The sequence below is a fragment of the Azospirillum aestuarii genome (genome assembly GCF_016632405.1).
Classification (GTDB): domain Bacteria; phylum Pseudomonadota; class Alphaproteobacteria; order Azospirillales; family Azospirillaceae; genus Azospirillum; species Azospirillum aestuarii.
Genome location: NZ_JAEPIV010000026.1, coordinates 1 through 55503 on the forward strand (window position 1 = coordinate 1; position 55503 = coordinate 55503).

Here is a 55503-nt window from a genome sequence, read left to right on the forward strand (position 1 = left end):
CCGGCGTCCTGATAGACCCGGTCCGGCAGGTTCGAGCCCAGACCGGCCCCGGTCTCCACGACCAATTCCAGGCTGAGGGCCTTGAGTTTCTTGACCGTCTCCGGAGACGCCGCGACGCGATTCTCGCCCGCGCGCCGCTCCCTGGGTATGGCGATTTTCATGGTTGTTGATTGCCTCCCAAAGCAATCGGCAGGACGAGGCGTCAGCGCTCCGGCCTCGACGGCGGGCGGCCTCGGCGGGCGGCCCGCCGGTCAAATTCTCGAATGATGTCGGTGCCGGCCAGCGACGAGGCGTGGTCCGGCGTCAGGCCCGCAGGGCGGCGGAGCGGTCACCCGGGATGGATGCGGGTGACCGCCTCCCGACCACCGCTGCCGTCATGGGAAGGCTAACCTTGAACGCTGTCCAAGGTGCCGTCGTCCGTCACTGGGCCGCGGCGACGGGATAGTTGACGATCTCGCCCGGCTCGGCGTCCGGCGGGGCGGCGTCGAGCTGCGCCTTGATCAAATCGCGCACGCTGACCACGCCGACCAGCGAGGCGCCGTCCAGGACGGGAATGTGGCGGACAGTGTGCTCGTCCATCAGCTGGAGCACGTGACGGACGGAATCGCCGGGCGTGCAGCAGACGGGATGATTGCTCATCACCGACGTGACCGGCAGGGACAGGATACCCGGCCCGCGGTCGGTCAATCCACGCACGATGTCGCGTTCAGAAATCACCCCGACGACCGTATTGCCCTCGGTCCGGCAGACGTCCTTGACCACCAGCGCGCCGGTGTTTTCCGCCTTCAGGAGACGCAACGCCGTTTCCACGGTCTCGTTGATGCGCACCGTTCCGATGCGCGTCCCCTTCCGGCGGAGAATGTCTTCAACCCTCATGACGCTCCTCCTGTGAAGCGATTGTCCGGCCCCTCGGCGTTGCTTCGCTTCGTCGTTGGGGGCGTTGGTTTCTGTGTGCGGGGCCGGACGGTGTCCGCCCTACTGGGCGGCGACCGCGGGGGCGGCCTCGGACGATGCCCGCTGCGGGCGGGTGTAGCAGTCGGCGACCTCGCCGCGCTGGCGGACGAGCGCCAGGACCACGTCGATGGTCGGGGTCGCCACGCCGACCATGCGGCCCATCTCCTGGACCACCGACAGCAGGGCGTCGATCTCCATCGGACGGCCGCGCTCCAGATCCTGAAGCATGGAGGTCTTGTGCGCGCCGACGGCGCCGGCGCCGTTGATGCGGCGCTCCACATCCACCCGGAAATGGACGCCCAGACGGTCGCCGATCTCCTTGGCCTCCAGCATCATCGCCTTGGCGACGGCGCGGGTTTCCGGATCGGAGCAGATGACGTCGAGCGTGGCGTGGGTGAGCGCGCTGATCGGGTTGAAGCAGAGATTGCCCCACAGCTTCAGCCAGATCTCGTCGCGGATGCGGTCGAGCACCGGGGCGCGAAGGCCGCCCGCCTCCATCGCCGCGCTGAGCTTTTTCACGCGGTCGGACTGGGTGCCGTCCGGCTCGCCCAGCGAGAATTTGTCGCCATAGATGTGCTGAATGACGCCGGGTTCGACGACCTCGGTCGCGGGGTAGACGACGCAGCCGATCGCGCGCTCCGGCCCAAGGCCGTTCCACTGGATGCCGCCCGGATCGACGGTGTCGAGCACGCGGCCTTCGAACTCGCCGCCGTTCTTGTAGAAGTACCAGTAGGGGATGCCGTTGACCGCGGTGACCACGGCGGTGTCCTTGCCAATCAGCGGCTGGATGGCGTCGACAACGCTGGGAACGGAGTGGGCCTTCAGACCGATGATGACGTAGTCCTGCGGGCCGAGTTCCGCCGCGTTGTCGGTGCAGCGGGGGCGGACGACCGTTTCTTCCTCGCCGACGATCAGCTTCACGCCGTTCTCACGCATGGCCGTGAGGTGGGCGCCGCGCGCCACGAGGCTGACATCCGCGCCGGCCTGGTGGAGACGCACACCCAGATACCCGCCGATGGCCCCGGACCCAAAGATGCAGATCTTCATAACCCGTTTCCTCTCCCCCAATTATCGGCCACGCGCTGCGCAGCCTTTGCAGTAACCCCAATCAATCAGCACACCGAACAAATACGGAGTTTGGTATACCAGATACCAGATGTCAACTGGCAAAATAGACCCTGTCGAGGGAGGGGCATGATCCGGAATCGGGCGAAAATCCTGGGTTTTCCAACGAAAGTTCGAGCATGGAAAACCGGACGCCCGGCCCGTCCGGACGCCCGGTTCGCGGGTCCATCCGGTGTGCGGGATCAGGTGAGCGGAAGGACGAGCTGGAACGCCTTAACCGTCATGCGCTTGCGGTGATAGAAGCGGTGCGCGTCGCCGCGCTGGACGCCGGAGATGATTTCCATCTGTGCGCAGCCCTTTTCGCGGGCCTGGGCGGCCAGCCAATCGAACAGTTTGTCGCCCAGACCGAAAGAGCGGTGCTTCGGCGAGGTGACGAGGTCCTCAACATACATATAGCGACCGCGCGACAGCGTCTCGTGGACGCGGAAGCCGCCGCAGCCGGCCACCTCGCCATCGATGCGCAGGAGCGCCATGTTGTAGCCGTCCTCCATCTGGCGGCGGATCTGGGCGGCGTAGGCGTCGGCGTCGGTCATGTGGGTGCGCAGTTCCTTCACCACCGCGTAGCTGTCGGCGATGTCGGCGTCACTCTTTGCAATGGTGATCTCGATGGTGGGCTGGCCGGCTGCGTTCTGAGCGGCGTTCTGTTCGGCGATCCGCTGGTCCATCGTGCGTAACTCCCGTTTTTTTGTGTGTGCGAGGGACTCTGTTCGTCTCTCTGGTATTTGGTATACCAGATAATCCGTGCGGGAAGCAACTGGCCTTCTGACGCAGCTGCGCAAAGTCCCTCGAAATCACCCAGCGCTACGCCGTCCGGGCTTCGTTCAGGCGCGCATCAGGGCCTGGAGATGCGCGGCGCAGCCTTCGGCCAGCCCCACCGCGTCGTAGCCGCCTTCAAGCACCGTCACGACGCGGCCGCCGCACAGCCGGTCCGCCGCCTCGACCAGCTTGCGGGTCGCCCACTCGAAGTCCGGGCCGGTGAAGTTCAGCGATGCCAGGGGATCGCGGGTGTGGGCGTCGAATCCGGCGGAGATCAGGATCAGTTCCGGCTGGAATTCCTCCAGCGCGGGGAGGATGCGGCGTTCCATGGCCTGGCGGAACTCCACCGTCCCAGCGTTGGGAGGCAGCGGCGCGTTGACGATGTTGTCGGCGACACCGGTTTCCCGCATCGAGCCGGTGCCGGGGTAGAGCGGCGATTGGTGGGTCGAGGCGAAGAACAGGTCGGCGTCGTCCCAGAACATCGCCTGGGTGCCGTTGCCGTGGTGCACGTCGTAATCGACCACGGCCACGCGGGTCAGGCCGCGCCGCTTGCGGGCATGCTCGGCGCCGACCGCCACGTTGTTGAAGACGCAGAAGCCCATGGCGCGGGCCGGCTCCGCGTGGTGGCCGCAGGGGCGGACGGCGCAGAAGGCGTTCTTCGCCGTCCCGTCCAACACCGCGTCCACCGCCGCGCAGACCGCGCCGGCGGCCCGCAGGATCGCCGAGCGCGAGGTGGGCGACAGCACGGTGTCGGCGTCCAGCCGGACATGCCCGCTGTCCGGAACCGCGTTCAGCACGGCGTCGACATAGGCCGGGTCATGCACCCAGCGCAGCTGCTCGACCTCCGCTTCCGGGGCCTCGAAGCGCGGCAGATCGCGGAACTCGTCGCGGTCCAGAACCTCCCACACCACGGCGATTCGCTCCGGACGCTCCGGGTGCCCCGGTCCGGTGTCGTGCGCCAGGAAGTCCGGGTGGGTGAAAATGGCGGTGGTCATCGAGTCCTCTCCTCCCCTGTAGCGATGATTTGAATCTGGTCGATCGCGTGACGGCGCGGAAGCCGCATGCCATCCCGAGTCGACGCGCGCTCTTGCCTTATATGTATACCAGATACCAGAATGGTCCAAATCGCTTTACTGACGGACCGTCAGCACCGCCAGCTGCGAAGCGTCCTAAGTCCCTATTTTTACAAGGGCCATCCACGTTTCCGAAGGTGTCAGGCCGGTCCTCGCACGCCGAGTCTGTTTGTTACGCTGACAAACAGCTTGCGCCGAAAACTGTATCTGGCATACCATATCACTAATGCCAAGAACGCTCATTCCGGGAGCTTAAGCCGCCCACACCAAGCGGCGGGTTCCACGGTCAAGCCAAGGCGATGGAGACGAACCCGGCACACCACGGGGAAGCCTCCGGTCAAAAAATCAGAACAAAAACAACCCGACTCAAAAAAGCAAAAGACCGCTTCACAAAAGATCGCTCCTAGGAGGAGAGAAATGCACCAAGCCCTTACGGAGGCCCCGAAGGGGCCCCTCGGTGGCCGCTGGTTCCAGCTCGTCATCGGCGTCATCTGCATGTCGATGATCGCGAACCTGCAGTATGGCTGGACTCTGTTCGTCGAGCCCATCGACCAGAAGCATGGCTGGGGCCGTGCGGCCATCCAGGTGGCCTTCACCATCTTCGTCGTCATGGAAACCTGGCTGGTTCCCGTCGAAGGCTGGTTCGTCGACAAGTTCGGCCCGCGAATCGTCGTCCTGATCGGCGGCGTGCTGTGCGCCGTGGCCTGGGCGGTCAACTCGGTGGCCGACTCGCTCGCCATGCTCTATCTCGGCGCGGCGCTGGGCGGCATCGGGGCCGGCGGCGTCTACGGCACCTGCGTCGGCAACGCGCTGAAGTGGTTCCCCGACCGCCGCGGCCTCGCCGCCGGCCTGACCGCCGCCGGTTTCGGCGCCGGCTCGGCCCTGACAGTCGTGCCGATCGCCAACATGATCCACTCCTCGGGCTATCAAGCCACCTTCCTGACCTTCGGCATCGGCCAGGGCGCGGTGATCCTCGCGCTGGCCTGGTTCCTGGCGTCGCCGAAGAAGGGACAGGTTCCGGAGGTCACCCGCTCGTCGGTGTCGCAGACCCGTGAGAGCTACACCCCGGTCCAGATGCTGAAGACTCCGGTCTTCTGGGTCATGTACGCCATGTTCGTGATGGTTGCGGCGGGCGGCCTGATGGCGACCGCGCAGCTCGGCCCGATCGCCAAGGACTTCCACCTGGACGGCGTGCCGGTCAGCATCATGGGCCTGACCCTGCCGGCGCTGACCTTCGCCCTGTCGATCGACCGCGTGCTGAACGGCGTCACCCGCCCCTTCTTCGGCTGGGTGTCGGATCATATCGGCCGCGAGAACACGATGTTCATCGCCTTCGCCCTGGAATGCGTCGGCATCCTGGCGCTGAACCAGTGGGGCCACAACCCCGTCGCCTTCGTCATCCTGACGGGTCTGGTGTTCTTCGCCTGGGGTGAGATCTACAGCCTGTTCCCGGCGCTGTGCGGCGACTCCTTCGGCTCGAAGTTCGCCACCACCAACGCCGGCCTGCTCTACACCGCCAAGGGCACCGCGTCGCTGGTCGTTCCCTTCGCCAACGTGGCGGTCGCCTCGACCGGCAGCTGGCAGGCGGTGTTCTTCTTCGCCGCCGCGGTGAACGGCATTGCCGCCCTGCTGGCGATCTTCGTCCTGAAGCCGATGCGTGCCCGCCAGATCACCGAGACCCTGCCGGCCTCGAAGCTGGCGGCGGAGCCGGCCCAGTAAGGCACCGGACGCACCATCAGCACCCGAACGCGATCGGGCCGGGAAATTTCCCGGCCCGATTTGCTTGTGGGAAAACGAACGTTGCGGAAAAAGTCAGAGTCCGCGCGGGAACGACGCCCAGGACGGGCCGCCCTCGATCTCCTCCTGCGCCTTGCGCGCCTTCTTCACCCGGCGGAGATGCCGGGGCGACCAGGGATCGCGGACCGGCATGCCGGCGGCGGCGACCTCGACGGTCAGAATCCGCGCCACGACGATGGCGAAGCCCGACAGCAGCATGGACAGAAGAACGATGGCGAGCATGCTTCGATTCCCGGATGAGCCGAAAGCGGACCCAGGCATGCCTGATTCCGCAATGCAGCATACATAGGCCGTTCGGCCAGGGAAATCGAGTCCGCCACCGCAAGCGCGGCGCTTCGCCGCGCTACAGCATCTCCAACGGGCGGGGGCCGCGAGGAGGTGGGAAGGACCGGTCGAGGTCCGCGAGATCCTGCTCGTCGAGCCGCAAATCGGTCGCCGCCCGGTTGTCGCGGACATGAGCGGGGTCCGACGCCTTCGGGATGGCGATCACCCCGTCCTGGCGCAGCAGCCAGGCCAGCCCGACCTGGGCCGGCGTCGCGCCGTGCCGGTCGGCGACGCGGCAAAGCTCCGGATGGCGCAGCATCCGCCCCTGCTCGATCGGCGAATAGGCCATGATCGGGATGCCTCGCCCACGGCACCAGGGCTGCAGGTCGTGCTCGATGCCGCGGCGCGTCAGGTTGTAGAGGAGCTGGTTGGTCTGTACCCCCTTCCCGCCCGGCGCGCCGACCAACTCCTCCATGTCCTGAAGATCCAGGTTGCTGACGCCCCATTGGCCGATCTTGCCGTCGCGCATCAGCGTGTCGAAGGCCGCAATCGTTTCGGAGAAGTCGTGGCTGCCGCGCCAGTGCAGCAGGTAGAGGTCGATGCGGTCGGTGCGCAGGCGCTTCAGGCTGCGTTCGCAGGCCGCGATGGTGCCGCGGCGGCTGGCGTTCATCGGCAGCACCTTGCTGACCAGGAACACCTCGTCGCGGCGCCCGGCGATGGCCTCGCCGACCACCTCCTCCGCCCCGCCGTCGGCGTACATCTCCGCCGTGTCGATCAGCGTCATGCCGAGGTCAAGGCCGAGCCGCAGCGCCGCCACTTCCCGCGCGCGGTCGCGGCTGTCCTCGCCCATGTACCAGGTGCCCTGGCCGAGCACCGGAACGGCGGTTCCCGAAGGAAGGCGTGTCGTCGGAATGGTCATGGATGTCTCCCGTTCCCTTGGCCCCGTCGAAGGGCGTGAGGAACGTTAGTCCACGGGGCCACCCCTGGAAACCGCCCCTTGGCGCTATTTCGACGGGCGGGAGAGGCCAACGACGGCATCACGACGAACGGGTCGCCCGCAGCCGGCAAAGGCGCCGGACAAATGACGCCTGAAACGACAAAAGCTCAGCCAAGGGCTGAGCTTTCGAAACCGGTGCCAACCTGTGAGAAGGTGGCGTCCCCAAGGGGATTCGAACCCCTGTCGCCGCCGTGAAAGGGCGGTGTCCTAGGCCTCTAGACGATGGGGACGTCGTTGGCGTGGCGGGATTACTAATGGGATGACGGGTCGAGCGCAAGCGTTTTTTCCAACTCCTTTCTACCTCGTTCGCGTATGCCGCCTATGCATCATCCCCGAGCCGAATTTGTTTGCATTCACATGGTTTGGGAGGGTGCGGCGTCGTCGATCAGGAGCTGGACTCCCTCCGCCCCGTTCCAGCGGTCGATGCGCAGGACGCCAGCAATGTGGAAGGGCGATCCGCGGCCCATCAGCAGGGCTTTTCCCATCTCGCTGTCCAGCGCGCGGAAGGCGATGGCCTTCAGCCGGGCGCCGTCGCCGCCCTGGAGAATACAGCGGACGTGATTCGCCCCGACCACGTCCGCCCGCACCACGCGGGCGTCGGTGACGGCGAAGCGCGGCTCCGCGTTGCCGGTGCCGAACGGGCCGAGCTGGTTCAGGCGGTCCACCAGGGATGTGTTTGCCGCACCCACGGACAGCGCGCCGTCCAGCTCCAGCGTCGGCACCAACGGGACTGCGGCCACCTGCTCGGCGACGCGGCCGGTCAGGAAGGCTTGTAGGTCAGCCAGCTTGTCCCCCGCCACGGTGAAGCCGGCTGCCATGCGGTGCCCGCCGCCGGCCATCAGCAGCCCTTCCTGCCGCGCGGCGATCACCGCCGCCCCCAGATCGACCCCGCGCACCGAGCGGCCCGAAGCCTTGCCGATCACCGTGCCGTCCATCCCCTCCTCCAGGGCGATGACGCAGGCGGGGCGGCTGTAGCGCTCCTTCAGGCGGCTGGCGACGATGCCGATCACGCCGGGGTGCCAGCCCTCCCCCGCCACGAAGACCAGTTCGGCCAGCTCGTCGGCGTGCTCCTCCAGCCGGGCCATGGCGTCGGCGAGCACGCCCTGCTCCACCGCGCGGCGCTCGGCGTTGTGGGCCTCCAGCTTCTGGGCCAGCTCCATCGCCTCCATGGGGTCGTCGGTGGAGAGCAGCCGCGCCCCGAGGTCCGACGCGCCGACGCGCCCGCCCGCGTTGACCCGCGGGCCGAGCACGAAGCCGGCGTGGTAGGCGTCCGGCTTCTCCTTGACCCCGGCGACGTCGGCCAGGGCGGACAGGCCGGGGTTGGCGCGCCGCGCCATCACCTTCAGCCCTTGCGCGACCAGCGCCCGGTTCAGCCCGGTCAGGGGCACCACGTCGCACACCGTTCCCAGCGCCACGAGGTCGAGCCACTCCATCAGGTTCGGCTCGTTGCGGCCCGCGTAGAATCCGGCGTTGCGCAGCGCCCGGTTCACCGCCACCACGGCCAGGAAGGTGACCCCCGCCGCGCACAGCGTGCGGTAGGTGCCGTCCTCATCCAGCCGGTTCGGGTTGACCAGGGCGATGGCCGGCGGCAGGCGTGGTTCCGCCGCGTGATGGTCGAGAACCACCACGTCCAGCCCGGCCTCCGCCGCCGCCTCCAGCGCCGCGAAGGCGGAAATTCCGCAGTCCACCGTCACCACCAGCCGCACGCCCTCGGCCTTCAGCCGCAGCAACGCCGGACCGTTGGGGCCGTATCCCTCCTTCAGGCGGTCGGGCACGTAGATCCGCAGGTCGGCCCCCACCGCCCGGAAGAAGCGCCGCAGCAGCGCGGAGGAGGTGGCGCCATCCACGTCGTAGTCGCCGAAGACGGCCACCGGCTCGCCATCCATGACGGCGCGGGCGATGCGCTCCGCCGCTATGTCCATGTCCCGGAAGCGGGAGGGGTCGGGAAGCAGCGCCTTCAGCGTCGGGTTCAGGAAGCCGTCGCACGCCTCCTCCGTCACCCCGCGGGCGGCGAGCACCCGCCCGACGATCTCCGGCAGCCCCCGCCCCTGCGCCAGCCCCCAGGCCAGCCGCTCGTCGTAGGGCCGCGCCTGCCAACGCTTGCCGGACAGGGAATGGGCGACGTTCAGGAAGGGAGGAACGGTGTCGGTCATGCTGCCCAGAATGCCACGGATCGGGAAGGCCGAAGCCATAGCAGATGGGGGACAAGCGGGCCAGCGGATGGGGCGCCCTGGTCGGCCCGTCGTCTTCGCCTCTGTACGCAAAGGTGGCAGGAGCCCTTGCCGCACCGCAACTTGAGGCAGGTCATTGCGGGTGGGGAAATGTCCTGCTCCACTGCGGTCATCACCACGCGGAGGAGGAAATCATGATCACCACCGCGATCTTTCCGGCCCGCTACGTCCAGGGCAACGGCGCCCTCGACAGCCTGGGCGAGGATCTGGCCCGGCTGGGCAACAAGGTCCTGGCCGTTACCGACGGCTTCGTTCTGAAGTCGCTGAAGGGCCGGCTGGTCGACGCCGCCGCCGGGCGCGTCGAGATGGACATCCAGGAATTCCGCGGCGAATGCTCCGACGAGGAGATCGAGCGGCTGACCGGCCTCGCCCGCGCCATGGGCGCCGACGTCGTCGTCGGCATCGGCGGCGGCAAGGCGCTCGACACCGCCAAGGCGGTCGCCCACGCACTGGACGCGCGCACCGCCATCGTTCCGACGCTCGCCTCGACCGACGCGCCGTGCAGCGCGCTGTCGGTGATCTACACGCCGGAGGGCGCCTTCAAGCGCTACCTCGTGCTGCCGCGCAACCCCGACCTCGTGCTGGTCGACACCGGTGTGGTGGCGAGCGCCCCGGTGCGCTTCCTCGTCTCCGGCATGGGCGACGCCCTGTCCACCTGGTTCGAGGCGGAGGATTGCCGCATCAAGCGCGGCGGCAACATGACCGGGCGCGTCGGCCCGATGACCGCCTTCGCGCTGGCCCGGCTGTGCTACGACACGCTGCTGGAGTATGGCGTGCTCGCCAAGTCGGCCTGCGAGCAAGGCGTGGTCACCCCGGCGCTGGAGCGCATCGTGGAGGCCAACACGCTGCTGAGCGGGCTGGGCTTCGAGAGCGGCGGGCTGGCGGCGGCGCACGCCGTCCACAACGGCCTGACCGCGCTGGAGGAAACGCACCATCATTGGCACGGCGAGAAGGTCGCCTTCGGCACGCTGACGCTGCTCATCCTGACCGACCGGCCGCCGGCGGTGTTGGACGAGGTCTACGGCTTCTGCAAGGCGGTGGGGCTGCCGACGACGCTGGCCGAGATCGGCCTTGCCGGCGTGTCGGACGAGCGGCTGCTACTGGCGGCGGAACGGGCCTGCGCGGAGGGCGAGACCATCCACAACGAGCCGCACGAGATCACCCCGCAGCGTGTCCTGGCCGCCATGAAGGCCGCCGACGCCGAGGGACGGCGACGGAAGGGCTCATAACCCCCGAAAAAGAAAAGGGGCGCGCGGCAGGCCACCGCGCGCCCCTTTTTCTTTGAGCAGCCTCAGGCCATGCTGGGCTTGCGCTGCAGGTTGTGGTGCGCCTCGACGTAGCGCACGGTGCCCGACTTGGAGCGCATGATCACCGAATGGGTGGTGGCACCGCCGGGGAAGCGGCGGACGCCGCGCAGCATGGCGCCGTCGGTCACGCCGGTCGCGGCGAACATGACGTTGCCGCTGGCCAGTTCGGTCAGGCTGTACTTCTTGCTCAGGTCCTTGACGCCCCAGCGGGCGGCGCGGGCCTTCTCGTCGTCGTTGCGGAACAGCAGACGGCCCTGGAACTGACCGCCGATGCAGCGCAGCGCCGCCGCGGCCAGAACGCCCTCCGGCGCGCCGCCGGAGCCGACATACATGTCAACGCCGGTGCCGGCCTGGCTGGTGGCGATCACGCCCGACACGTCGCCGTCGTTGATCAGCATGATGCGCGCGCCGGCTTCACGGACACGGGCGATCAGCTCGGCGTGGCGCGGCCGGTCCAGGATGCAGACCAGCAGCTCCTGCACCTCGGTGCCCTTGGCCTTGGCGAGGGCCTTGAGGTTGTTGGCCGGGGTCTCGTCGAGATCGACCACGCCTTCCGGCAGGCCGGAGCCGACGGCGATCTTGTCCATGTAGACGTCCGGGGCGTTCAGGAAGCCACCCTCGTCCGCCATGGCGATGACGGCCAGCGAGTTCGGGCCGCCGGTGGCGCAGATGGTGGTGCCTTCCAGCGGGTCGAGCGCGATGTCGACCTTCGGCCCGCGGCCGATGCCGGCGCCGACCTTCTCGCCGATGTAGAGCATTGGCGCCTCGTCGCGCTCGCCCTCGCCGATCACGACGGTGCCGTCGATGTAGAGGGTGTTGAGCGCCTGGCGCATGGCGTCGACCGCGGCCTGGTCGGCAAGCTTCTCGTCACCGCGGCCCATCAGCAACGACGCGGACAGCGCGGCGGCCTCGGTGACGCGGACGGCTTCCAGAGCCAGGTTCCGGTCCATACCGGACAGGTCGACATGAACGGACATGGTGTTCTCCCCCGAATCGATGCTCGGTTCTTCTATGGTTCGGTCAAAACTGTTCGATGCGGATCATGCGCGGCGGCTCGACCACCGACTCCTTGGCGGCGATGGTGGCAAGCGCGCGCTGCATGGCCGCCTCGTCGGTGTCATGGGTGGTCAGGACCACCGGCACCGCTTCGCCGGGGGCGCGCCCGCGCTGCAGGAACTGCTCCATGGAGACGTTCTGGTCGCGCATCGCCGCCGCGACATCCGCTATCACGCCGGGACGGTCCACGACCATCAGGCGTACGTAGTACGACCCCCGGCGGGCCTCCATCGGCGACGGCTGCGCCTCGGAAAGCTGGGCAGCCGGGACGCCGAAGGTGGGGGTGGAGCGCCCGCGGGCGATGTCGATCAGGTCGGCGACGACGGCCGACGCCGTCGGCCCCTCACCGGCGCCGCGGCCGACGAACAGCACGCGGTCCACGAAGTCGCCCTGGGCGATCACGGCGTTGAACACGCCGTCAACCGCCGCGATGGGGGCCGCCTTCGGCACCATGCAGGGGTGCACGCGCTGCTCGATCCCGTGGTCGGTGCGACGGGCGATGCCCAGCAGCTTGATCCGGTAGCCGAGCGCGTCGGCGTAGTCGAAGTCCACCGCGGAAACGTGGCGGATGCCCTCGACATGGACGCTCTTGAAGTCCACCGGGGTGCCGAAGGCCACCGAGGTCAGGATCGCCAGCTTGTGCGCCGCGTCCACGCCGTCGATGTCGAAGCTCGGGTCGGCTTCCGCGTAGCCAAGCTTCTGCGCATCGGCCAGCACGTCCGCGAAGTCGCGGCCGGTGGTGCGCATCTCCGTCAGGATGTAGTTGCAGGTGCCGTTGAGGATGCCGTGCACCTCCGACACCCGGTTGCCCGCCAGCCCCTCGCGCAGCCCCTTGATGATCGGGATGCCGCCGGCCACCGCCGCCTCGAAGCCGATGGCGAGGCCGGCGGCCTCCGCCTTGGCCGCGAGCGCGGTGCCGTGATGGGCGAGCAGCGCCTTGTTGGCGGTGACGACGTGGCGCCCCCGCTCCAGCGCCAGCTCGACGGTCTCCTTCGCCGGCCCCTCGGACCCGCCGATCAGCTCCACCACCACATCCACGCCGGGATGGGCGGCGAGCGCCACCGGGTCGTCGTACCATTCGGCCTTGGACAGGTCGACGCCGCGGTCCTTGCCGCGCGAGCGGGCGCTGACCGCGACCACCTCGATGCGGCGGCCGCAGCGCTGCTCGATCAGGTCGGCCTGCTTCTCCAGAAGCTTCAGAACGCCCGCGCCGACCGTGCCCAGGCCCGCGACGGCGATTTTCAGGGGGCCTGTTTTGTGGGAGTCGGACATCAGACTTTCGCTTTCTCCGGGTCGAGGAGGGCGGCACGCGCCGCCGGGTCCTTGCTCGCCGCCGCACCGGCGGCGTTGGAGCGGAAGAACTCCTTGATGTTGCGGGTCGCCTGACGGATGCGGTGGACGTTCTCCACCAGCGCCAGACGGACATGGCCGTCACCGTACTCGCCGAAGCCGATGCCCGGCGCCACGGCCACCTTGGCCTCCTGCAGCAGCAGCTTGGAGAATTCCAGCGAGCCGAGATGGGCGAAGGGCTCCGGGATCGGCGCCCAGGCGAACATCGAGGCCGAGGGGCTCGGCACCGTCCAGCCGGCGGCGGCCAGACCCTCGATCATCACGTCGCGGCGCTGGCGGTACATGGTGCGCACCTGCTCCACGCACTCCTGCGGGCCGTTCAGCGCGGCGGTCGCGGCGACCTGGATCGGCGTGAAGGCGCCGTAGTCCAGGTACGACTTGATGCGGGCCAGCGCGGTGATCAGCTTCTTGTTGCCGGTGGCGAAGCCGATGCGCCAGCCGGCCATCGAGTAGGTCTTCGACATCGAGGTGAACTCGACGGCCACCTCGCGCGCCTCCGGGATCTCCAGGATCGAGGGCGGCGGGTCACCGTCGAAGAAGACCTCGGCGTAGGCCAGATCGGACAGGATGTAGATGCCGTGCTTGCGGCAGAACTCGACAATCGGGCGGTAGAAGTCGAGCCCCACCACCTCCGCCGTCGGGTTGGACGGGTAGTTCAGCACCAGCGCCAGCGGCTTCGGCACGCTGTGGCGCACGGCGCGCTCCAGCATGTTCATGAAGCTGTCGATGTCGGTGGAGGTGCCGTTGGCCTGCCCCACCGGCAGATGGCGCACCGACGCCCCGGCCAGGATGAAGCCGAAGGGGTGGATCGGGTAGCTGGGGTTCGGCACCAGGATGATGTCGCCGGGGCTGGTGATCGCCTGGGCGAGGTTGGCCAGCCCTTCCTTCGACCCGATGGTGACGATGCACTCCGACTCCGGATCGACGTCCACGTTGAAGCGGCGCTTGTAATAGGCCGCGTGCGCCTTGCGCAGGCCGGGGATGCCGCGGGAGTTCGAGTAGCGGTGCGTCTTGGGATCGCGCACGGCCTCGATCAGCTTATCGACGATGTGCTGGGGCGTCGGCTGGTCCGGGTTGCCCATGCCGAGGTCGATGATGTCCTCGCCGGCAGCTCGGGCTCGCGCCTTCATGGCGTTCACTTCGGCGAAGACGTAGGGCGGAAGCCGCTTGATCCGGTGGAATTCTGAATCGCTCATGGACGCTCCGAAGCCTGTCCGGCCGCGCCACGAACCCATATTTGCGGACCGGGACCACTTATCTACCGCCCCGCATCTTCAGAAGCGAGGTAAAATTCGCGTCCGGCCGCATTCCTGCGCCGCCTGAGGCATCCCGGACGCCGAAGCCCGTCTTCAGCCTCCCTTGCGGCCGGAAGTCCGGCGCTGGTGCAGCGCTTCCTCGATCTCCTCCCCGCCGGCGCCGACCAGGGCGGCGGGGTCCACGGCGACCTCCAGATCCTCCGGTCGGGCGGGCTCGGCCGGGTGGCCGCGCCGGGACGCCGGCACGCGCAGCAGCGCGTAGGACAGCAGCGACAGCAGGGCGAAGCCCGGCATGATGGCCGTCGTCGCGGTGTAGGGATCGGCGAACAGCGCGGCCACCGCGGTGCCGGCCAGCCCGCCGCCGATCTGCATGAAGCCGATCAGCGCCGACGCCGCCCCGGCCATCCGGGGGAATCCGGCCAGGGCGTCGCTGGTGGCGCCGGGCATGACCAGGGCGATGCCGAAGGCCCAGACGGCGGTCGGCCCCATCACGCTCGCCACGGTCGGTTCGCCGGTCAGGGGCGCCAGGGCGAAGCCGAGCCCGCCCACGGCCACGCAGACCAGCCCATAGGGGATCAGCCGCATCGCGTCCACCCGGCGCAGCAGCCGCCCCGCCAGGGTCGCCCCCAGCGTGTAGGAGCCGGTCTGCAGCAGCATGGCGAAGCCGAAGACGGTCGGGCTCAGCCCCACCCCTTCGATCATCACGAAAGGCAGCAGCGCCGCCATGGTGTAGAGGCCGCCCAGCGTCGTGCCGAGCACCAGCCCCGCCCGCATGAAGCGCCGGTCGGTCAGCAGTGTGCGGTAGTTGCGGATCACCGGGCCGGGCCGCGCCGCCGAGCGGTCGCGCGTCCGGTTGGTCTCCGCCGTGCCGACAGCGAAGACCATCAGCACGGCGAGGCCGTAGAGCGTCATCACCATGAAGATGGCGTGCCAGCCCACCGTGCCCAGGATCACCCCGCCCAGCGTCGGCGCCACCGCCGGCACCACGGCCAGCATCAGCCCGATCAGGTTCAGGATGCGCGCCGACCGCTGGCCGGTGAACTGGTCGCGCACGATGGCGCGGGAGATGGCGATCCCCGCCGCCGCCCCGATGCCCTGCAAGGCCCGCCCGATCAGCAGCCACTCGATGGTGCCCGACAGGGCCGCCACCACGCTGCCCAGGACGTAGGTGACGAAGAAGGCCAGGGCGACCGGCCGCCGCCCGTAGGCGTCGGACAGCGGCCCGCAGGCGAGCTGGGAAAAGGCGAAGCCGAAGAAATAGACGGAGAGCGTCAGCTTCAACGCCGCCGGGGTGGTCTGGAACGCCTCCACCAGCATCGGCAGGGCCGGCGTGTAGAGCGCGAGGCTGAGCGGCCCCAGTGTGACGATCAGCGTTCCGATGACGGCGGTCCGCGTCTCCGTCATCGCGGGCGCGTCGGTCTGCACGGGGGGGTGGCTCATTGGCCGGCCCCGCCGCGGTCGTCGGCGATCATGCGGTTGCGCAGGCGGCCCAGCATGTCCTTGAGCAGGACGATCTCCTCCGCCGACAGGTCGGCCATCGCCGACTCGCGCTCGGTGCGGAAGGCCTCCAGGACCTGGAGCGCCAGCGGCTCGGCCTGCGGGGTCGGCTGGACGATCTTGGCGCGGCGGTCCGCCGGGTCCGGCTCGCGGACCACCAGCCCGCGCGCCTCCAGCCGGTCGAGGAAGCCGACCAGGGTCATCGGCTCCACCCACATGTGGGTCGCCAGCACCGACTGGCGCGAGCCGGGGTGGCGGCAGACATAGACCAGCGCCCGCGCCTCCCCCGCCGTGAGGCCGAGCCGCGCATCGTCCAGGGCACGGTCGAACCGCGCGCGCAGAAGCCGCGCGCAGTCGATCAGGATCATTCCGAAGGGGGATTCATCAAGCATCCCTTATTGTAAGGGCGCCTTATTATTTCCGACAACCGCAGGCGGCGCAGGGCGGTCATGCCGCGGCGCCATGGCCGCACGACGCGCAAACCACACGAGCGGAAGCGAAGCCGACGCGCCAAATAGTCGCAGTTTGAAAACCTGTTGCGGACCCGCCATCGCAAGACGTAGTTTTTCCGCCTTGGCAGCAACAATGGGTGCTCCGTGGTCCGCGCCACCGCCATCGGAACTGCGCATCGACCGGACGAAGACCGGTGCGTCCCTTTCGTTCAGAGGGACACCATCAAGGGCCGAAGGACGCTCCGCATAGGTATACTTACGGATTACTGGCAGCGTCCGCCCTTTGCTACACCCCTGCCCTCAATTGGGTTTCCCGGAGGCGGGCTTCCCGGCGCTTGGCTGTCCAGGCGTGATGTCAGGCGGCGGGGGAGCGTCCATGGGGGTCGGCAGCATGTTCCTGGCGGCCTCGCGGTCCTGGGCCAGACGATCCAGGTCCTGCTGGCGCTGCGCTTCCGTCCGCAAATCCGTGGGGCGCGGCGGGACGGTGCCGAGATTGGGGTACTCCCGGTTCTGGCCGGACATGCCGCGCACCGGCGAGTCATCGCTGGGCACGTCGCGGCCGATCACCGCGCCGACCAGCCCGGTGTCGAGCACGCGGTCGCTGCAGGCGGACAGTGCGAGAACAACCACAACGGACAGCGCCGGGCCCAACCGGCCCGCCTTCGCCACCACGCCGCGTCGGATACCCGTTTCCATTCTGCGAACCCCACATCCGAACCCATCCAGCCGCTTGAACGGTGGTGGGCGAAATGAAATCTTCATACGAGAGGTGTATGACGGACCCCGGCTCGAACGGACATGGCATAACCAGTTCACGATGCCAGGACCGGACCGCACTCCGACCGAACAGACTTCCGGCAGGCATTGTATAAACCGCACAACGTCCCTCCTGAAGCCTAAAACTCGCCTAAAGAAGAAGGACCGCACCAATGGCCGAAAACCAGGCCCCTGACGTCAAGCTTCCCGACCCGGTCGAGATGTCGCGGGCGATGACCCGCATCGCCGAGCAGAGCCAGCGGCTGGTCACCGACTTCCTGTCCCGTCAGGCCTCGGACGGCGTCGGCGCGAAGAACCCCGACCCGATGGGCGTCGGCCATGCGTTCCTGGAGATGACCACGCGCATGATGGCCGACCCGGCCAAGCTGATGAAGGCGCAGATGACGCTGTGGCAGGACTACCTGACCCTGTGGCAGCGCACCACCCAGCGCTTCTTCGGCCAGGAGGCCCAGCCGGTCATCGCCCCGGCCAAGGACGACCGCCGCTTCAAGGATTCGGCCTGGGACGAGAACACCCTGTTCGACTTCATCAAGCAGTCCTACCTGCTGTCGGCCCGGTGGATGCAGTCGACGGTCAACGAGGTGGACGGGCTGGACGACCACACGGCCAAGAAGGTCGACTTCTACACCCGCCAGTTCGTCGACGCGATGGCGCCCTCCAACTTCGTCATGACGAACCCGGAGGTGCTGCGCACGACGATCGAGACGGGCGGCGAGAACCTCGTCAAGGGCCTGGAGCATCTGCTGAAGGATCTGGAGCGCGGCAAGGGCGAGCTGCGCATCTCGATGACCGACTACGACGCCTTCCAGGTCGGCAAGAACATCGCCGTCACGCCGGGCAAGGTCGTCTTCCAGACGGACCTGATGCAGCTCATCCAGTACACCCCGACCACGCCGGACGTGAACAAGCGTCCGCTGATGATCGTGCCGCCCTGGATCAACAAGTACTACATCCTGGATCTGCGCGAGAAGAACAGCTTCATCAAGTGGGCGGTGGACCAGGGCCACACCGTGTTCATCCTGTCCTGGGTGAACCCGGATGAGAAGCTGGCCCAGAAGGGCTTCGAAGACTACATGTTCGAAGGCGTTCTGGCCGCGCTGGACGCCATCGAGAAGGTGACCGGCGAGAAGGACGTGAACGCCATCGGCTACTGCCTGGGCGGCACGCTGCTGGCCTCCACCCTGTCCTACATGGCGGCCAAGAAGGACGACCGCATCAAGTCGGCCACCTTCTTCACCACCATGCTGGACTTCACCGAAGCCGGCGAGCTGTCGGTCTTCATCGACGAGGAGCAGCTCACCATGATCGAGAGCCAGATGGCCCAGCAGGGCTACCTGGACGGCTCGAAGATGGCGACCACCTTCAACATGCTGCGCGCCAACGACCTGATCTGGTCGTTCGTGGTGAACAACTACCTGCTCGGCAAGGACCCGTTCCCGTTCGACCTGCTCTACTGGAACAGCGATTCGACCCGCATGCCGGCGGCGATGCACAGCTTCTATCTGCGCAACATGTACCAGAAGAACCTTCTGGCGCAGCCGGGCGCGGTGTCGCTGGGCGGCGTGCCGATCGACCTGCGCAACGTGAAGACCCCGTCCTTCTTCCTGTCGGCCCGTGAGGACCACATCGCGCCGTGGAAGTCCACCTACATGGGCGCCCACCTCTTCTCCGGCCCGGTGAAGTTCGTGCTGGCGGCCTCCGGCCACATCGCCGGCGTGGTGAACCCGCCGGCCGCCGGCAAGTACTGCTACTGGACCAACGCCAAGCTGCCGAAGGCCTCGGACGACTGGCTGGCGTCGTCGGAGCAGACCCCCGGCTCCTGGTGGCCGGAGTGGAACAAGTGGGTCTCCACCTTCTCAGAAGGCAAGGTCCCGGCGCGCGATCCGGAAAAGGGCGGCCTGCCTGCGCTGGAGGACGCTCCTGGCTCCTACGCCAAGGTGCGCATCGTCTGAGGACCCGCTTCCGGGGGGCGGTCCGCCGCCCTCCGGAACTCCGGGGCCATCGACGCGACGGCCCAGCAGGAAGCGGTCCAAAAGAAAAGGCCCCGGACGGATCGTCCGGGGCCTTTTCCTTTATCCGGCGAATTCCTTCATCGGACAGAAGCCCCGGAGCAAGGTCCGGGGCTCGTGTTCCGACAGGGAACCTGCGCCTTACGACGACGGGGCGTTCGCACCGCGCGGCAGGATCTGCGCACGACGGTTGGACGGCTCGCGGACGTTCGGGCCGGTCTGCACCAGGAGCTGGCTCTCGCCCTTGCCCTCGGTGGTGATGGCGCCGGCGCCGATGCCCTTGGAAACCAGGGCCTGCTTCACCGCCTCGGCGCGACGCACCGACAGACGCTGGTTGTAGGCCGGCGAACCCGAGGTGTCGGTGTGGCCGACGACATGGACGCGGGCGTTGGCGCCCTTGCCGATGGCGGCGGCCGCGTCGCCGATCACGCGGTCGGCGGCCGGGGTGACGTTGGCCTTATCCCAGTCGAAGAAGACCAGGTATTCGGTCTGGGCGCGGGCGGCCGGGGCCGGGGCAACCGCCGGAGCGGCGGCCGGCGGGCACTTGAAGCTGCCCTGGTGGGTGGCGTAGCCGCCATCCGCCGTACGGACCGGGGTGTTGTTCCAGCCGATGACCGGATTGCACCACTCGGCGGTGTCGGCGCTCTGGGCCTGAGCCCCGGCGGTCAGGCCGAAGGCGACGACGGCGGCCGGCACGACGGCCATGGTAGCGCGGAAGAAGCTGTTCATTTCTCCACTCCCTTAGAGACACACTCCCTACCGCTTGGTTCGCGGAGGACGAATCGCACAAACGATAGGACATATCGCGTGCATGTAACGTGACAAAACGCGAAACATGTGGGGTTTGTCCACGTTCAAACATACCCTCCGGAAGTCCTACACGTTTCGTGCCGGTGTCACTGTTGCTAGTATGCCACAGTGCTGCGACGCACCAAAGAGGTATTAGCCCGCTCTGTAGATTTGGGCAAGCCGCACGTAGTTCCGGACGTTTACCGGGAAGAAGGAAAGGTCCTTTTCCGTTAGTGCACGCACGGGTCTTGCGGGACTTCCCGCCCAAAGTTGCCCCGCTGCCACACGCTTGCCGGGGGTCACCAGGGCTCCTGCGGCCACCATGGCCCCCGACTCGACATGCGCCCCGTCCATGACGCAGGCCTGCATGCCGATGAAGCAGCCGCTGTCCAGCGTGCAGGCGTGCAGCAGGGCCATGTGGCCGATCGACACGTCGTCGCCGATGTAGGTCCCCTGCCCCGCCGAGGCGACGTGGACGACGGTGCCGTCCTGGATGTTGGTGCGGGCACCGATGCGGATCTCGTTCACATCGCCGCGGATGGTGCAGCCGAACCAGACGCTGCTGTCCGCTCCGATCTCGACGTCGCCGATGACCGAGGCCGTCGGGGCGACATAGACGCTCGGGTCGATCTTCGGGTGCGTGCCCTGGAAGGGCAGGATCAGGCCGGACATCGCAGGGTTCCTTCCTGGGTTACGGGAACAGCGGGGCCTGCTCCAGGCCGGTCGTCTCGCCCAGGCCGAACATGACGTTCATGTTCTGGATGGCTTGGCCGGAGGCGCCCTTCACCAGATTGTCGATGACCGAGACGATGATGGCGCCGCGCGGGGTGCGGTCGGGGAAAACGCCGATCAGCGCCTGGTTGGACGCGCGGACGTGACGGGTCGCCGGGGCGATGCCCGCCGCCGTGACGTTCACGAAGGGCTCCGATTCGTAGCGCTTGGCCAGGGTCGCGCGCAGGTCGTCGGCAGTGACCCCGTCGGCCATGCGGACGTAGATCGTCGCCATCATGCCGCGGTTCATCGGGACGAGGTGCGGCGTGAAGCTGACGATCACCGGGCGCCCAGCGGCGAGTCGCAGCTCCTGCTCGATCTCCGGCATGTGGCGGTGGTGGCCGACGCCGTAGGCGTTGAAGCCCTCCGACACCTCGGTGAAGAGGTTCTGCTGCTTGGCGTCGCGCCCGGCGCCGGAGACGCCCGACTTGGCGTCGATCACGATCCCGCCCGGCTCGATCATCTCGTCCATCAGCAGCGGCAGCAGGGGCAGCAGCGAGCAGGTGGGGTAGCAGCCGGGGTTGGCGACCACGCGCGCCTTGCGCACGCCCTGCCGGTTGAATTCGGTCAGGCCGTAGGCGACCTCCTTCTGAAGCTCCACGGCGCGGTGCTCATGCCCGTACCAGGTGGCGTATTCGGCGGGATCGGACAGGCGGAAGTCGGCGGACAGGTCCACCACCTTGATGTGGCGCGGCAGGCCGGCGATGACCTCCTGCGTGGTGCCGTGCGGCAGGGCGCAGAACACGGCGTCCAGCTTGTCCCAGGCGACCTCCTCGATCTTCACGAGGCCGGGCAGGTTGAACTGGCCCAGATGCGGGAACACCTCGGCCATCGGCTTCCCCGCCTGTCGCTCGGCCGTCAGCGCGCAGATCTCCACGCCGGGATGGCGCAGAAGCATGCGCACCAGCTCGGCGCCGGTGTAACCGGACGCACCGAGAATGCCGACGCGGATGGGAGAAGTGCTGTTGGCCATGGACGCTGTTCCTTTTGACGCACGGGGATGGGCACGGAACGGTGAAGACGAGTGAAACAAACCTGAAACAAGAAAGGGGCGCCCCGTCGGGACGCCCCTCGCTTGTACAGCAGTAACGCGGGTCCGCGGTAGGCTTTAGCGCTTCGAGAACTGGAAGCTGCGGCGGGCCTTGGCCTTGCCGTACTTCTTACGCTCGACGACGCGGGCATCGCGGGTCAGGAAGCCGGCGGCCTTCAGCGGCGGACGGAGCGCCGGCTCGAAGTAGGTCAGCGCCTTGGAGATGCCGTGACGGACCGCGCCGGCCTGGCCGGACAGACCGCCGCCGGTCACCGTGACCATCACGTCGAACTGGTCGGCGCGGTCGGTGATGCCGAAGGGCTGGGCGATCATCATGCGCAGCACCGGACGGGCGAAGTAGACTTCCTGGTCGCGGCCGTTGATGACGACCTTGCCGGAGCCCGGCTTGATCCACACGCGGGCGACGGCGTCCTTGCGCTTGCCGGTGGCGTAGGCGCGGCCCTGGGCGTCCAGCTTCGGGGCGACCACTTCGGCGGAAGCGGCGGCCGGAGCGGCGGCGATGTCCTTCAGGCCGGAAAGGGTGGTGGTAACCTGAGCCATTGGATTACGCGCTCCGCTTATTCTTCGGGTTCATGGCCGCAACGTCGAGAGCGACCGGCTGCTGCGCCTCGTGCGGGTGGGCGGCGCCCTTGTAGACCTTCAGGTGGGTCATCACCTTGCGGCCGAGCGGACCGCGCGGAACCATGCGCTCCACGGCCTTCTCGATCACGCGCTCCGGGTACTTGCCGTCCAGGATCTGGCCCTTGGAACGGCCCTTGATGCCGCCCGGATAACCGGTGTGCCAGTAGAAGATGTCGTCCTGGCGCTTGTTGCCGGTCAGCTTGACCTTCTCCGCGTTGATCACGACGACATGGTCGCCGCAATCCATGTGCGGGGTGAAGGTCGGCTTGTTCTTGCCGCGCAGGATGTTCGCCAGGATGCTGGCAAGCCGGCCGAGAACGAGGCCGTCGGCATCGACGACGTACCACTTCTTCTCGATGTCGGTCGGCTTCAGATTGAAGGTCTTCATCGCCACACTCGTTGACTAAACGTGGATCGGCGGGCCACCGAAACTGGACGTTCAATCCCCGGGGCGCCGAAGCGGCCGGTTTTGTACGCAGTGCACGGGGACTCTGTCAACGGAAAAATATCCGTTCCATATCAACATGCTATGAGCGCGGTATCATTTTACCGCAAACGCAAAGCCATTGATATCATTGGCGTTTTCAAACGCCGTCCGAATTATGGTATCCTGATACCGTCAACGTCACGGGATCGTGGGGCGGAATCGAGTAGGTGCCGGTGGCGTGGGCCACGGGCTCCGGATCGCCTTCGGAGAACAGCAGAACCTCGCCATAAGCCAGCCGCTTGCCCATCTTCAGGATTCGGCAATCGGCGGTGATGGCGACCTGGGCCGGGCGGCGCAGGAAGTTGATGGTCATGCTGGTGGTCACCGCCAGTTCCACCCGCCCGATCAGGCTGAGCACCGCCGCGTAGAGCGCCACGTCGGCCAGCCCGAACATCGCCGGCCCGGTCACCGTGCCGCCGGGGCGGACGAAGCTGTCGTTGTAGGGCAGCTTCATGCGCACGGTCCCGGCGCCGAGCTGCTCGATGGTGATCCCGTAATTGCCGACCAGCGGCACGCCCTCGCGAATCAGGGCTTCCAGTTCCTCGGCGGACACGGCTGGCGCGCTCATTCCCTCACCCATGGCTTTTCTTATGGACACCCGATCATGGCGAACATCGCCCGGCCCGCCAAGCGCGTCGAGCCCCCGCCTATTTCACACGATCAAACTCGAATCCCGTCTATAAATCTACCAATTTTATCAACAAAAAGGTTGAGTTGTCCGACTTGGCGTCGTTAGATGAACGGACCACACGCCCGGTTCCGTGGCGGGGGCGGTCGGGGTACTGTTCCCGCCAACGATCAAAACATCCGGGAGGATTGGACAGCGATGAACGACACCCCGCCCGCCATCGGGCCGGCCACCGGCGATGGCACGCCGCTGGTTCTCCGCGAAGACCGCGACGGAGTCGCGACCCTGACGCTGAACCGCCCGCAGGCGCGCAACGCCCTGTCCGTCGGGCTGATGGGGGCGCTGCAGGCGGAACTGGACGCCATCCATAAGGACTCCTCGGTCCGCGTCGTGGTGCTGGCCGGGGCCGGGTCGGCCTTCTGCGCCGGTCATGATTTGAAGGAGATGCGCGCCAACCCCGACCGCGCGGCCTATGAGTCGCTGTTCATCCAATGCTCCAGACTGATGCTGACGGTCAGCCGAATCCGCCAGCCGGTGATCGCCAAGGTGCACGGCATCGCCACGGCGGCGGGGTGTCAGCTCGTCGCCACCTGCGACCTCGCCTATTGCGCAGACACGGCGCGATTTGCCACGCCGGGGGTGAACATCGGCCTGTTCTGCTCCACCCCGATGGTGGCGCTGAGCCGTGCCGTGGGGCGCAAGGCGGCCATGGAAATGCTGCTGCTCGGCGACCTGATCGGCGCCGAGGAGGCGGAGCGCATCGGCCTCGTCAACCGCGCGGTGCCGGCCGACCAGCTCGACGCCGTGGTGGCTGAGGCCGCCGGCAAGATCGCCGCGAAGTCGCCGCTGACGCTCGCCATCGGCAAGGAGGCCTTTTACCGGCAGATCGAGCTGGGCGTGGAGGAGGCCTACGCCTACGCCGCCCGCGTGATGACCGAGAACATGCTGGCCCGCGACGCCGAGGAGGGGATCGACGCCTTCCTGCAGAAGCGCGCTCCGGTGTGGTGCGGCCAATGAGCGGCCCCGCCCCCTCGCACGACGGCTACGGCGACGATTTCATCCGCGGCGTTCTGGATCGGGTGAAGACCATCGCCCTGGTCGGCGCGTCGAACGACCCGGTGAAGGCCAGCTTCATCGTGCTGAAATACCTGCGCGACAAGGGCTACCGCGTCATCCCCGTCAACCCGAAGCTGGCCGGCCAGACCATCCTCGGCGAGCGGGTCTACGCCAGCCTGTCGGAGCTGCCGGAGCCGCCGGACATGGTGGACGTCTTCCGCAACGCCACCGCCGCCGGAGGCGTGACGGACGAGGCCATCGCCATCGGCGCCAAGGTGGTGTGGATGCAGCTCGGCGTGCGCAACGACGAGGCGGCGGCGCGGGCCGAGGCGGCGGGGCTGACCGTGGTCATGAACCGCTGTCCCAAGATCGAGCTTCAGCGCCTCCTCCACGAGATCGGGCGCATCGGCGTCAACTCCAACATCCTGACGTCCAAGAAGGCCGCACCGGCCAAATCCTTCAAAAAACTGATGTAAGACACAGAGGAAGCCATCATGAGCGAGCAGAAGTCCTTCGGTTTCGAAACCCGCGCCATCCACGCCGGCGCCGCCCCCGATCCCGCCACCGGCGCGCGCCAGACGCCGATCTACCAGACCACCAGCTTCGTCTTCGACGACGTGGACGATGCGGCCTCGCTGTTCAATCTCCAGAAGGTCGGCTTCATCTACTCCCGCCTGACCAACCCGACCGTGTCGGTGCTGGAGGAGCGGCTCGCCAACCTGGAAGGCGGCGCCGGAGCCACGGCCACTTCCTCCGGCCACGCCGCGCAGCTGCTCGCCCTGTTCCCGCTGATGGAGCCGGGCGACGAGATCGTCGCCTCGCGCAAGCTCTACGGCGGCACGCTCAACCAGCTCGGCACCAGCTTCCCGCGCGCCTTCGGCTGGAAGTCCGTCTTCGTGGACACCGACCAGCCGGAGAACGTCCGCGCCGCCATCACCGCGAAGACCAAGGCCATCTTCGTGGAAAGCCTCGCCAACCCCGGCGGCGTGGTCACCGATCTGGAGGCCATCGCCAAGATCGCCGACGATGCCGGCATCCCGCTGATCGTCGACAACACGCTGGCGACGCCCTACCTGATCAACCCGATCCAGTGGGGCGCCACGCTGGTCGTGCATTCAACCACGAAGTTCCTGTCGGGCAACGGCACCTCGGTCGGCGGCGTGGTCATCGACAGCGGCACCTTCGACTGGGGCAAGTCCGGCAAGTTCCCCGCCCTGTCGGAGCCGGACGCCGGCTATCACGGGCTGAAGTTCCAGGAGACCTTCGGACATCTGGCCTTCACCATCCACGGCCACGCCGTCGGCCTGCGCGACCTCGGGCCGAGCCAGGCGCCGCTGAACGCCTTCCTGACGCTGAACGGCATCGAGACGCTGCCGCTGCGCATGCAGCGCCACAGCGACAGCGCCCTGAAGGTCGCGCAGTTCCTGGAAAGCCATCCGGCGGTCGGCTGGGTCAGCTACGCCGGTCTGGAATCCTCCAAGTACAACGCGCTGGCCAAGAAGTATCTGCCCAAGGGGGCCGGCGCCGTGCTGACCTTCGGCGTGAAGGGCGGCTTCGACGCCGGTGTGAAGGTGGTGGAGAACGTCCAGCTGCTCAGCCATCTCGCCAACATCGGCGACAGCCGGTCGCTGATCATCCATCCCTCCTCGACCACGCACCGCCAGCTGTCGCCGGAAGGTCAGGCCCAGGCGGGCGCCGGTCCGGACGTGCTGCGCCTGTCGATCGGGCTGGAGAGCGTCGAGGACATCATCGCCGACCTCGACCGGGCGCTGTCCGCCACCTGATGCCGGTTTTCCCCCTGCCCGCCCCGGCGGGCGGGGGATACCCCGCAAGAGGTAGGCGTGACGCGAAGGGCTGAGCGCTGGCCGTCCCATTGACCTCCGCAGGTCATAGCACCGACCCTTACCCAAGCAGGATGGGGACACGAACAGGGCGGGGAAGCGGGGCATGAGCGGACGGCTCAGGCGGGGAGTGGCGGGGGTCGCGCTGCTGGGGCTGGGCGGCTGCGCGGGGGCGCCGGTGGCGATGACCGCCGCGTCCTTCGCCGTGGACGGGCTTCTTTACGTCGGAACCAGCAAGAGCAGCACCGACCACATGCTGTCGGCCATGCTGAAGCAGGATTGCGCGACCTTCCGCGTTCTGACCCAAGGCTATGTCTGCAAGCCGGTGATCGTTCCGGTGGTCCGGACCGCGGAGAGCGTGCCGGTCCCCCTTCCGGAGCCGGAACCGTCTCCGGCGCCCGCCCCGCCACCACCCGCGCCGCTCCCCGTGACGGCGGAGGTGGAGATCGCCGCGCTGCCGCCGATGCCGCGCCCCGCCGAACGGCGCTTCCTCGTGGTGGCCGGCAGCTTTTCCAAGCGTGGACAGGCGGAAGCCCAGCGCGCGCGGCTGGGCCACCCGGAGGCCGACATCGTGGCGGCCGACGTGCGGGGTCGGCGCATCCACCGCCTCGTCCTGCCGCCGGAAGACCGGCCAACCGCCCTGCGCCGGCTGGCCGAGATCCGCGCCGCCGGGGTCGGCGATGCGTGGCTCCTGACGTGGACGGGACGGACAGTGGTCGCCGACCTGCCCGACGACGCGCCCTACCCCAGCCTTCCGGACAAAATGTGAGCCGTTACTCCGCCGCTGCCATCGGAGCCGCGGCGGGCTTGGCCGGAACGTCGCGGTCGCGCGGCAGCAGCAGCGCCGCCGCGAAGGCGACCAGCGCCAGCACCGACAGCGTGGCGTAAAGCATCACGAACTCGCCCGTCCGCTCATAGACCAGGGCGACGAGCTGCACGGCGAGCGGGCCGGCGCCGAAGGACAGGATGAACTTGGCGCCATAGGCCAGCCCCCGGTGCCTCTCCGGTGTGTAGCGGGCGAGCAGGAGGTTCTCCGCCGGGATTTGCACCTGCGAGGCGACGACGACCAGCGCCGCTGCACCGACCAGCGGCAGGTCGGCCAGAACCGCCACCGCCGCCATCATCGGCACCTGGACCAGCAAGCACAGGGTGTAGATGCGCTTCAACGGGTACTTGTCCGCCAGATGCCCGCCGACGAGCTGCGGCAGGGCGGCGAACAGATAGACCGCCGTCACCACGCCGCCGACGCCCAGCGTGCTGCCGCCCAGCATGTCGCTCAGCCGAGCCTCGAACAGCTTGGGCAGCACCACCTGCATGGCGTTGAACATCAGCCCGGCGCAGACCATCGTCACCGACAGCACGAAGAAGGCGCGGATCACGTCGCCGCGCGACGCCTTGGGGATCGGCCTCACGTCGCCCTGGCGATCCTCCACCTTGCCCAGCGCGATCAGCAGGGCCAGCGCCACGCCCAGCCCCAGGCAGATCGCCCCCGGAATCAGGAAGGCCGAGCGCCAACCCAGCCATTCCGTCAGACCACCGGCCACCACAGCCGCCGAGGCGATGCCGATGGTGCCGAAAATGCCCTGGTAGCCAAGCGCCTTGCCGCGGTTGGTGGCGTTCTTGACCATCCAGGCCATGCCCACCGGGTGATAGATCGAGGCGCCGAGCCCGAGCACCGCCAGCGCCCACAGCAGCGCCTCCGGACCGTCGGTCAGGCCGCAGGCGATGGTCCCGGCCCCGGTCAGCAGGAAGAAGACCGCCATCATCCGGCACTCGCTCCAGCGGTCACCCAGCCAGCCGGCCAGCGGCGCCCCGACTCCGATCATCAGCGCGCCCAGCGTCCACAGCCGGATCAGTTCGTCGTAGGGCAGCTTCCATTCCCGTTCCAGCACCAGGACGACCGTCAGGAACAGGGCCGTCACGATGTGCATCAGCGCGTGGCCGACCCAGGAAAAGCCGATCGACAGACGCGCCGATGTGTCAGTCATGGAAATTCTCCGCATCCGGATGATTTGCGCTTGAAAGCAACCCTTGCGAAACTGGCACGCGGGTCGGAGGCGGTCCAATGCGCCGCCGTCATGGCGGGCATGCGGTGAGTCATTTCGGCGGTCAGGCGGTCTCGTCGCGCAGCCAGTCCAGATAGGCCGGGTTGCCGCGCCCCACCCTCAGCTCGACCACGCAGGGCACGTCATAGCTGTGCAGCTCCCGCACCCGCGCGGCCAGCCGGTCGAACAGCTCCGCCCGCGTCTTGGCGATCAGCACCGTTTCCGTGGCTTCCTCGATGGCACCCTGCCAGCGGTAGATGGAGGTCATGCCGTCCAGGATGTTGGCGCAGGCGGCCAGCCGCTCCTCGACCAGCGCGCGGCCGATGCGCCGGGCCTCGTCCCGTGACCCGGCGGTGATGTAGGCGAAGACGAATTCCATGGCCGAACCCTTTCGATGTAGAGTGGCCGAATCTTGCCACAGGCCGCAGGGCCGCAACATCTTCCGAGGCGACGAAGCATGGCCGCAACCCGACGCACCACGTCCCGACGCCGCCCCACCGAGGCGCAGGCGGCGTGGCTGCGCAACGGCCTGGACCAGCCCGGTGGCAAGCTGCCCCTGTTCGACGGCGACGGCCAGCGCGTCAAGCGCCAGACCATCGAAAGCTGCCTGAAGTCCGGCTGGGCCGAGCGCTGGTTCCACAACCCGCTGAAGCCCGACTGGCTGGTCTGCCGCCTGACCGACACCGGCCGCGCCGCCCTCGCCCCCCGCCCCGCCGCGAAGGAACTCGCCCAGGCGGAATGACCGCCGGACGGGTGACGATGCATCCTCTGCGCACCCTGTTGCGGTCCGCGAACGCTCGCGGCCCAACCGGGCTTTGTTTTGTGACGGTACCATTCCATGCAGCTCTCCGACCTCGGCCAGCGCATTTGCATTCTCGGGCCATCCAACAGCGGAAAATCCACGCTTGCCGAAGCCATCGCGCGGCAGCGTGGTTTTCCCGTTATCCACCTTGACCGGCTTTATCATGCCCCCAACACGGACTGGGAACCGCGGCCGACCGACGAGTTCATCGCCTTGCACGACGCGGCCATCGCCGGCGAGCGCTGGGTCATGGAGGGAAACTACTCGAAGTGCATTCCGCAGCGTTTCCGGCGGGCGACGGGCCTGATCTACCTGGATGTGCCCATGCCGCTCAGTCTGCTGCGGTATTTTCGCCGAACCCTGTTCGAGCGGGAACGGCGAGGCGCTCTGGAGGGCCGCCGGGACAGCATCAAGTGGGAGATGATCCGCCACATCGCCGTCGCCACTCCGAAGAACAGAGAGCGAAACCTGCGCACCTTCGATCAGGCCGACCTGCCGAAGATACGGATCAACTCCGCACGGGACCTGAACGCATGGTACCGGATGTGGGACCTCAAACGCTGACGCCCACGCGCACGCCTCACGCCGGCACGGCCTTCAACTGCTGGTCCACCGCCGCCGCCAGTTCACGAGGGGTGACCGGCTTGTGGATCACCGTCAGTCCGTGGGCTGTGGCGTCCAGCAGGCAGTCCGGCCCCGTCTCCCCGGTCAGGATCACCCCGGGAACCCCGGCGCCGTAGCGCTCGCGCACGCGCAGGATCACCTCGGTCCCGATCCGCCCCTCGCGCAGCCGGTAATCGGCGATCACGATGTCGGGGATGCGGGTCTGGGTGGACAGCCGCTCCATCGCCTGATCGGCGCTGCCCGCCGCCAGCACGGCATAGCCCCATTCCGTCAGGATCAGCTGAAGCCCCATCAGCACGATGGCGTCGTCGTCCACCAGCACGGCGAGGCGGCCCTGCCCCATCCCCGGCGCCGCGCCGCCCGCTCCCGAGGCGGCAGCCACCACCGTTTCGCCCATCGGCACCAGCACCCGGAAGGCCGAGCCCTTGCCCATCGCGGAACGCACCTCCACCGGGTGATCGAGCAGCCGCGACAGGCGCCGCACGATGGCAAGGCCAAGGCCGAGGCCCTGGTTGCGGTCCCGCTCCGGGTTGCCGACCTGATGGAATTCCTCGAAGATCCGTTCCAGATGGTCGTCGGGAATGCCCATGCCGGTGTCCTGGATGACAATCGACAGGAACCGCCCGTCCGTCCGGCACTGCACCCGCACCAGCCCGCTGTCGGTGTAGCGGATGGCGTTCTCGACCAGATTGCGCAGCAGCCGGCCCAGCAGCGTGCGGTCGCTGCGCACCCGCCCGGCGCAGACCTCCACCTGCCAGCCGATGCCCTTGCCAGCGGCGACCGGCGCGTAGGCGGCGCGGATCGGGTCCATCACCTCCGCCACGTCGAAATCCTCGAACACCGGCGTCACCACCCCGGCGTCGAGGCGCGACACGTCGAGCAGGCTGTCCAGCAGCCCCTTCAGCGCGTCCAGCCCCTGCTCCAGGTGGGTCAGGATCTTGGCGCCTGCGGGGGAGCCGACATGGGCCGACAGGGCGGCGGTGAAGAAGAACAGCGACTGGAGCGGCTGGCGCAGATCGTGGCTGGCCGCGGCCAGGAACTTCGACTTGGCGAGGTTGGCGCGCTCCGCCTCGTCGCGGGCGGAGCGCAGTTCGGCCTCCATCGCCTTGCGCTCGGTGATGTCCTCGGCGACGGTGATGCGGTAGGCCGGCTCCGTACCGGTGATCCGGGCGAGCGAGGAGGTCACCCGCACCCACACCGCCCCGCCGTCCCTGCGGCGGTAGCGCTTCTCCAGCGCGTAGCTGGCCAGCTCGCCGGACAGCAGCCGCTCGATCAGCCCTTCCTCCGCCGGCAGATCCTCCGGATCGGTGATGTCGCGGTAGGTCCGCCGCAGCAACTCCTCCCGCGGATAACCGACGATGTCGCAGATCTTGGCGTTGACGTCGAGAATGCGGCCATCCAGCGCAACCCGCTCGATGCCCACCGCCGCCAGTTCGAAGACCGAGCGGAACCGTTCGTCGCTTTGGCGGCGCGCCGTTTCGGCCCGGCGCAGGTCGGTGACCTCCATCACGACGGCGCCGACCGCCGCGACCTCCATCCCCTCATGCACGGGGAACAGGGCGATCAGCCAATGGCGCGTCACGCCCGGCTCCTTGGGCGTCTCACCCATGATCTCGCGGTAGGGGATCGGCTCGCCGGTGTCGAACACCCGGTCGATCATCGGCTCGACGCTGGCGCCCACGACGGGAATCAGGTCCGTCAGCGTGCGGCCCATATGGGCCTCCGCCAGGATGCCGTTGGAATCGGCCAACTGCTCGTTGATACGGATGTAGCGGCGCTCGCGGTCGAAGAAGGCGAAGCCGACCGGCGCGTTCTGCAGCAGGCTGTTCAACTGCGCCAGCAACGCGTTCTTTTCCCGGTTGGCGGAATTCAGCGCCGCTTCCCCCCACTTGCGGGCGGTGGTGTCCTGGAAGAAGACGGCCAGCCCGTCCGGCGACGGGAAGGCGCGCACGGCGAACCAGGATTCGAAGGCCGTGCAATACTCCTCGAACTCGACGGGTGTCTGATCCCGCATGGCGCGGCGGTAGTTCTCTCCGAACGCGCTGGCGGCGACATCCGGAAAAATGTCCCACAAATCCTGGCCGATCAGGTCGCGCCCCCCGGCGATCAGCGTCCGGGCGCGCTCGTTCATGAAGGTGATGCGCCAGTTGCGATCCACCTCGAACACCCCGTCGGTGATGCTGCCCAGGACGGCGGCCGTCTTGTGAGCCAGCGCGTTGGCCCGCTCCCGCACCTGCTGCTGGCGGGCCAGTTCCTCGGCCATGCCGTCGAAGGCGCGGGCCAGCGTGCCCAGTTCGGACGACTGCTTCGCCACGCCGCTGCGCGCCGTCAGGTCGCCGCCCTTCCAGCGCTCCGCCGTCGCGACCAGCGCCGCCACCGGCCGCCGCAGGAACCGGCTGGCGCCCCACCAGACGGTGAGCAGGGTCAGCAACAGCACCGTGGCGATGCCCGTCATCGCCTGAACCATCGCGCCGCGGATCGGCCCCAGCGCCTCGCCCTTGTCGAGGCAGACCACGACGCCGATGCCGTCCAGACTCCGCCCGGTCGGCTGATAGGCGACGATGCGCGGCCGCCCGTCCGGTCCGGTCACCTCGGCGATGCCGGGGCCGTCACGGGACAGCAGGGCGAAGACGGCGGGCGACAGCGCACCGCCGTCACCGGTCTGGCCCATATGGTTCGTCAGGGGCGGCACCTGGGCGACCACCCGGTCGCGGCGGTCCACCAGCGTGATCCGCGCGTTGTCGGGCAGCGGCCGCTTGGACAGGAAATCGGCGATCCAGGAAATGTCGGTCATCGCCGTCACCACGCCCGCCGCCCGGCCCTCCCCATCCTGGAAGGCGAGCGCGACGGGCATGGCGGAGCGTCCGTCCGTCCGGCGGAAGACATGCTCGCCCAGCGCTATCCGACCGCTGTCCAGCGCGTCGCGGAAGTAGTCGCGGTCGGCGATGGAAATTCCCAGCGCGGCGCGGTCGGTCGAGCAGCGCACCACCCCGTCCAGCCCGGCGATCACGATGCCGAGATGGCCGGGGTACGACGCGCGCAGGTCGTGCATCAGCGCCTGACAGGCCGGAGATCCGGGGGCGCGCACCGGGTCGGCCCTCACCAGCGTGCTCAGCACCTGCCGCAGCCCGTCGATCATGCGGTGCTGCTCCGCCTCGAACAGCGCGGCGAGGTGCAGGGCGTCCCGCCCCACCTCCGCCTCCCGCGCGGCGCGCAGGGCCAGCTCGTTCTTCACCTCGATGACGGCCGCCGGGATCATCGCCACGAAGACCAGCAGCAGCAGACGGTGAAGAAGGCTCATGCAAGGCGGCTTTCGGAAAGTGATGCCGGGAGACGGTGCGGGATGCGGGATGGTTCCGTCAACGGACGCGGGTGGGGGCGCGGGTGGCCTTCCACACGCCGGAGCGTTCGGCCCCGGCCGCGATGCGGCGGTCGGCAATCTCCGCCTCCTCCACCTCGGCGATCCCGGCGTGCTTCAAGGCGCGCAGAAGGACGCTGCGGACGGTCGTCCCCTCCTCTTCCGCGCGGCGCCGGACGGCACGCTTGACGCTCTGCGGCACCATGGCGGCCAACTGCACGTCGGGTTCGCGCGCGGCGGACGGGGACGGGGGGTCGGAGGCCTGGGAGACGGGAGACGGAACGGGTTGGAAGGGGTGATCGCGCATCGGTCCTGCCGTACATGGTTCGAAGGTGCGAAACCCTCCCTTCTTATAGTTAATTTCTTGTTAACCATGAATCCGCCAGCGGTGTCCGGAGGGACATGATACATCGGAATAGCGGTTGACCTGCACAATCCTGCACCGAACAGTGGCCGGCCGGAACTTCCGGCGCCACGGCACCGGTTCACCGCCCCTTTCGTACGGCCAGAGCAGAGGAGCGACGACGTTGTCAGCACGCCCTTCGAAACGCCGCATCGCCATCATCGGGGCCGGCTTCACCGGCAGCGTCCTCGCCGCGCACCTGATGCGCTGCGCCGATGAGCCGACCAGCCTGCACCTGATCGAACGCACACCCAGCGTCGGCGCCGGCCTCGCCTATTCCACGCACAACGCCGCGCATCTGCTGAACGTGCGCGCCTACAACATGAGCGCCTACCCGGACGACCCGCGGCACTTCCTGCGCTGGCTGTGGGCCCAGGACGACCGTACGCCGGACGGCGGGGCCGGAGCGGTGCCGCCCAGCGGCCATGCCTTCGTCTCCCGCGCCCGTTATGGCGCCTACATCCAGGACGTCCTGCGGGAAGCCGTGGCGGCCGCCCCGCCCCACGTCTCGCTCACCGTGTCGCAGGCGGAGGCGGTGGACATCGCATCGGACGCGCGGGGCACCCGGCTGCGGCTTGGCAACGGGACCAGCCTGACGGTGGACACGGCGGTTCTGTGCGTCGGCAATTTCGCCCCCTCGCCGCCGCCGGTCCCGGCGCCGGACGTCTATGCCTCCAGCCGCTATGTGGCCTCTCCCTGGGACTGGCCGGCGCTGGCCACGATCGCCCCCGACGCGCCCGTGCTGATCCTCGGGACCGGGCTGACCATGGTGGACACCGTCCTGTCGCTGGAGGACCAGGGGCACCGCGGCCCCATCCTCGCCCTGTCGCGCCGCGGCCTGCTGCCCCGGACGCACGAGGAGACGCGGCCCTTCAAGAGCTTCATCCATCCGCAGGTGATGCCGCGCACCGTGCTGGACGTGATGATCGCCCTGAAGGCCGACGTCCGCCGCGCGCGGGAGACGGGATTCGATTGGCGGTCGGCCTTCGACGCGCTGCGTCCCTACCATCACCTGATCTGGAGCCATCTGCCGCCGGAGGAGCGCCGGCGCTTCCTGCGCCACGTCCGCCCCTATTGGGAGGTCCATCGCCACCGCATTGCGCCCGAGGTGGCGGCCCGCATCGCCGCCCTGTGCGCGAACGGGCGGTTGGCCATCCGCGCAGGCCGCCTGCAGACGCTGAACCTCGTTCCGAACGGGGTTGAGGCGACCGTCCGCGCCCGCGGGGCGGAGGGAACCGTCTGGACCCGGACGGTGGGCGCCATCGTCAACGCCACCGGCACCGAGTGCGACTTCGGCCGGATCGGCCATCCGCTGGTCAAGGCGCTGCTGACGCGCGGTCTGGCGCGGCCCGACCCGCTGCGGCTTGGGCTGGACGTCACCACCGACGGCGCCCTGATCGGCGAGGACGGGCAGGCGTCGGACCGGCTGTTCGCGCTCGGCCCGATCAGCCGCCCGCCCTTCTGGGAGATGACGGCGGTGCCCGAGCTGCGCAGCCAATGCGCCCAGGCCGCCCGGCACATCGCCCAGTTGCGGCGGCCCGCCTACCCTCTGGCGGAGCCGTCGTTGCTTCACGCGCGGGCGGTGCCCTGACGGATGGGGTCGCTGGACCGCGTCCCCGCTCCTCTCACCAGGGAGTGCCGTCGCCGTGCGTGAAGAGATCGGTCGCGCCGTCGTAGCGCAGATCCTCGTCCGGGTAATGGGCCTCGTCCCCGGCGCTGCGGTCGCCGACCTCCAGGTAGGTCGCCGGCTCGTCGGAGCGGTTGACGAGTTGGTGCCCGTCCGGCCTTCCGGCCGGGAAGCCGGCGCACATGCCGGAACGCAGGATCGTCTCGCCGGCGTCGGTGACCAGCGTCAGCTCACCGTCCAGCACATAGACGAACTCGTCCTGGCGGGTGTGCCAATGCCGCAGGGCGGAGGCGGCGCCCGGCTCCAGCCGGGTCAGGTTGACGCCGAAGTTGGTGATCCCCAGCGGGTTGCCCAGCCGCTTGCGCAGGCGCCCCGCGACCGCCGCGCGGAACGGCTCCGGGTAGTCGGTGGCCCCGAGCTTCGCCCCGACGGCGGCGGGGTCGAGCACCGGAGGCTCGGAGGGGATGGCGGGTGCGGGGGGCTTGTCTGACAAAGGTGGGTCTCCCTTCACCGGGGTTCGATACCGATCTCAAGGATCGGTCCGGAGTCGTCACTGTAGGCCATCGGGCACGGACCGACCATCCGGCCTGTTAAGCCACCGGCCGGGTACCTCATCGAGGCAAGGCCCAACGGAAGGGGGAAAGGCGCATGGAGACGACGCTGTACATTCCACCGCTCGGCCTTGCGGGGCAAATCGGGGCACCGAAAGATTTCAAGGCTGCGGTGATCTTCGCCCATGGCACCTCGAGCGGCCGGACGAGCCCGCGCAACGTCCGCGTCGCCGCGCGCCTGCGGGAGGCGGGCTTCGCCACGCTGCTGATGGACCTGCAGACGGAGGGGGAGAAGGCCGACCCGGCCAACCAGTTCGACGTCCACCGCCAGTCCGAGCGCCTGCTGCTGGCCGTCCGCCACCTGCGCGCCACCACCGCGGTGGAGCGCAAGCCCATCGGATTCTTCGGCGCCGGGTCCGGGGCGGCGTCGGCGCTGATCGCGGCGGGGCGCGCCGCGGAGCATGATGGAATCGGCGCGGTGGTCTGCCGCGGCGGGCGGCCCGATCTGGCGGAGGAGTGGCTGAACGCCGTCGCCGCCCCGACGCTGCTGGTGGTCGGCGGCAAGGACGCCCCGGCGCTGGACCTCAACAACGACGCCTTCAACCGGCTGCATTGCACCAAGGCGCTGGAGGTCGTGCCGGGGGCGGGCCGCCTGTTCGAGGAAACCGGAAAGCTGGATCAGGTGGCCGATTCCGCGCGCTCCTGGTTCACCACCCATCTGCTCAAGGCTGCCAACGGCTGAGCGCGGGTCGACAGCGGGAGCGATGCGGGCTACCTGTGGTTTCCCTACCGCATCGCAGCACCCGGATCGGACCGCCCATGCCCCAGCTCGAAATCCTCAGCCGCCGCCCCGCTGGACCGGCCAAGCCCGTGCCACTGCTGTTCGTCCATGGCGCCTTCTGCGGCGGTTGGATCTGGGACGAGCATTTCCTGCCCTGGTTCGCCGAGCAGGGCTGGGAGGCGCACGCCGTGTCCCTGCGCGGCCACGGCGCCAGCGAGGGGCGGGACCGTTTGAACAGCTTCGGCATCGCCGATTACGTGGACGATGTCCTGAACGCGGTGGATGCCTGTTCCGCGCCGCCGGTGCTGATCGGCCATTCCATGGGCGGCATGGTGGTCCAGCGGGCACTGACTCGCCGCCGGTTCCCGGGAGCGGTCCTGATGGCCTCCGCCCCGCCGCACGGCTTGCTGGAATCGACGATGCGGCTGGCCTGGAGCGATCCCTACGTGTTCCAGCAGATGGGCATGCTGATGACCTTCTCCAACGGCATCGAAGCGGAGGCGGTGCGCCGCGCCATGTTCTCCGACCAGGTGCCGCTGGAGGTGGCCAAGCGCTACGAACCGCTGATGCAGGAGGAGTCGCAGCGCGTGCTTCTGGACATCGGCGGCTGGATTCCCTTCCCGCTCCTGCCGGCCCGCGGTGTCGCCGTGGCGGTGCTGGGCGCGGAGAAGGACCGGCTGATTCCAAAGGACCAGGTCGAGGCGACCGCCCGCGCCTTCCGGACGGAGTCGGTCTTCTTCCCCGCGATGGGGCACAGCATGATGCTCGAACCCGGTTGGGAATCGGTTGCCGGCCACATCGCGGACTGGGTGGAGACGACGGTGCTGAAGAGGCCGGCGCCGCAAAGGAAGGCTCCGGACACGAAGGTCCCGGACACAGTCACGCGCGCCGCCGCCGACTGACCGGCACGACGCGCGCCCGCTCGGCCGCTCACTGCGTGCGTAGGGTCCGTAGGAAGCCGCCGATTTCCCCGTTCAGGGATTCCGATTGCTGGGCCAGTTGCCGGGACGCCTCCAGGACGGCGTAGGCCATCTTCCCGCACTGGTCGGCGGCGGCGGTGACGCCGGAGATGTCGCGCGCCACCTCGCGGGTGACGTCGGCGGCCTGCTGCACGTTGCGGCTGATCGCCTGGGTCGCCGCTCCCTGCTCCTCCACCGCCGACGCGATGATCGTGGCGATGCCGTTCACCTGCTCGATCACCTGAGCCACGCCGCCGATCTCCGCCACCGCCTCGCCGGTCGCGGACTGGACGCCGGCGACCTGGGCGGCGATCTCCTCGGTGGCGCGGGCGGTCTGGCTGGCGAGGCTCTTCACTTCGCCGGCGACCACCGCGAAGCCCTTGCCGGCCTCGCCCGCGCGGGCCGCCTCGATGGTGGCGTTGAGCGCCAGGAGGTTGGTCTGCGCCGCGATGTCGTTGATCAGGCTGACCACGGTGCCGATCCGCCCGACCGCCTCGGCCAGCCCGGTCACCTTGCCGGTGGCGCGCTCCGACGCGGTGGCGGCGTCCCGCGCGATGCGCGAGGCGTCGGCGACCCGGCGGCTGATCTCCCCCACCGAGCCGGACAGCTGCCCCGTCGCCACGGCGACCGTCTGCACGTTGGCCGAGGTCTGCTCCGTCGCCGACGCCACGGCGCCGGCCAGCCGGTCGGTCTGCCCGGCGGCCCGGGTCATCTCCTGGGCCTCGCGCTCCATCGCCTCGGTTTCGTGCGACACCGACTTCATCACCTCGCCGACGCTCCGCTCGAACCGCTCGGCGAGGCCGGCGAGGGTGCGGCGCTTGTCCTCCTCCGACCGCCGGACGGCGGCGGCCTGATCGGCTTCCAGGCGCGTCTTCTCCTCCGCGTTGCTCAGGAACACGCGGGCGGCGCTGGCCATGGCGCCGATCTCGTCGCGGCGGCTGGCCTCGGGAAAGGCGACGGAGAGGTCGCCGTCCGCCAGGGCGTGCATGCGGATGCTGAGGCTGCGAATCGTGGCGCTGAGCCGCACCCCGACCAGCGCGATCAGGCAGACCGCCGGCACCGCCAGAAGGCCGGCCACCGCCAGGACCGACCACAACGTGTTCAGGAAGGCGCTGCGGATGTCGTCGATGAAGACGCCCGTCCCGATGTAGACTCCCCAGGGCTGGAAGATCTTGATGTAGGACAGCTTCGCCGCCGTCTCGTCGCTGTTCGGGGCGACGTTCCAGAAGTAACCGTAGGTTCCCTCCCCCGTCGTCCTGGCGATCCGCGCCATGTCCATCAGGATCGGCGCGCCCTTGGTGTCCTTCACGCCGGACACGTCCTGCCCCATCAGCTTCGGGCTGGGGTGGGCGAAGCCGAAGCCGTCCAGGGTGATCGCGAACAGATACTCCTGCCCGCCGTAGCGCATGCCAAGAAGCGACCGTTTGAAGCGGGCCTGGGCTTCCTCCCGCGTGATCCGACCGGCGGCGGCTTCCGCCTCGTAAGCGGCGGCCATGCTGTGGGCGGCCTCCACCATGAAGCGCAGGGACTGAACGCGGTCCGCGTGCATGCGCTGGTAATTCAGCCAGAGGCCGGCACCGACGATGGCCGCCGACGCGATGCTCGCCAGAGCCACCAAACCCCAGATCTTCGAGCGGATGGACAAATTATCGAACATGGCAACCCTTCCGACAAAGGCGCGCCTATGGCCGATTGCGCGCAGGCCGTTCAACCGTCGGAATGCTATAAGGGAAATCGTAACTCATTCATTAATGGTTTTACTTCATCAGCCTCAATGCTCGGCTTATAATCATAGACCTTTCGTTGCGAACGTTTTGTTTGTTCTATCAGAAAATTGATGACCCTTGCCAGGTTTGAAAGTTATCACGCCTGGACATGTTCCATCCCGGTCAGGCGCCGGGCGCCGATTTCTGGGTCAGGACGAGGAAGACCTTCTCTTCGAGCTGTTCCGGGGTGAAAGGTTTGGCGATGTAGGCGCTGACATTGTGGGCCAGCGCCCGTTCCACGGCCTTCAGCGTGGCGAGCGCCGTCACCATCAGGAAGGGCAGATCGCGCCGCACCTCGCGCACGCGGCGCAGCACGTCGAGGCCGCTGGCCTTCGGCATCATCCAGTCGCAGACGATCAGGTCGTAGCTCCCGTCCCCGGCCAGCCGGAGCAGCGCCTCCTGGCCGTCCGCCGCCGTGTCGATGTGGCCGATGCCGAGGTCGCGCAGCACCGATTCGACGAAGTGCCGCGGCCCGTCCTCGTCGTCGACGACCAGCGCGCGGATGGCGCCGAGGTCGATGAAGGGCACGCCGATCACCCCCAGAGCCCCCCGCATCCAGGAGGCGCGGGCCGATCGCTCCTTGCCGCCCGTGGCGCCCAGCAGGAAGGAACGCACGAAGCGCGGCCGGTGCACCTGCCGGTACAGCGCCTTGGCGACCGCCGCCCGGCTCTTGCCCCGGCAGAAGGCGCCGTCGCCGGCCATCCGCACCATTTCCAGCACCGTGTCGGCGTTCGGCTCGTCCTTGCCCTGAAGGGGGCTCAGCAGGCGCTGGGTGCGGATGAAGGCGTTCTGGATCTCGTCGATCTGCCCGGCCATATGCTCGCGGGCATCCTCCGCGAAGGCGCTGTCGAGCACGAGCTTCTGGACCTCCGCCAGCCCCTTCAGCTTCTCGGTCTTCTCCTTCCAGCAGTCGAGCAGGCGCCCGGCGAAGTCCCGTCCCTCGAAGAACTGCGTCAGATAACCGTTCACCGCCCGCTCGGCGCTGGGCGACAGGGGCATCTTCTGCAGAACGAACAGGATGCGGAGCTTCTGCATCAGCGTCCGCCCCTTGGTGATCTCGGGCAGCGTGTCCTCGTTGACGAGCAGCGCGCTGCGCCTCTGGAGCGCCGCCTCCGTCCGGGCGCCGCCGAAATAGCCCTCCCCCGTGCGCAGCCGCTGGGACACCTGGCTCAGCGCCATGATCTCCCGCTGAACCGCCTCCACCCCGAACAGGTCGCCGGCGCTGGTGATGGTGAAGCGGTCGGGCTTCGACAATTCACGGCGCAGCGCGAAGATCAGGCTGTCGCTCAGCACCGGCATGGCCGTACGGCGCACCAGCTTTTCAAGACTCCGGAAGACGGGCGGCGCCTCGTCGGACAGCGGCTTGTCCCCGGCGATCAGCGACACGATCATGTCCACCCGATCCACGAAAGGCGCGTCCAGGGAACAGGAGGCGGTGCCGGTGTCGCTGCGCTGGATCTCGCCGAGCAGCCGGTCGAGCGGCGCCAGCGCGTCGGCATCCTCCAGACTGTCCGCCAGTTCCAGCAGGAGCCGTGCCTTTTCGGCGAAGCTGCGGCCCTGGTAAAGGTGCGTGGTCAGCGCCGCGTCGACCATGAACCGCCCGGTGAAGGCGTCGCGGGACGCGATCAGCCGCTCCGCCGTGGCGGCGTAGGTGGCCGGCGTCAGGTCCGGCGGCTGGGCGTCCTTCAGCCGCTCGCGGGTCAGCCGGGCGACCTCGTTGACCAGGGCGGTCAGCGCGCCCTTGCGGTCCATCGCCCGTTCCGCCTGCTGCAGGATGGCGACGAAGGTCGGGATGTTGGACAGGCTCTGCTGATGGCGGGGGGAGTGCAGAAGTTCGGTCGGGGTCAGCGCGTTCTCGTCGAAATAGCGCTGGCAATGCCGGCCGATGCTGTCGCGGCCCTGCGGGGTGTAGAAATCCTCCGGAGTCCGGCAGACGGCGGTGTCGCTTCCGCCATCCATGTCCAGATCCCGGCCGTCCGCGATGCTCTGGTCCGATGCCATGCCCTAACCCCGTCTCATTCGGCCAGCAGCCCGCGCACCGCCTCGATCAGGCGGTCCGGGGCCACGGGCTTCATGACGATCCGGCGGCCCGGCTGTGCCGTCATGTCCGCCGCCGTTTCATGGGACGCGTAGCCGGTCAGGAAGAGGATGCGCAGGTCGGGGTTGCGCTCCGCCAGGGCACGGCTCAGTTCCAGCCCGTTCATGCGGGGCATGGACATGTCGGACACCACGGCGTCGAACAGCCCGCCGCATTCGTCCCAGCGCTCCAGCGCGTCCAGCCCGTCCACCGCCTCGGTCACCGTGCAGCCGGCCTCCTCCAGCGCCAAACGGACATAGGTACGCACGGACTCCTCGTCGTCTACCAGCAGGATGGCCGCCCCCTCGTCCTCGCCCAGCCCCAGCCCGTCCGCCGGCGAGCCGGCCTTAACGGGGGCGGGAACGGCGGGCAGATGGATGGAGAAGACGCTGCCGCGCCCATCCGGCCCGGCCTCCATCTCCACGGCGCCGCCGGCCTGCCGGGCGGTGCCGTAGACCATCCACAGGCCGAGGCCAGTGCCCTTGCCCGGCTCCTTGGTGGTGAAGAAGGGTTCCCAGATGCGGTCGCGCACCGCCTCCGGCACGCCGCAGCCCTCGTCGATGACGCGGATCACGGCGTAGCGGCCGTGCGCCAGCGCGCCGTGCCGCCCGAAGAAGCCGGCATCCGGCAAGGCGCTGTCCAGCGCGATGGTCAGCCGCCCACCGTCGGGCATGGCGTCGCGCGCGTTGAGGGCGAGGTTCAGGATGGCCTGGTTCAGCATCACCGGGTTGGCGACGGCGTGGGCGTCCTCGTCGCCGATGCGGATGTCCAGATCGATGCCGGCGCTCATCAGCGGCTTCAGGAAGATCTTCAGGTCGCGCACCAGCGGCGCCAGCGCCACCACCTCCGTCTCGTCCGACGGGCGGCGGCGCGAGAAGTCGAGAAGCTGCGCGGTCAGCGCGGCGGCCCGGTCGGACGCCTTGGCGATCTCCCGCACGCAGGTGGTGACGCGCGCCGGATCGTCCGGCGCCCGTTCGGCCAGCCGGGCGAAACCGCCGATGGCGGTCAGCATGTTGTTGAACTCGTGGGCGATGCCGCCGGCCATGCGGCCCACCGCCTCCATCTTCTGCGACTTCTGAAGCTCCGCCTCGGCGCGGCGGCGCTCGGTCACGTCGTTCAGCACCAGGAGAACCGCCGCCTCCCGCTGGTAGACCGCGGGGAAGGCACCGATCTCCACATGGCGCTGCTCGCCCGACGGGCGGGCGATCGCGCATTCCACCCGCTGATGGTCCCCCTCCGCGCCCAGCCCCAGCCGCGTGGTCACCGTCTCCGCCTCGACGATGAAGCGGTTGAGGTCCAGCCCCTCCAGCTCGCCGCTGCCGTCCACCCCCAGGATGGACGCCGCGGCGGCGTTGCCGAAGCGGATGGCCCGGCGGTCCCAGATGACGATGCCGTAGGGCGCCAGCTCCACCAGCTGCCGGTAGCGCTTTTCGCTCTCGCTGAGCGCGCTGACGGTGGCCTCCAGCCGCTCCGTCTGGCCGGCAAGCTGCTCCTCGCGTCGCTTCAGCTCGGTGATGTCCATCAGGATCTTCACGATGCCGCCGGAGCCGGTGGCGTGCTCGCTGATGCGGTACCAACGGCCGTCGGACAGCCGCCCGTCCACCGGATCGGTGTGCAGCAGGTGACGCTTCATCCGCTCGGCGATCCAGTCGGCCATCTCGCGGTCGTCGCCGTCATAGCCACCGCGCTCGGCGGCGGCGCGCAGGATGTCCTTGAAGGCGGTGCCGGGCACCAGCACGTCGGCCAGATTCGGGTAGGCGCTGCGGTAACGCTCGTTGCAGAAGATCAGCCGGTCGTCCGGGCTGAACAGCACGAAGCCCTCGGAGATGCTCGACAGCGCGTCGTGCACCACCGACTGCATGAAGCGCGCCTCGACCAGGGCCAGCGTCTCCGCGGTGGTTTCGATGCCGGTGCCGCGGTAGCCGGCGAACCGCCCGTCCGCGTCGGTGAAGGGCTGGGCGCTGATGCGGAAGACGCGCGTGTCGCCCGCCCCGTCGCGCAGCGTGACCTCCAGGTCGCGGAAGGCCCGCCCGGCCTCGATGTCGGCCAGATGGTCCAGCCAGGTGTCGGAATCCTCCACCAGCCCGCGCAGGTCGAGCAGCGAATCGCCGAACACCGGCGCCGGATCGCCGCCGAGAAGCGCTGGCAACCGCTCGGACACGTAGGTGTAGCGGTGGTCGGCGGCGCTTTCCCAGAACCAGTCGGACGCCGCCTCGGCGAAATCGCGGAAGCGCTGGCGGCTTGCGGCCAGTTCCTCGTTGGCGGCGCGCAGCAGGCGGGCGGAGCGGTCCAGCGCCGCCGCCGCGGCGCGGGCGCGGCGCACCGACAGCACGGCCAGCGCCGCCATCGCCAAGGTCATCACGCCGAGCGGCAGCATCAGCCGGTCGCGTCCCTCCTCCGGCATCATCACGGCCAGCAGGCCGGCGGCGCCGAGCATGACGAACAGCAGGTCGGTCAGCGCGCCCGGCCCGCGGCGCGGCGCGGGGTCTCCGGCCGGCCGGGCGGCACGGACGTCGAGGTCGGTGTCGGTGGGGGGCAGCCCGCCCCGGCCGGAAAGATCCACGGAGCCTCGCTCCATCGTCATGGGTGTACCGCCGCGCAAGGCGCGCCGTGCATAGACCCGTAATAGGAGGCGAGCCGTTAACAGCGGGTTTCAGTGTTCGCCTTCGTACGATCGGATTCTACCGTGGGCATACGATTTCCACCGCTCAGCGCCGGTTCACCAGAACGAGAATCTTCTCTTCGAGCTGTTCGGGAGAGAAGGGCTTGGCGATGTAGGCGGTGACGTCGTGGGCCATGGCCTCCTCCACCGCGATGATGGTGGCGAGCGCGGTGACCATCAGAAAGGGCATGTCCGGCCGCACCGCGCGGACCAGCTTCAGGAACTCCAGCCCCGACAGGCGCGGCATCTTCCAGTCGCAGACGATAAGGTCGAAGGCGCCCTGCCGCTCCTCGAATCGGGTCAGCGCCTCGCGCCCGTCCTCTGCGATGGTCAACTCGGTGATACCGAGGTCGCGCAGGATCATTTCGACATAGCCGCGCGCGGCCGGCTCGTCGTCGGCCAGCAGGACGCGCAGCGTGTTCATGGCGCGCATCGGCAGGCCGGCGGCGGCCAGCGTCGCGAAGAACTGGGCGAAGCGGTCGGCCCGCTGCTCCGTCGCGTCCTTGCAGCGGGCGAGGTAGGCGCGCAGGAAGGCGGTGGAGCGGACATGGTGTCCGACCAGTTCGCGCGCCGCCACCACGCATTTTCCCTCGGTGAAGGCACCCTCGGCGAGCAGGCTGGCGAATTCCATGACCTCGTCGACGTGGGGCGGGCGGTCCTTGGCGATGCGGGCGAAGACCTTGTTGGTGCGCAGGAAGGTGTTCTGGATCTCGTCGAGCATGCGGACGTAGCGCTCGCGCAGGCCGTCCGGCAGGGTGGAGCGCCCCACGCGCCGTTGCAGGTCGGCCAGCGCCTTGATGCGGGCGCGCGGCGTGCGGGCCGTCTCGAACAGGCGCTGGGTGAAGTCGCGGGCCTCGAGATGGCGGCGCAGATGGGCGACGATCATGCGCCGGCTGCGCTCCCCCGACACCGCCCCTTCGAAGGCCAGAAGATCGACGATGCGGGCGTAGTGGCTCTTGGCGTGCAGCACCGCCTCCAGCCGCGGGCCGGAGAGCAGCAGCGCCACCCGCCGGTCGATCAGCCGGGTCGTGCGCTCCCCGCCGATCACCCCGCCCTTCACCGTCAGTCGGGCGGCGAGGAGGCTGATCGCCGACAGCTCGTCCAGCACCGCCGCGACGCTGTTCGCCTCCGCCTTCGTGCCGGACAACGGCGCGTCCCCCAGCAGGGCGTGGTGAACCCCCGCCTCCAGCCCCAGCCGGGCGGCGCGGGCCTGATGGCGGGCGACGAAGGCGGACAGGCGGTGCAGGACCGCCGGGGCGTCGGGGTGGGACGGCGCCTCGCCCCGCCAGACCATCGCCATGGCGTCGAGCACGCCGCGCAGCCCGTCGGCCCAGCCGAACAGCGCCTCGATCACCAGCCCGTTGGCCAGCATTTCCCCGACGATCTGGTCGAGGATGGCGATGCCCTCGCCGGACAGACCGTCCCCGTCGAGCGACAGGATTCGCACCAGCCGCAGCTCGTGGTTGCGCCCTTCGCCCAACCAGGCGGACAGCCAGCAATCGATGGTGTGGCGCCCGGCGAAGCCCGGCGTCCGCGCCATAGTCTGGGCCACGGTGGCGGCGAACTGCTTGGCGTCGATGGACAAGGCCGCGCCGCTGTGAGCGCGCCGGGCGGTGACGGCCAGCACCTCCTGCTCCAGCCGCTTCAGCTCCTCCAGCCGCATGGCGGGGGACCGGCGACCGGGTCGGGCCTGCCGCTGCGCCACCCGCTCCAGCACCTGGGCGCGGCGCGGCCAGTCGAGGAAGGAGCGCTGCGGCTCCACCTTGTGCAGGAACTCGGTGGGGGTGATGCCGCGCGCCTCCAGGAACTCCGCAAGCTCCTCCGCGATGAGGAACCGGGCGGCGGGGGTGAAGATCTCCTCGACCCGGACGCAGACGGCGGACTCTGGCGCCTCCTCCGGCGCGTCGCCGCTCAACTCGCCGAGGAGCGCGTCGACGTCGTAGACGCCGATGGGAATACCGTCGGTCGGGAGCGAGGAAGGCGGCGGAACGGCGCTCATCGTTGCCCCGCCATCAGATCAGCAGCGCGTGGATCATGTCGGCCAGCTCGTCCGGGTTGATCGGCTTGCGCAGGAAGACGATGCGGCATCCATCCACCAGCAGGTCGTCCAGACTTTCCGTCTCCGGCGGGTAGCCGGACATCAGGACGGTCGGCAGGTCCGGATTCTCCTGCCGCAGCGCGCGGGCCACCGACGCCCCGCCGACCTGTGGCATCACGAGGTCGGTCACCAGAAGATCGAAGGCCCCGCCATGGTCGGCGTAGGCGCGCAGGGCCTCCGCTCCGTCGGCGGCGCAGACCACCCGCATGCCCATGTCCTCCAGCGTCAGGCGGATGAAGTCGCGCACCTGTGCCTCATCCTCCACCAGAAGGACGGTGGCGGCCATCGACAGCCCCTCCATCTCGTCGTCCTCCGCGTCGAGGGAAAAGGCGTCGTCAAGACCGAAGGCGTCCAGACCGGGAGCGTCCGCGTCCTGCGGCTCCGCGACATCCTCCACCGGGAAGCGGAGCGTGAAGACGGTGCCGCGCCCCAACTCCGTGTCCACCTCGACCGCGCCGCCGGCCCGCGCGACGGTGGAATAGACCAGCGCCAGCCCCAGGCCGGTCCCCGCCCCCGGCTCCTTGGTGGTGAAGAAGGGTTCGAAGATGCGGTCGATCACCGCCGGGTCGATGCCGCAACCGGTGTCGGCGACGGTGATGGTGACTCCGAGATCGTCCGTCCGCTCCACCGCAATGGTGATCGGCCCGCCCTCCGGCATGGCGTCGCGGGCGTTGAGCACGAGGTTGAGCAGCGACTGGTGCAGCAGGGCCGGGTCGATGGTCACCACCGCTCCGCCCCCGGCGCCCTCGGTCCGCAGCGGGTGACGCTCGCCCAGCGTGGGGCCGAGGAAGCGGCGCAAGTCGTCGATCACCGCGCCAACCCGCACCGGACGCGCCGCGTCGGTCTGGCCGGGCCGCCCGAAGCTGAGAAGCTGGGCGGTCAGGCCGGAGGCACGGTCGGTCGCCTTGACGATCTCGGTCAGGCACTGCTCGACCCGTGGGCGGTCCTGCGGAGCGCGGCGGGCCATCTGGGCGAAGCCGCCGATGGCCGTCAGCATGTTGTTGAACTCGTGCGCGATGCCGCCGGCCAGCTGGCCGATGGCCTGCATCTTCTGCGCCTGCTGGATGGCGCGCTCCGCCTGCTTGCGCCCGGTGATGTCGGTGAGGACGAGGAACCACGCCGCCTCCCCCTCGACCGCGAAGGCCCCCACCGTGAAGGGGTGGATGCCGACCTCAAGCTCGCGCAAGGCGCCTTGCGCGGTGACGAAACGGGCCTCGACCGGCGGCGGGGCCTCCAGGTCGCTGCCGGGCGGGGGCAGCCAGTCGAACAGGCGCTGCACCCCGTCGAACTCCGTCGCCTCGACCAGCGGGATGCGCAGCATGGCCTCGGGATCGCCGCTGCCCAGGATCAGCGCGGCGGAGCGGTTGGCGAAGCGCACCCGCTGGCCGTCCCAGATCAGGATGCCGTAAGGCGCCATCTCCACCAGCCGGCGGTAACGCGCCTCGCTGTCGGCCAGTGCCTCCTCGTGGCGTTTCAGTTCGGTGATGTCGGTGAGGATCTTGACCACGCCGCCGAAGCGCGTGGCGTGTTCGCTGATGCGGTACCAGCGCCCGTCGCCGAGCCGGTGGTCGGTCGGCGGCCCGCTGCGGGTGTGGCGGTTCAGCCGCTCGGCGATCCAGTCGGACGGGTCGCCGAGATCGTCGCCGGCCGCCCCCCGCTCCACCGCGACGCGCAGCAGATCGACGAAGCGGACGCCGGGAACCAGATGGTCGGACAGCAGCGGGTAGGCGGCGCGATAGCGGTCGTTGCACAGCACCAGCCGCCCGTCGGCGCCGAACAGCACGAAACCTTCGGACACGCAGCCGATGGCGTCGGACAGCAGCGCCCGGAAATGCGCCTCGCCTGCCTCCAGGGGATGGCTCGGCGCCGGGTCGTCCAGGACAGCCGACAGCCGGTCGCGCAATGCCCGCAACGGGTCCCGAAGATCGGTCAGCGCGCCGGGCGGCGCGGCGGACAGCCGCGCGCCCAGGGTGTCGAGGAGTTCCGCAAGCTCTTGGTCGGGCCGGTCCATAACCCGGCATTCAACCATTACCCCCGGTCCCCCCGCCAGTTGATTCAGCGATCAGCCCTGCTTCGGGAAATGGTGATGGCCGTGGTCGCAGGTGCCGCGCGAATGCTTGTCGTCGCAGCTTTCGCCGGACGCGGTCAGGCCGATCCAGGCGTGCAGCGTGTTGGGGTCGAATCCGGCCTTGCGGTCCGTGCCGACCTGGAGCAGCGGGCGGCGGATCAGGTCGCGGTCGGCCAGCAGGGCGGCCAGCGCCGACTCTTCGTCCAGCTCGTCGGGCTTCACGGAACCGGTCTTCACGGCGGCGGCGCGGCGGTTGAACCAGTCCTCGACCGGACGGTCCCCGAAGAAGGGGCGCAGGGTTTCGGCGGTGAGGGGCTCGGCGGCCAGATCGCGCTCCACCAGCGTGTGGCCGGCGGCCTGGAGCTGAAGCTTCTGCTTGGCGTTCGCCGTGCAGCCGGACAGGCCGTAAAAGATGACTTCCGTCATGGGGTTGGTGCTCCGCATCGAAACAGGACGAATTAGGTCCAGTCTACCGGCGCGGAGACCGGGGGTGCCGGTGACGGAATGTCGCACCCCCGGATTGTCGAGCGGATCGGCTGTTCGCCAGTCACTTGATCCGCTTCAGCGACTCCTCGACGTAGGCATTCGTGTAGGTCTTGGACAGGTCGATGTCCGTCGCGGCCACCGCCTTGTCGAAGGCCTTCAGCACCTTGTAGGCGGCCTCCGCCCCCTCTTGGGAAAAGCGGCCGTCCGGCGAGTAGGTCGGCTTCGAATGCTCGAACGCCTGGGCGTAGAGCGTCTGGTTGCCGAGGAAGTATTCCGGCGGCAGGACCTTCAGGACCTCCTCGGTCTTGGCCTGATCCAGCCACTTCAGCGTCCGGACGAAGACATCGACCAGCGCCTGGGTGGTCTTCGGATTCTCCTTGATGAAGGCCGGCGTGGTGTAGAGCACCGCCGCCGGGTACGGCCCGCCGTAGGTGTCCAGAGTGCCCTTTTCCGTCCGGGTGTCGGCGATCGGAGTCACGTCGCCGTCGGCCTCCAACTGGCTGATCACCGGGTCGAGGTTGGCGATGGCGTCGATCTCGCCGCGCTTCACCGCAGCCACCGCGCTGGGACCGCCGCCGACGCCGATGAAGGACACGTCCTCCGGCGTCATGCCGTGCTGGGTCAACAGATAGTTGACCATGAAGTTGGTCGAGGAGCCGGGGGCGGTCACGCCGATCTTCTTGCCCTTCAACTCCTTGATCGATTTGATCGTGCCGGCCTTGTTGACAGAGGCCAGCACGATGCCCGGATAGCGGCCCAGCAGCACCACGGCGGTGATCGGCTGGTCCTTGGCCTGCATCTGCACCGTGTGGTCGAAGGCGCCGGTCACCACGTCCGCCGAGCCGCCGACCAGCGCCTGGAGGCTCTTGGCGCCGCCGCCGAAGTCGTTGATCTCGACGTTCAGCCCGGCCTCCTTGAAGTAGCCGAGCCGCTCCGCCACCGTCAGCGGCAGGTAATAGAGCAGCGGCTTGCCGCCGACCGCCAGCTTCAGGTCCTTCTTCTCGACCTGCTGGGCGTTCGCCCCGCCGATCCCGAAGGCCAGGACCACCGCCGCGGCGGCGATCACGCTTTTCATACGCATGGCTTCCCTCCCAAGTTTCTTGCTGTGGCGCAGTCATCCCTGCGCGTTGGTCGTCTGCGCCTCCTGCGGGCGCCAGTGCAGAAGGCGTTTTTCGATGACGGTCACCACGGCGTCGATCACCACGACGAAGATCGTCAGAACCAGCATGCCGGAGAAGACGCCGACCGTGTCGAACACCCCCTCCGCCTGATGGATGCGGTAGCCGAGACCGGCGGCGGAGCCGAGATACTCGCCCACCACCGCGCCGACCATGGCGAAGCCGACCGCGGTGTGCAGGCTGGAGAAGACCCAGGACAGGGCGGACGGCAGATAGACGTGCCGGAACAGATGCCGGTTGCTCGCCCCCAGCATCTTCGCGTTGGCGAGCACGACCGGGCTGACCTCCTTCACGCCCTGATAGACGTTGAAGAAGACGATGAAGAAGACCAGCGTCACCCCCAGCGCCACCTTGGACCAGATGCCGAGGCCCAGCCACAGCGCGAAGATCGGCGCCAGCACCACGCGGGGCAGAGCGTTCACCGCCTTGATGTAGGGGTCGAAGACGATGGAAACCAACGGCGCGCGGGCGAACCAGAAACCGAAGGCGATGCCCGCGATGGTGCCGATGGCGAAGGCCAGGGCGGTTTCCAGAAGCGTGATCCCGAGATGGTACCAGATCACGCCGGACGCGAAGTCGCTCCAGGTGCGCTCCAGCACCGCCAGCGGCGTGCCGAAGAAGAAGGGGCTCAGGATCTTCGTCGCGGTCAGGACGTGCCAGAGCAGGAAGAAGCCGATCAGCACGGCGACCTGCAGCAGCAGGATCACCGGGCGACTGGGCAGGCGTTTCACACGGGCCAGGGCCATGGCGTCCTCACGTCAACTTTGTTTGGGCGTAGCCCTTCAGGACCTCCTCGCGGAGCTGCCCCCAGATTTCCCGGTGCAGGTCGAGGAAGTGCGGCGTCATGCGGATCTCCGCCACGTCGCGCGGGCGCTCCAGATCCACCCGGTACTCGCCGATCAGCCGGGCGCCGGGGCCGGCGGACAGCACCAGAACCCGGTCGGACATGGAGATGGCCTCCTCCAGGTCGTGGGTGATGAAGACCACCGACTTGCGGTCCGCCGACCACAGCTCCAGCAGCTCGTTCTCCATCAACTGCCGCGTCTGGATGTCGAGCGCCGAGAAGGGCTCGTCCATCAGCACGATCTTCGGATCGACGATCAGCGTCTGGGCCAGCGCGACCCGCTTGCGCATGCCGCCGGACAGCTGGTGGGGGTAACGGTCGCCGAAACGGTCGAGCCCGACGCGGGCCAGCCAGGGGAGCGCCCGCTCCTCCGCCTCGCGCCGCGGCACGCCGCGGAACTCCAGCCCGGCGGCCACATTCTCCAGCGCCGACTTCCAGGGCATCAGCGCGTCCGCCTGGAACATGTAGCCGGCGTGCGGATTGATGCCGTCGACCGGCTGGCCGAAAGCCAAGGCGCGCCCGGCGCTGGGGGCGAGCAGGCCCGCCGCGACGTTCAGGATGGTGGATTTGCCGCTGCCGGTCGGCCCGACGATGGACACGAACTCCCCCGCGGCGACCGACAGGGTCACGCCCTGGACCGCCGTGTAGCTGTGCCCGCGTCCGTCGGGCGATGGAAAGGTGCAGGTCACGCCGTCCAGGCGGAGCGCGGCCTTGTCCGCCCCCTCCGTCCGCAGGGCGGCCGCCACGGCGGCGCTGTCTGACATCGATGCGTTCCATCCCTGATGTTCGTTTTCACGGCATCTTGGCGGAATGAGGCGACGACGGCAATGGGCGCCGCAAACAATCGTTGTTACGGACGAATGGCATCATTCCAGCCGCGCGAAGAAGGCCATGATCGCCGGACCCACCCCTTGCGGCCATTGATGCGGGTAGAAGCGCCCGTTGCGCGTCCGGTCGTCGGCCAGCGGGCACCACAACACCGGATTCGCCGCGCCCTCAGCGCCGTAGCGGCGGCAATTGAAGCGGTGCGGTTCTTCCGGCTCGCTTCCCGTCGGCAGTCCGTCCTGGGCCAGCAACGCGCGGCGAAGGCGCAGGGCTTCGGACACCGGCACCTGCTCGTCGCGAGGGTTGTGCAGGACCATGGCGGCAACCGGTCCGCCGCAGTCCTTGGGCCGCACGGAACCGCCCCCGACGCTGGCCAGCCCGCGGATCACCCCGCCCCGCGCGCAGGCGAGGCTGTTGGCGAACGACCCGCCCAGCGAATGGCCGACGACGAACACCCGGCCCATGTCCAGGCAATAGGCGTCCGCCATGGTTTCCAGAACAGCGTCGAACAATCGGAAATCGCGCAGCCGGTCCGGCGGGTCGCCGGGATCGGACCAGACATTCAAGCCGCGGGAGTCCTTCATGCTGGCGGGATAGACGACGATCGCCGGCTCCCCCGCTTGCCCTTCCAGGCCGAAGTAGCGTCGCACCTCCGCGTTGCTGTTGGTCCGCCCGTGAAAGGCGACGACGAGGTTGTATGGACGGTCGGGGCGGTAGTCCTCCGGCAGGGCCACGATCACGCCGCGCGCCGCGCCGTCCAAGGTCACATGGTCGGGCTCCGCTGCCGGGGGTGGCGCGCCGCAGCCGCGCGATGTTTGCCGCGGGGCCTCATTCTTAACCAGTTCTGCCGATAAGCCCTGAACGGCCCACAGAATCAGCATGAACACGACGCAAGATGCGCAAAATTGTTTCACCATTCACAGCCCGAACGATCGACGTCCTCCATAAACAGCCTGCGGCGAGGGACGTTGCACTTTCGGACAGGCTTCGCGTTAACCATCACGCAAGCATTTCCCGGCACCCTCCTTCGCAGAGCAAGGAGGTTTCGATGCCGGTTCGCGCGACTGCACGCATGATGGTTCTGGGGCTGCTGCTGACCGTCGGCTCGTCGGGGGCCGCGACCGCCGACAGCCTGTCGGTGAACCGTCCGAACCCGGCGCCGCCCCCCGTGGCCTCCGACTTTCCCGACGCCACGCTGGTGCGGGTCGATCAGATGGACTCCACCACGCTGCGGCTGGACGGCATTATCACGCCGGGTGTGGAGCAACGCTTCTCCGACGCGCTGCGCAGCGTTCCGGCGGGCCAGCCGGTGGTGGTCGAACTGTCCAGCCCCGGCGGCTTCACGACCGCAGGCTACCGCATGATCGACCTGATGCTGGCGGAACGGCAGGCGGGACGCTCCGTCGCCACCCGCGTGGCCGGCGGGCAGTCCTGCGAGAGCATGTGCGTCGGCCTCTATCTGGCCGGCTACCCGCGCTATGCCGCGCCGACCGCGGAATTCATGGTGCACGCCCCGCGTCTGGCGGAGAACGGCCGGATGACGCTGCGCTCCACCGACCAGATGGTGAAGCGTCTGGTCGCGCTGGGCGCCGCCCCCGCCTGGATCGAGCGGGTGCGGGCTGCCGGCGGCTTCTCCGGCAGCCTCGACTACCGCGACAACGCCGACCATCTGGCGGCGGTGGGCGCCAACATCGTCACCCACCTGATCCGCTGACCGGCTGCTTTACCGTTCACTCTCGACGAGGCGCCGGGCGATCTCCGGCATGACCGCCGCGTCGACGTTGGCGAAGGCGAAGCGCAGGTAATCGTCCTGGCCCGGACCGAACATGGAACCGGGCAGGCACAGGATGTTGTGATCGCGCGCCAGCCCCTCGGCCACCTCGTGGGCGCGCTTGCCGGCGAAGGGATGCCGGACATAGGCGAAATAGGCCCCGATGCTGGCGATGCGGTAACCGGTGCCGCTGGCCTCCATCGCCGATTGGAAGGCATGGACGCGGGCCAGGATGTCACCGCGCTTCTCCGCCACCCAGCCGTCGAGATTCTCCAGCCCGAACAGCGCCGCCTTCTGCCCGACATGCGGGGCGCAGATGGCGAGGCAGTCCATCACCTTGCGCGCCTGGGACAGCAGGCCGGCGTCGGCGATCACCGCGCCCACCCGGTAGCCGGCGAGGCTGTAGACCTTGGAGAAGCTGTAGAGCTGGACCAGCGTGCGCTGCCAGCCGGGCCGCTGGAACAGCCCGTGCGGCGCCCGCCCCTCCCAATCCGGAAAGTCGCGGTAGGTTTCGTCGAGCAGCAGCGTCACGCCGCGCCGCTCGCACAGCTCGTACAGCGCCGCGATGGCCTCGGGCGAGGCGATGGCGCCGGTCGGGTTGTTGGGGGAAATCAGCACCAGCGCGCGGGTGCCGGCGTCGATCAGCCGCTCGGCCTCCGCCGGGTCGGGGATCAGCCCGTGCTCCTCGCGCAGCGCCAGCGGCCGGGCCTCGATGCCCAGCATGTCCAGCGTCATCTTGTGGTTGAAGTACCAGGGGGCGGGCAGGATCACGTTGTCCCCGGCCCGCGCCAGCCCCATCACCGCCACTGCGAAGGCCTGATTGCAGCCGGCGGTGATCAGCACCTCGCCCGCCGCGACCTCAGCCCCATGGCCGGCGCCGTAGAGCGAGCCGGTGCGCCGGGCCAGCGCCGCGGTCAGCGGCGGGATGCCGTCGATGGCGGTGTAGCGCGCGGTGTCCGGCGCCCGCACCTGCTCGGCCAGATGGGCGGTCAGCGCGTCGGCGGGCGGATAGCCGGGCACCGCCTGACAGAGGTCGATCAGCGGCTTGTCCGCCGGAAAACTGCGGCCCTCGACCCAGCGCCACGCCTCGGCGATGGGCGGGGCCTCCGTGGCGGCGACGAGCGGGTTGACGTCTCTGCGGTCCATTCCCTGATGTCCAGTCTGCGAGGTCCGATTTTTATGGGGCGCCATGGTGGACCGGGCCGCCGGGCGCGCGCAAGGGACCAGCGCGGGACGAACACGCATGGCAGGCCAAGCGGAGGCAAAGCAGGGGTCAACCCCCGCCCAGCACCGCGTCCGGCTTGCGGCCCACCAGCGCTTCGTAGACATCAGGGTCTGTCGCCCCTTCCGATCCGAAGACCAGCACGCGGGCGTCCGGGGCGAGGCCCAGGCTGGCACGGGTCGCCGGGTCCGCCGCGGCGCAGAGCAGGCCGGCCAGACCGGCCACACCGGACTCTCCGCCCACGATGGGCCGTCCGCCATGCCGCCCCTCGGCCAGCAGACGCATGGTCGCCACCGCCGCATCGTCGGGGATGGTCAGGAAATCGTCGGCGCCACGCTCCAGGATCGCCCAGGCCAGCAGGGACACCTCGCCGCAGGCGAGCCCGGCCATCAGCGTCTCCAGATCGCCCTTGGACGGCGTCGGGCGGCCGTTGACGGCGCTCTGATACAGGCAGTCGGCGGCGTGCGGCTCCACCACCACGAAGCGCGGGCGCTGGCGGCCCAAGCTTTCCCACAAGTGGCCGCAGACGGCGGCGGGCAAGGCCCCTACCCCGCCCTGCACGAAGACGTGGGTCGGGCGCTCGCTGGCCGGAAGCTGGCTAATCGCCTCCTCCACCATCACCGTATAGCCCTGCATCACGTCGCGTGGGATGTCCATGTAGCCGGTGTAGGAGGTGTCGGAGACGACGTGCCGGCCATGCTCCCGCGCGTCCGCCGCGGCCTGCCGCACCGCGTCATCGTAGTTGCCGGCGACGCGGACGACGCGGGCGTCGAAGGATTCGATGGCCTGCTGCCGCCCCTGCGAGCAGTTGCCAGGGATGTAGATGACGCAGCCGCAGCCGAACACCTGCGCCCCCCAGGCGACGGAGCGGCCGTGGTTGCCGTCGGTCGCCGTGGTCACCGTGATGCCGCGGGTCACCTTGGCGTAGCGCCCGACCACCAGATCCAGCGCGGTCACCGGCACGCCGGGCACGCGGGCCTGCACCTCGCGCACCAGCAGGCGCAGAACGGCGTAGGCGCCGCCCAGCGCCTTGAAGCTGTGCAGGTTGAAGCGGCTGCTCTCGTCCTTGTACCAGATGCGGTCGATCCCAGCGGCGCGGGCCAGCCCGCCCAGCGAGCGCAGCGGGGTCGGGGCGTAGCCCGGCCAGGCGCCGATCTCCGTCATCGCGTCCTGGAAGGCGGCGCGGCTCAGGATCGCCCGTTCCGCGGGCC

General features: G+C 68.8%; 49 protein-coding genes, 1 tRNA gene and 1 pseudogene (1 of these 51 only partly in view). 13 read left to right on the forward strand and 38 right to left on the reverse strand.

What is annotated here, in order from left to right:
- The 5 genes and pseudogenes from JJL56_RS26850 to JJL56_RS26870 all read right to left on the reverse strand — a co-directional run.
- Positions 1-161: pseudogene (locus JJL56_RS26850) on the reverse strand (NAD(P)(+) transhydrogenase (Re/Si-specific) subunit alpha); the annotation flags it as partial.
- Positions 162-420: 259 nt separating this feature from the next.
- Positions 421-876 (reverse strand): CBS domain-containing protein, encoded by a 456-nt coding sequence (locus JJL56_RS26855; RefSeq protein WP_145625873.1) that lies wholly within the window; start codon positions 874-876, stop codon positions 421-423.
- A gap of 99 nt (positions 877-975) precedes the next feature.
- Positions 976-2001 carry a 2-dehydropantoate 2-reductase gene (locus JJL56_RS26860; RefSeq protein ID WP_145625872.1) on the reverse strand — a complete coding sequence of 342 codons (1026 nt, stop codon included), beginning with the start codon at positions 1999-2001 and terminating at the stop codon, positions 976-978.
- 260 nt (positions 2002-2261) lie between these two features.
- Positions 2262-2744 (reverse strand): GNAT family N-acetyltransferase, encoded by a 483-nt coding sequence (locus JJL56_RS26865; protein WP_145625871.1) that lies wholly within the window; start codon positions 2742-2744, stop codon positions 2262-2264.
- Positions 2745-2900: 156 nt separating this feature from the next.
- Entirely contained in the window at positions 2901-3830 is a 930-nt protein-coding gene (locus JJL56_RS26870; protein ID WP_200486956.1) for a histone deacetylase family protein, read from the reverse strand.
- A gap of 495 nt (positions 3831-4325) precedes the next feature.
- Between JJL56_RS26870 and oxlT the strand changes: the two genes are divergently transcribed.
- Positions 4326-5627: an oxalate/formate MFS antiporter gene (gene oxlT / locus JJL56_RS26875; RefSeq protein ID WP_145625869.1), complete on the forward strand. Its 1302-nt coding sequence runs from the start codon at positions 4326-4328 to the stop codon at positions 5625-5627.
- 93 nt (positions 5628-5720) lie between these two features.
- Here oxlT and JJL56_RS26880 read toward each other — a convergent pair whose 3' ends face one another.
- The 4 genes from JJL56_RS26880 to recJ all read right to left on the reverse strand — a co-directional run bounded on the left by JJL56_RS26880 (position 5721) and on the right by recJ (position 9119).
- Positions 5721-5927: a hypothetical protein gene (locus JJL56_RS26880; protein WP_145625868.1), complete on the reverse strand. Its 207-nt coding sequence runs from the start codon at positions 5925-5927 to the stop codon at positions 5721-5723.
- Between the two features lie 121 nt (positions 5928-6048).
- The gene (locus tag JJL56_RS26885) at positions 6049-6888 is read right to left on the reverse strand and encodes an aldo/keto reductase (protein ID WP_200486957.1); all 840 of its coding nucleotides are present in this window, start codon (positions 6886-6888) and stop codon (positions 6049-6051) included.
- A 232-nt stretch (positions 6889-7120) separates the two neighbouring features.
- Positions 7121-7196, reverse strand: a tRNA-Glu gene (locus tag JJL56_RS26890).
- 123 nt (positions 7197-7319) lie between these two features.
- Positions 7320-9119 (reverse strand): single-stranded-DNA-specific exonuclease RecJ, encoded by a 1800-nt coding sequence (recJ, locus tag JJL56_RS26895; protein WP_200486958.1) that lies wholly within the window; start codon positions 9117-9119, stop codon positions 7320-7322.
- A 212-nt stretch (positions 9120-9331) separates the two neighbouring features.
- Here recJ and JJL56_RS26900 point away from each other — a divergent pair, with 212 nt between their 5' ends.
- The gene (locus JJL56_RS26900; RefSeq protein ID WP_200486959.1) at positions 9332-10426 is read left to right on the forward strand and encodes a glycerol dehydrogenase; all 1095 of its coding nucleotides are present in this window, start codon (positions 9332-9334) and stop codon (positions 10424-10426) included.
- A gap of 62 nt (positions 10427-10488) precedes the next feature.
- Here the strand turns inward: JJL56_RS26900 and glpX are convergent, their stop codons facing one another.
- The 6 genes from glpX to JJL56_RS26930 all read right to left on the reverse strand — a co-directional run bounded on the left by glpX (position 10489) and on the right by JJL56_RS26930 (position 16811).
- Positions 10489-11481 (reverse strand): class II fructose-bisphosphatase, encoded by a 993-nt coding sequence (gene glpX / locus JJL56_RS26905; RefSeq protein WP_186452920.1) that lies wholly within the window; start codon positions 11479-11481, stop codon positions 10489-10491.
- 43 nt (positions 11482-11524) lie between these two features.
- The gene (locus JJL56_RS26910) at positions 11525-12832 is read right to left on the reverse strand and encodes a homoserine dehydrogenase (RefSeq protein ID WP_145625864.1); all 1308 of its coding nucleotides are present in this window, start codon (positions 12830-12832) and stop codon (positions 11525-11527) included.
- Positions 12832-14106 (reverse strand): LL-diaminopimelate aminotransferase, encoded by a 1275-nt coding sequence (locus JJL56_RS26915; RefSeq protein ID WP_145625863.1) that lies wholly within the window; start codon positions 14104-14106, stop codon positions 12832-12834. Before JJL56_RS26915 ends, JJL56_RS26910 begins: the two co-directional genes overlap by 1 nt.
- A 153-nt stretch (positions 14107-14259) precedes the next feature.
- The gene (locus JJL56_RS26920; RefSeq protein WP_200486960.1) at positions 14260-15606 is read right to left on the reverse strand and encodes a multidrug effflux MFS transporter; all 1347 of its coding nucleotides are present in this window, start codon (positions 15604-15606) and stop codon (positions 14260-14262) included.
- A complete protein-coding gene (locus JJL56_RS26925) occupies positions 15603-16055 on the reverse strand; it encodes a MarR family winged helix-turn-helix transcriptional regulator (RefSeq protein ID WP_041811027.1) in 453 nt (150 codons plus the stop codon). The genes JJL56_RS26920 and JJL56_RS26925 overlap by 4 nt, the downstream gene beginning before the upstream one ends.
- Before the next feature lie 360 nt (positions 16056-16415).
- On the reverse strand, positions 16416-16811 hold the full coding sequence (locus JJL56_RS26930; RefSeq protein WP_145625861.1) for a hypothetical protein: 396 nt from the start codon (positions 16809-16811) through the stop codon (positions 16416-16418).
- A gap of 233 nt (positions 16812-17044) precedes the next feature.
- On the opposite strand from JJL56_RS26930, the gene JJL56_RS26935 reads away from it, so the two are divergent.
- On the forward strand, positions 17045-18844 hold the full coding sequence (locus JJL56_RS26935) for a PHA/PHB synthase family protein (RefSeq protein ID WP_145625860.1): 1800 nt from the start codon (positions 17045-17047) through the stop codon (positions 18842-18844).
- Between the two features lie 198 nt (positions 18845-19042).
- On the opposite strand, the gene JJL56_RS26940 is transcribed toward JJL56_RS26935, so the two are convergent.
- From JJL56_RS26940 to JJL56_RS26965, 6 genes are all read right to left on the reverse strand, one after another.
- Positions 19043-19630 carry an OmpA family protein gene (locus JJL56_RS26940; RefSeq protein ID WP_200486961.1) on the reverse strand — a complete coding sequence of 196 codons (588 nt, stop codon included), beginning with the start codon at positions 19628-19630 and terminating at the stop codon, positions 19043-19045.
- A gap of 213 nt (positions 19631-19843) precedes the next feature.
- The gene (locus JJL56_RS26945; protein WP_145625858.1) at positions 19844-20362 is read right to left on the reverse strand and encodes a gamma carbonic anhydrase family protein; all 519 of its coding nucleotides are present in this window, start codon (positions 20360-20362) and stop codon (positions 19844-19846) included.
- A gap of 19 nt (positions 20363-20381) precedes the next feature.
- A complete protein-coding gene (gene argC / locus JJL56_RS26950; RefSeq protein WP_145625857.1) occupies positions 20382-21434 on the reverse strand; it encodes an N-acetyl-gamma-glutamyl-phosphate reductase in 1053 nt (350 codons plus the stop codon).
- 135 nt (positions 21435-21569) lie between these two features.
- Positions 21570-22052 (reverse strand): 30S ribosomal protein S9, encoded by a 483-nt coding sequence (rpsI, locus tag JJL56_RS26955; protein ID WP_145625856.1) that lies wholly within the window; start codon positions 22050-22052, stop codon positions 21570-21572.
- A gap of 4 nt (positions 22053-22056) precedes the next feature.
- Positions 22057-22521: a 50S ribosomal protein L13 gene (gene rplM / locus JJL56_RS26960; protein ID WP_014240247.1), complete on the reverse strand. Its 465-nt coding sequence runs from the start codon at positions 22519-22521 to the stop codon at positions 22057-22059.
- A 196-nt stretch (positions 22522-22717) separates the two neighbouring features.
- Entirely contained in the window at positions 22718-23188 is a 471-nt protein-coding gene (locus tag JJL56_RS26965) for a PaaI family thioesterase (protein WP_145625855.1), read from the reverse strand.
- 258 nt (positions 23189-23446) lie between these two features.
- Here JJL56_RS26965 and JJL56_RS26970 point away from each other — a divergent pair, with 258 nt between their 5' ends.
- From JJL56_RS26970 to JJL56_RS26985, 4 genes are all read left to right on the forward strand, one after another.
- Positions 23447-24265: an enoyl-CoA hydratase gene (locus tag JJL56_RS26970; protein ID WP_200486962.1), complete on the forward strand. Its 819-nt coding sequence runs from the start codon at positions 23447-23449 to the stop codon at positions 24263-24265.
- Positions 24262-24780 carry a CoA-binding protein gene (locus tag JJL56_RS26975; RefSeq protein ID WP_200486963.1) on the forward strand — a complete coding sequence of 173 codons (519 nt, stop codon included), beginning with the start codon at positions 24262-24264 and terminating at the stop codon, positions 24778-24780. Before JJL56_RS26970 ends, JJL56_RS26975 begins: the two co-directional genes overlap by 4 nt.
- 18 nt (positions 24781-24798) lie before the next feature.
- Entirely contained in the window at positions 24799-26088 is a 1290-nt protein-coding gene (locus tag JJL56_RS26980) for an O-acetylhomoserine aminocarboxypropyltransferase (RefSeq protein ID WP_200486964.1), read from the forward strand.
- Between the two features lie 163 nt (positions 26089-26251).
- Complete coding sequence (locus tag JJL56_RS26985) at positions 26252-26914, forward strand: SPOR domain-containing protein (protein WP_145625853.1); 663 nt, start codon at positions 26252-26254, stop codon at positions 26912-26914.
- A gap of 4 nt (positions 26915-26918) precedes the next feature.
- Here the strand turns inward: JJL56_RS26985 and JJL56_RS26990 are convergent, their stop codons facing one another.
- Together JJL56_RS26990 and cutA are read right to left on the reverse strand one after the other, a co-directional pair.
- A complete protein-coding gene (locus tag JJL56_RS26990) occupies positions 26919-28133 on the reverse strand; it encodes an MFS transporter (protein WP_145625852.1) in 1215 nt (404 codons plus the stop codon).
- Between the two features lie 121 nt (positions 28134-28254).
- The gene (cutA, locus tag JJL56_RS26995; protein ID WP_200486965.1) at positions 28255-28569 is read right to left on the reverse strand and encodes a divalent-cation tolerance protein CutA; all 315 of its coding nucleotides are present in this window, start codon (positions 28567-28569) and stop codon (positions 28255-28257) included.
- A gap of 78 nt (positions 28570-28647) precedes the next feature.
- Between cutA and JJL56_RS27000 the strand changes: the two genes are divergently transcribed.
- The gene (locus JJL56_RS27000; protein ID WP_200486966.1) at positions 28648-28932 is read left to right on the forward strand and encodes a hypothetical protein; all 285 of its coding nucleotides are present in this window, start codon (positions 28648-28650) and stop codon (positions 28930-28932) included.
- 96 nt (positions 28933-29028) lie between these two features.
- Positions 29029-29556: an isopentenyl transferase family protein gene (locus JJL56_RS27005; RefSeq protein ID WP_200486967.1), complete on the forward strand. Its 528-nt coding sequence runs from the start codon at positions 29029-29031 to the stop codon at positions 29554-29556.
- Between the two features lie 16 nt (positions 29557-29572).
- Here JJL56_RS27005 and JJL56_RS27010 read toward each other — a convergent pair whose 3' ends face one another.
- Together JJL56_RS27010 and JJL56_RS27015 are read right to left on the reverse strand one after the other, a co-directional pair.
- Complete coding sequence (locus tag JJL56_RS27010; protein ID WP_200486968.1) at positions 29573-32917, reverse strand: PAS domain-containing protein; 3345 nt, start codon at positions 32915-32917, stop codon at positions 29573-29575.
- Positions 32918-32975: 58 nt separating this feature from the next.
- The gene (locus tag JJL56_RS27015) at positions 32976-33281 is read right to left on the reverse strand and encodes a hypothetical protein (RefSeq protein WP_200486969.1); all 306 of its coding nucleotides are present in this window, start codon (positions 33279-33281) and stop codon (positions 32976-32978) included.
- Between the two features lie 220 nt (positions 33282-33501).
- Between JJL56_RS27015 and JJL56_RS27020 the strand changes: the two genes are divergently transcribed.
- The gene (locus tag JJL56_RS27020; protein ID WP_200486970.1) at positions 33502-34968 is read left to right on the forward strand and encodes an FAD/NAD(P)-binding protein; all 1467 of its coding nucleotides are present in this window, start codon (positions 33502-33504) and stop codon (positions 34966-34968) included.
- Between the two features lie 34 nt (positions 34969-35002).
- On the opposite strand, the gene JJL56_RS27025 is transcribed toward JJL56_RS27020, so the two are convergent.
- Positions 35003-35497, reverse strand: coding sequence for a cupin domain-containing protein (locus JJL56_RS27025; RefSeq protein WP_200486971.1), 495 nt, complete (start codon positions 35495-35497; stop codon positions 35003-35005).
- A gap of 155 nt (positions 35498-35652) precedes the next feature.
- Between JJL56_RS27025 and JJL56_RS27030 the strand changes: the two genes are divergently transcribed.
- Both JJL56_RS27030 and JJL56_RS27035 read left to right on the forward strand, forming a co-directional pair.
- Positions 35653-36297, forward strand: coding sequence for a dienelactone hydrolase family protein (locus tag JJL56_RS27030; protein ID WP_145625845.1), 645 nt, complete (start codon positions 35653-35655; stop codon positions 36295-36297).
- A gap of 77 nt (positions 36298-36374) precedes the next feature.
- Positions 36375-37238 (forward strand): alpha/beta hydrolase, encoded by an 864-nt coding sequence (locus JJL56_RS27035; RefSeq protein ID WP_200486972.1) that lies wholly within the window; start codon positions 36375-36377, stop codon positions 37236-37238.
- Positions 37239-37266: 28 nt separating this feature from the next.
- On the opposite strand, the gene JJL56_RS27040 is transcribed toward JJL56_RS27035, so the two are convergent.
- The 10 genes from JJL56_RS27040 to JJL56_RS27085 all read right to left on the reverse strand — a co-directional run bounded on the left by JJL56_RS27040 (position 37267) and on the right by JJL56_RS27085 (position 52066).
- Positions 37267-38952, reverse strand: coding sequence for a methyl-accepting chemotaxis protein (locus tag JJL56_RS27040; protein WP_145625843.1), 1686 nt, complete (start codon positions 38950-38952; stop codon positions 37267-37269).
- A gap of 232 nt (positions 38953-39184) precedes the next feature.
- Positions 39185-41062 (reverse strand): response regulator, encoded by a 1878-nt coding sequence (locus tag JJL56_RS27045; protein ID WP_145625842.1) that lies wholly within the window; start codon positions 41060-41062, stop codon positions 39185-39187.
- A 14-nt stretch (positions 41063-41076) separates the two neighbouring features.
- Positions 41077-43701 (reverse strand): hybrid sensor histidine kinase/response regulator, encoded by a 2625-nt coding sequence (locus JJL56_RS27050; RefSeq protein ID WP_345772649.1) that lies wholly within the window; start codon positions 43699-43701, stop codon positions 41077-41079.
- A gap of 145 nt (positions 43702-43846) precedes the next feature.
- Positions 43847-45799, reverse strand: coding sequence for a response regulator (locus JJL56_RS27055; protein WP_200486973.1), 1953 nt, complete (start codon positions 45797-45799; stop codon positions 43847-43849).
- A gap of 13 nt (positions 45800-45812) precedes the next feature.
- Complete coding sequence (locus tag JJL56_RS27060) at positions 45813-47909, reverse strand: hybrid sensor histidine kinase/response regulator (RefSeq protein WP_200486974.1); 2097 nt, start codon at positions 47907-47909, stop codon at positions 45813-45815.
- 51 nt (positions 47910-47960) lie between these two features.
- Positions 47961-48392 carry an ArsC/Spx/MgsR family protein gene (locus JJL56_RS27065; protein WP_145625838.1) on the reverse strand — a complete coding sequence of 144 codons (432 nt, stop codon included), beginning with the start codon at positions 48390-48392 and terminating at the stop codon, positions 47961-47963.
- Between the two features lie 121 nt (positions 48393-48513).
- On the reverse strand, positions 48514-49533 hold the full coding sequence (locus JJL56_RS27070; RefSeq protein WP_145625837.1) for an ABC transporter substrate-binding protein: 1020 nt from the start codon (positions 49531-49533) through the stop codon (positions 48514-48516).
- 33 nt (positions 49534-49566) lie between these two features.
- The gene (locus JJL56_RS27075; RefSeq protein ID WP_145625836.1) at positions 49567-50376 is read right to left on the reverse strand and encodes an ABC transporter permease; all 810 of its coding nucleotides are present in this window, start codon (positions 50374-50376) and stop codon (positions 49567-49569) included.
- A 7-nt stretch (positions 50377-50383) separates the two neighbouring features.
- A complete protein-coding gene (locus JJL56_RS27080) occupies positions 50384-51238 on the reverse strand; it encodes an ABC transporter ATP-binding protein (RefSeq protein ID WP_200486975.1) in 855 nt (284 codons plus the stop codon).
- Positions 51239-51340: 102 nt separating this feature from the next.
- Positions 51341-52066, reverse strand: a complete 726-nt coding sequence (locus tag JJL56_RS27085) for an alpha/beta fold hydrolase (RefSeq protein ID WP_200486976.1) — start codon at positions 52064-52066, stop codon at positions 51341-51343.
- A gap of 281 nt (positions 52067-52347) precedes the next feature.
- Between JJL56_RS27085 and JJL56_RS27090 the strand changes: the two genes are divergently transcribed.
- Positions 52348-53013: an ATP-dependent Clp protease proteolytic subunit gene (locus JJL56_RS27090; protein ID WP_145625833.1), complete on the forward strand. Its 666-nt coding sequence runs from the start codon at positions 52348-52350 to the stop codon at positions 53011-53013.
- 9 nt (positions 53014-53022) lie between these two features.
- On the opposite strand, the gene JJL56_RS27095 is transcribed toward JJL56_RS27090, so the two are convergent.
- A complete protein-coding gene (locus JJL56_RS27095) occupies positions 53023-54216 on the reverse strand; it encodes an aminotransferase (RefSeq protein ID WP_145625832.1) in 1194 nt (397 codons plus the stop codon).
- 127 nt (positions 54217-54343) lie between these two features.
- Positions 54344-55503, reverse strand: the 3' portion of a protein-coding gene (locus JJL56_RS27100) for a diaminopropionate ammonia-lyase (protein WP_200486977.1). 73 nt of this gene lie beyond the right edge of the window; 1160 of the gene's 1233 nt are visible here — the last part of the coding sequence; its start codon lies off the right edge, out of view; it ends in the stop codon at positions 54344-54346.

Excerpts from the sequence above, each read along its gene's own strand:
- JJL56_RS26985 (WP_145625853.1), top strand. The coding sequence starts at position 26,252 with ATGAGCGGACGGCTCAGGCGGGGAGTGGCGGGGGTCGCGCTGCTGGGG.
- JJL56_RS27055 (WP_200486973.1), bottom strand. The coding sequence starts at position 45,799 with ATGAGCGCCGTTCCGCCGCCTTCCTCGCTCCCGACCGACGGTATTCCC.
- JJL56_RS27040 (WP_145625843.1), bottom strand. The coding sequence starts at position 38,952 with ATGTTCGATAATTTGTCCATCCGCTCGAAGATCTGGGGTTTGGTGGCT.
- JJL56_RS27060 (WP_200486974.1), bottom strand. The coding sequence starts at position 47,909 with ATGGACCGGCCCGACCAAGAGCTTGCGGAACTCCTCGACACCCTGGGC.
- JJL56_RS26935 (WP_145625860.1), top strand. The coding sequence starts at position 17,045 with ATGGCCGAAAACCAGGCCCCTGACGTCAAGCTTCCCGACCCGGTCGAG.
- JJL56_RS26930 (WP_145625861.1), bottom strand. The coding sequence starts at position 16,811 with ATGGAAACGGGTATCCGACGCGGCGTGGTGGCGAAGGCGGGCCGGTTG.
- JJL56_RS27045 (WP_145625842.1), bottom strand. The coding sequence starts at position 41,062 with ATGGCATCGGACCAGAGCATCGCGGACGGCCGGGATCTGGACATGGAT.
- JJL56_RS26870 (WP_200486956.1), bottom strand. The coding sequence starts at position 3,830 with ATGACCACCGCCATTTTCACCCACCCGGACTTCCTGGCGCACGACACC.
- JJL56_RS26865 (WP_145625871.1), bottom strand. The coding sequence starts at position 2,744 with ATGGACCAGCGGATCGCCGAACAGAACGCCGCTCAGAACGCAGCCGGC.
- rpsI (WP_145625856.1), bottom strand. The coding sequence starts at position 22,052 with ATGGCTCAGGTTACCACCACCCTTTCCGGCCTGAAGGACATCGCCGCC.
- JJL56_RS26990 (WP_145625852.1), bottom strand. The coding sequence starts at position 28,133 with ATGACTGACACATCGGCGCGTCTGTCGATCGGCTTTTCCTGGGTCGGC.
- JJL56_RS27065 (WP_145625838.1), bottom strand. The coding sequence starts at position 48,392 with ATGACGGAAGTCATCTTTTACGGCCTGTCCGGCTGCACGGCGAACGCC.
- JJL56_RS26965 (WP_145625855.1), bottom strand. The coding sequence starts at position 23,188 with ATGAGCGCGCCAGCCGTGTCCGCCGAGGAACTGGAAGCCCTGATTCGC.
- argC (WP_145625857.1), bottom strand. The coding sequence starts at position 21,434 with ATGGCCAACAGCACTTCTCCCATCCGCGTCGGCATTCTCGGTGCGTCC.
- JJL56_RS27070 (WP_145625837.1), bottom strand. The coding sequence starts at position 49,533 with ATGCGTATGAAAAGCGTGATCGCCGCCGCGGCGGTGGTCCTGGCCTTC.
- JJL56_RS26940 (WP_200486961.1), bottom strand. The coding sequence starts at position 19,630 with ATGAACAGCTTCTTCCGCGCTACCATGGCCGTCGTGCCGGCCGCCGTC.
- JJL56_RS26855 (WP_145625873.1), bottom strand. The coding sequence starts at position 876 with ATGAGGGTTGAAGACATTCTCCGCCGGAAGGGGACGCGCATCGGAACG.
- cutA (WP_200486965.1), bottom strand. The coding sequence starts at position 28,569 with ATGGAATTCGTCTTCGCCTACATCACCGCCGGGTCACGGGACGAGGCC.
- JJL56_RS27010 (WP_200486968.1), bottom strand. The coding sequence starts at position 32,917 with ATGAGCCTTCTTCACCGTCTGCTGCTGCTGGTCTTCGTGGCGATGATC.
- glpX (WP_186452920.1), bottom strand. The coding sequence starts at position 11,481 with ATGTCCGTTCATGTCGACCTGTCCGGTATGGACCGGAACCTGGCTCTG.
- JJL56_RS27030 (WP_145625845.1), top strand. The coding sequence starts at position 35,653 with ATGGAGACGACGCTGTACATTCCACCGCTCGGCCTTGCGGGGCAAATC.
- JJL56_RS26945 (WP_145625858.1), bottom strand. The coding sequence starts at position 20,362 with ATGTCCGGCCTGATCCTGCCCTTCCAGGGCACGCACCCGAAGATCGAC.
- oxlT (WP_145625869.1), top strand. The coding sequence starts at position 4,326 with ATGCACCAAGCCCTTACGGAGGCCCCGAAGGGGCCCCTCGGTGGCCGC.
- JJL56_RS27015 (WP_200486969.1), bottom strand. The coding sequence starts at position 33,281 with ATGCGCGATCACCCCTTCCAACCCGTTCCGTCTCCCGTCTCCCAGGCC.
- JJL56_RS26915 (WP_145625863.1), bottom strand. The coding sequence starts at position 14,106 with ATGAGCGATTCAGAATTCCACCGGATCAAGCGGCTTCCGCCCTACGTC.
- JJL56_RS27090 (WP_145625833.1), top strand. The coding sequence starts at position 52,348 with ATGCCGGTTCGCGCGACTGCACGCATGATGGTTCTGGGGCTGCTGCTG.
- JJL56_RS26910 (WP_145625864.1), bottom strand. The coding sequence starts at position 12,832 with ATGTCCGACTCCCACAAAACAGGCCCCCTGAAAATCGCCGTCGCGGGC.
- JJL56_RS26980 (WP_200486964.1), top strand. The coding sequence starts at position 24,799 with ATGAGCGAGCAGAAGTCCTTCGGTTTCGAAACCCGCGCCATCCACGCC.
- JJL56_RS27080 (WP_200486975.1), bottom strand. The coding sequence starts at position 51,238 with ATGTCAGACAGCGCCGCCGTGGCGGCCGCCCTGCGGACGGAGGGGGCG.
- JJL56_RS27005 (WP_200486967.1), top strand. The coding sequence starts at position 29,029 with ATGCAGCTCTCCGACCTCGGCCAGCGCATTTGCATTCTCGGGCCATCC.
- JJL56_RS27075 (WP_145625836.1), bottom strand. The coding sequence starts at position 50,376 with ATGGCCCTGGCCCGTGTGAAACGCCTGCCCAGTCGCCCGGTGATCCTG.
- recJ (WP_200486958.1), bottom strand. The coding sequence starts at position 9,119 with ATGACCGACACCGTTCCTCCCTTCCTGAACGTCGCCCATTCCCTGTCC.
- JJL56_RS26885 (WP_200486957.1), bottom strand. The coding sequence starts at position 6,888 with ATGACCATTCCGACGACACGCCTTCCTTCGGGAACCGCCGTTCCGGTG.
- JJL56_RS27000 (WP_200486966.1), top strand. The coding sequence starts at position 28,648 with ATGGCCGCAACCCGACGCACCACGTCCCGACGCCGCCCCACCGAGGCG.
- JJL56_RS26900 (WP_200486959.1), top strand. The coding sequence starts at position 9,332 with ATGATCACCACCGCGATCTTTCCGGCCCGCTACGTCCAGGGCAACGGC.
- JJL56_RS26920 (WP_200486960.1), bottom strand. The coding sequence starts at position 15,606 with ATGAGCCACCCCCCCGTGCAGACCGACGCGCCCGCGATGACGGAGACG.
- JJL56_RS26880 (WP_145625868.1), bottom strand. The coding sequence starts at position 5,927 with ATGCTCGCCATCGTTCTTCTGTCCATGCTGCTGTCGGGCTTCGCCATC.
- JJL56_RS26975 (WP_200486963.1), top strand. The coding sequence starts at position 24,262 with ATGAGCGGCCCCGCCCCCTCGCACGACGGCTACGGCGACGATTTCATC.
- JJL56_RS26860 (WP_145625872.1), bottom strand. The coding sequence starts at position 2,001 with ATGAAGATCTGCATCTTTGGGTCCGGGGCCATCGGCGGGTATCTGGGT.
- rplM (WP_014240247.1), bottom strand. The coding sequence starts at position 22,521 with ATGAAGACCTTCAATCTGAAGCCGACCGACATCGAGAAGAAGTGGTAC.
- JJL56_RS27095 (WP_145625832.1), bottom strand. The coding sequence starts at position 54,216 with ATGGACCGCAGAGACGTCAACCCGCTCGTCGCCGCCACGGAGGCCCCG.
- JJL56_RS26925 (WP_041811027.1), bottom strand. The coding sequence starts at position 16,055 with ATGCTTGATGAATCCCCCTTCGGAATGATCCTGATCGACTGCGCGCGG.
- JJL56_RS26970 (WP_200486962.1), top strand. The coding sequence starts at position 23,447 with ATGAACGACACCCCGCCCGCCATCGGGCCGGCCACCGGCGATGGCACG.
- JJL56_RS27035 (WP_200486972.1), top strand. The coding sequence starts at position 36,375 with ATGCCCCAGCTCGAAATCCTCAGCCGCCGCCCCGCTGGACCGGCCAAG.